This window comes from Bacillus sp. XT-2 (assembly GCF_025696525.1).
GTDB classification, from domain to species: domain Bacteria; phylum Bacillota; class Bacilli; order Bacillales; family Bacillaceae; genus Bacillus; species Bacillus halotolerans.
Genome location: NZ_JAHVOC010000009.1, coordinates 57,672 through 115,342 on the forward strand (window position 1 = coordinate 57,672; position 57,671 = coordinate 115,342).

The window sequence follows — 57,671 nt, forward strand, 5'->3', positions numbered from 1 at the left end:
TATCTTTATTGTAAATTGATTTATGATCTTGCATTAATAGTGTCAATTTACGATAACCTCCCGATTTGTTTGTTGAAATAAGGAATAGCATTTAAATGCTATTCCCTAAGTGTTTACCATTTTTCATTAGTATAAAGAACCGGGCTAACAATCGATTTTCTCCAGTTTTTTCTTAATTTTTTCATGGTATCCCCCCCTTTAATAAGATATGTGGTTCCCCACCCTATTGATAGAATAGTCAGAGAACTTAAATAAACAATAACAATAAATAGAATAAAAGTAAATAGTTTACAAGGAAATTTTTTCTTTACTTTTGTTGTTTTAAGGTGTTTAAATATGTTTAAGCTCTTTACCGAGAAAAGTTATTCCAAGGGAGGATACATATGAGTAAAGGTTATTATTCTATTTTATTTAGCCAGACCACTACAAATTTAGGTTTTTCTCTATATACTATGGTAGTGATTTCGTTTTTGTTTAAAATGACCAATTCGACAACCATCGCCTCTATGGTGACATTAATAAGTATTATTTTTCGTATTTTTGGAAGTGCTATATTACCGTTAATAACAATTCGATTAAAACTGCATCTTACAATAATTATTTCTCAATTGATACAAATGCTGTTGTTAATATGTTTGTTCTTTTCTTTATTAAGAACTTACTCTAATCAAACTCTCATTTTAGTCTTTATTATTATTAGCTGTATTTCCTTTTTTAATGGATGGTTCTCACCTTTAAAAAGTGCAATTATAGGGGAAATAATCTCTCCTGATAAAAGAGTAAAGGCAAATGGATTATTATCTACAGTGGACCAAACTTTTCAATTTGTAGGCTGGTCTTTAGGTGGTCTCATAATTGCATTTTTAGGTAAGGGATATACCATTATACTTACTACCTTTTTGTTGTTTACATCTCTTATTTCTCTTTTATTTTGTCTACCACACGGCCACGCTAATTCTGTCATACGTGAAAAAAATTCTCCCAATAAGAGTATAGTAAGTGATTGGCGGTATTTATTTAGCCAAAAGAAACTTAGAACAATTATTATTATGGATTTAATTGAGTCATGGGCAGGAATGATTTGGATAGGGTCTGTCTCTTTAGCTTTCGTTAACGAAGTCTTGCATAAAGGAGAATCATGGTGGGGATTTATTAATGGAGCATACTATTTAGGTTCGATGATAGGGGGATTTATAATATATAAGCTGTCGGAGAGATTCCAAAATAAGTTAATTAATTTTATGTTAATTGGTGCTGTCTCATATGGAAGTTTAACTTTAATATATGGATTTATAAGTAATTCGTACTTAGCTCTAATATTGGTTCTCTTTATGGGGCCGGCTTATATATTAAGAGATCTTACACAAGAAACATTTATTCAGAACATGACAACCGAGCAAACTCGAATTAATATAATGTCTGCAAGGTCTTCTTTAGTACAGTTCATTTTTATGTTTTCAATTCTGGCTATAGGGGCTATTTCAGATTTCCTTGGAGTTCGTTTAGTTTATGTTTCAGCAGGTATTCTTTTATTAGTGTCCGCAATATATGGATTTTCTCAATTGCAATTCAAGAAAAAGGTAAATAAACATATAAGCTTTTAATAAATATCTAAAATTTAATTATGTTTTCGTTTGCTTTTTCGCGGTTTTATTAAAAAGTAAACATTACTTAATTGACCAAAAGAAAATGGTCGATTACAATCGATTGTCTGTTTCAGAAAGACACAGTATAAAAGTGAAAAAATTGAGAAAAGCTTTGCAGATGCAAAACAATTGCATAGACTTTGCTATGGCAGATTGATGGGAAAGCAAAATGTGAACGACTAAGCTCCCCCCTCGCAGATGCTTGCAAGAATATGAAGAAGAATCGACATACACACTAGCTAATCTTAGCTAGGTGTACACAAGCTCTTTTTCTGTTCTGTTTTCTAATAATGATAAATGACTAAAGACAACTTTTTAAAAACAAAAGAGCTTGTAGAAAGCATAAGTTCCTCTATAACCTTTTTTGTATGCCAGCATACCTTTTGTAATTCCTCTTCTGTCCATGTTACAGTGGTGTCAACCAAGTGATAGGAGGATGAAAATGAAAGCATCTCAGCAGCAAATTCAATTAGCAAGACGTCCGCAAGGTGTTCCCGTTCATGAAGACTTTCGCTTTGAAACCATTCCGGTTCCTGAACCGAAGCAAGGGGAAGTGCTTGTCAAAACGCTTTATGTATCGGTTGACCCTTATATGCGCGGCCGTATGCAGGATACGAAGTCATATGTTGAGCCATTCGCCTTGAATGAAGCGCTTTCTGGCGGGGTCATCGCTGAAGTTGTATCAGACGGGAATCATCTGAAAAAAGGCGATATCGTCATCGGAAACCTCAGCTGGCAAGAATTCTCCGCGGTAAGCGAGTCTGCCTTACGAAAAATTGATACAAGCCTTGCTCCCGCTTCGGCCTATCTCGGCATTTTGGGAATGACCGGCTTGACGGCATACTTTGGATTGCTGGATATCGGGCGTCCGAAAGAAGGCGAAACCGTGGTGGTCTCCGGAGCTGCGGGAGCTGTCGGTTCAACAGTCGGGCAGATTGCCAAAATCAAAGGCGCGCGAGTTGTCGGCATCGCGGGCTCTGATGAAAAAGTCTCCTATTTAAAGCAGAAGCTGCAGTTTGATGAAGCCATCAATTACAAAACCGCAGATGATATTCAAAAAGCGCTCGCTGATGCTTGTCCGAACGGTGTCGATGTGTATTTTGACAATGTCGGCGGGCCGATTTCAGATGCGGTCATGAACCTCCTTAATGAGTTTGCCCGCATTCCGGTGTGCGGCGCCATTTCTTCCTATAATGCAGAAAGCGAAGCAGATGACATGGGCCCTCGTGTTCAATCAAAACTCATTAAAACGAAGTCGCTGATGCAAGGGTTTATCGTAAGCGACTACTCCGACCGTTTTCCTGAAGGCGCAAAACAGCTGGCGGAATGGCTGAGAGATGGAAAGCTTCATTATGAGGAAACCATCACTGAAGGCTTCGAAAACATTCCGGATGCGTTTCTTGGCTTATTTAAAGGAGAAAATAAAGGAAAACAGCTGATCAAAGTCAGCGATCCGAGCTGAAGATGAAAATGGGAGGGCTTTTTGCCCTCCTTTTGGGTTTATATGAGGTCAGCTACGAAGAATCAGCGTAAGAAAACCATCTTCATCTGGTTCCGTATCCTCCAAAGTGAAACCTGCTGCTTGAAAGCAAGCTAAACTGATTTGATTGTCTTCTTCAATGCATGCCACCCATTCCCGCACGCTAGTAAAATCAGGTTCGGTCAGCAGTTTTTGCAATATCCGTTTTCCGTACCCTTGAAGCCGGTACATAGGATTAACGATCAATCCAATATACGTCCGCTCCTCCCCGAACTCAATAACGGCCATCCCTGCTGGCAGCTGTCCATCATATGCCATGATGACAGTATCCTGTTCATCTTTATTTACTCGTGCATACCACTCATCTAATGGCAGCATGCCATCCATTCTCCGCCTGGTATCTTCATGTTCAAACCAGTGTTCAAGGATTTTCAGCTCTGGCTCCTTCACTACTTGAAATCTGTCTATTGAAACCATCTTCCCACCCCCGCGCGAAACCTTTTCTATTATTTTACAACAAAAAAGAAGGGCTTTTGCCCTCCTTTTTATTTCGTCTTCAATTTTCCGCCGGCATACACAGCTTCACTCAGCTCCACGCCAAGTTTCTTCGCCATTTTCTTCAGCTTTGATTCTTCCATACGTGTGACAAGACTCAGCACGTTCCCTTCTTTTCCAGCCCGTCCTGTTCGTCCTGATCTGTGAACATAGCTGTCTTCATCAGGAATATCGGCGTGGATCACATATGGCAGGTTTTCAATATCCAAACCGCGCGCGGCAATGTCAGTTGCCAAAAGCAGCGGGAACTCGCCCTGCTCAAACGCTTTAATGATCTTCGCCCGCTCCATCTTCTTCGCCTCACTGTGAAGGATGCCAAGGTCGACATGATGGTACGCCAGCTTTTCCGCGTACACACTAAGGTTGCCGATATCTCTCACAAACACAAGCGCCTGCATGCCATGAAGTCTTGAAAGCTTTTGCAGCAGCTTCACTTTGTCGCGCTGGTCACAGATGATGTATTGATGCTTCACTTTTCCCGCTTCCGCCTTGCTGCGTTCTACCTTCAGAACCTCAGGCTCTTTCGTCATGTCGCGGAGCACATCTTCTGTTTCTTTCTTCAGTGTGGCAGAAAAACAAAGAAGCTGGCGGTCTCTTAATGTCGTTTTAATGATTTGCTTGATCGTTTCACGATGCTCCGGCAGGACAAGCTGATCGGTTTCATCAAGTACGATCGTTTTTACTTCATGCATCTTGAGTTTTTTCGCTTGAATCAGCTCAAACACCCTGCCCGGCGTCCCGACGATAATATGCGGATGATTCTTTTTCAGCTTTTCGACCTGCTTTTTCACATTCGCCCCGCCGATTAAGGAAACTGCCCGTAGTTCTGATCCCGTTTTCCAGTCCTGGATCACCTGAAAAATCTGCATCACCAGCTCACGTGAAGGTGCTAAAATCACCGCCAGCGGATGCTTCTGATCAGGTTTGATGCGCTCCAATACCGGCAGTGCGTAGGCAAGCGTCTTACCTGTTCCTGTCGGCGATTCTGCGATGACATCCTTACCTTCCATGATGAGTTGGGCCGCCTGCTCCTGTACAGGAGTCGGCTTTTCAAAGCCTGAAGCGTTCCAATTTTCTTTGATAAATGATTGTGCATTATGTAAAAATGGCCAAGTTTGCGTCATTTTGTTCTCCTCGATTCCTGAAATCTATTCCATAGTATCTCAAAACAGCGCGCGGAACGCAATTTTTCTTTTTCTTTCCTATGCCTTTCAACAATCGTATTCCTCCTTTATAATCAAAAGGTGAGAAATACACGCCATACAGCGTGTTCGATAAACGATAGAGGTGTAAACATGAGTATTTTATCTGTAAAGGACTTAAGCCACGGCTTCGGTGACCGGGCCATTTTTAATAATGTATCTTTCCGTCTTTTAAAAGGCGAGCACGTCGGTCTGATCGGCGCGAACGGTGAAGGAAAATCAACCTTCATGAATATTATTACCGGAAAGCTTGAGCCTGATGAAGGAAAAGTCGAATGGTCAAAAAACGTCCGTGTCGGCTATCTGGATCAGCATACTGTGCTTGAAAAAGGAAAATCCATCCGTGATGTGCTGAAAGACGCATTCCATTATTTATTTGCAATGGAAGAAGAAATGAATGAGATTTATAACAAAATGGGTGAAGCTGATCCTGACGAGCTTGAAAAGCTTCTTGAAGACGTCGGTGTGATTCAAGACGCGCTGACAAACAATGATTTTTATGTGATTGATTCCAAGGTAGAAGAAATCGCCCGCGGCCTCGGCTTGAGTGATATCGGACTGGACCGTGACGTTACTGATCTGAGCGGGGGTCAGCGCACCAAAGTGCTTCTCGCCAAGCTGCTTCTGGAAAAACCGGAAATCCTGCTTCTCGATGAGCCGACCAACTACCTTGATGAGCAGCATATCGAATGGCTGAAACGCTACCTGCAGGAGTACGAGAATGCATTCATCTTGATTTCCCATGACATTCCGTTCTTAAACAGTGTCATCAACCTGATTTATCATGTAGAAAATCAAGAGCTGACACGCTATGTCGGCGACTACCATCAGTTTATGGAAGTCTACGAGGTGAAGAAACAGCAGCTTGAAGCGGCCTACAAAAAACAGCAGCAGGAAGTCGCGGAGCTGAAGGATTTCGTTGCCCGCAACAAAGCCCGGGTCAGCACGCGAAACATGGCGATGTCCCGCCAAAAGAAACTCGACAAGATGGATATGATCGAGCTGGCGGCGGAAAAACCGAAGCCCGAATTTCACTTCAAGCCGGCCAGAACATCAGGAAAGCTGGTTTTCGAAACGAAGGATCTCGTGATCGGTTACGATTCCCCGCTCTCACGTCCGCTGAACCTCCGTATGGAGCGCGGCCAAAAAATCGCCCTTTACGGCGCCAACGGGATCGGGAAAACGACATTGCTGAAAAGCCTGCTTGGCGAAATCCAGCCGCTCGAAGGCTCTGTTGAACGAGGCGAGCACCTCTTTACCGGCTATTTCGAGCAAGAGGTCAAGGAAACAAACAACAATACGTGTATTGAAGAAGTTTGGAGCGAATTCCCTTCGTATACACAGTATGAAATCCGCGCCGCTCTGGCAAAATGCGGACTGACGACAAAACATATCGAAAGCCGCGTCTCCGTATTAAGCGGTGGCGAAAAAGCGAAGGTCAGATTATGCAAGCTGATCAATTCGGAAACCAACCTGCTGGTGCTCGATGAGCCGACAAACCACTTGGATGTCGACGCCAAGGAAGAGCTCAAGCGCGCCCTCAAAGAATACAAAGGCTCCATTCTTCTTATTTCTCACGAGCCTGATTTCTATATGGACATCGCGACAGAAACATGGAACTGCGAGTCTTGGACGACAAAAGTGCTTTAATGTTACGAAAAAACCCGCCTGGTGAAGGGCGGGTTTTTTACTGCCATTTTTTCTGAACGATTCTCAAAAGCTCTCTGTCTTTTAAAATGAGCTGCAATGGCGATATGAATTCATCAAGTATCAGCTCTTTTTTGGCAGACAGTTCAAGGTCTTCCTCATCAGCCCATGCGGTGAACCACTCGACAGAAAAGCTGTTTTTCATGACGCTGTGTATGTATTGATAGAGCGTCTGTAAACACTTCAAGTCATATGCGTCAGGCTTTGCCTTATGCATGGCAAATGATCCCTCTTCAGCATGAACTATTATTTGATAAGGCAACCGTAAATGCACAGACACATTCTCGGCTTCCTCAAGATAAATGCCCGCCGCGTCAATACCTGACCGGAGCGGATGCCCTTTCCGGGAGTAGCCGGAGGGCTGACTGAAAAAACCGGTTTCTAAAGGCGTTTTAGCAGCTAAATAGTAAAATTGTGTCATCTGGATGTCCTTTCTCGCGTCGATTCCATTATGATTAGATTATAACCGATTGCAAATGGTGAGCCGATTCAATCGAGACTAAAAACCTATCCTTGCATGCCATTTCACTTCATAATAGAAGGGGTTAAAAAAATGATAAATGGCTTTCTGACGGGAAATACGATCATACCATTATGAGGGGAAGATTAAGCAAATAAAAAAGACACTGCACCTTAGCAGTGTCTTTCCTTATTAATGTCCTGCCTTAATTCCGGCAAGATGTTTACGACCCAGCAGAAGCACAAGCATACCGACGAGAACAACAATTCCGCCAACTGTATACGGCGCGCTTGCTGTGAAGTGTTCTGACAGCATTCCCGCAATCCACGGAGCGATCGCGCCGCCGATGAAGCGGACTGAGCTGTAGGCTGAAGAAGCGATTGAACGTTCAACCGGTGCAGAGCCCATGACAGCTGTTGTCATGATCGTGTTGACCATACCAAGGACAGCACCGGCCACAACGATACATGTAATAATCAACGCCTGATGCTCTGTCCAGATGCCCATGATGATCAGAATGACCGCAAAGGCGATAAAGAGAACAACCAAGGAACGCACTGTACCCAGCGCTTTGTGCACGATCGGCGCCGTAAAGACTGACGTAATCGCCAGCAGAAGTCCCCAGCCAAAGAAAACATATCCAAGGCCGTGTTCATCTAAATCCAGAACGAACGGAGAATAAGCGAGCAAAATAAAAAATCCAAAGTTGTATAAGAAAGCCGATACCGCCATTGTCAAAAGGCCTTTATATTTGAGTGCCTTCATGGCGTCAAATACCCCAACGCGCTTCGCCGGTTTAGGCAATGTCGGCAGCATCAAGGAAATGGCGATTAACGCAATAAACATCAGGACAGATACCCCGAAGAACGGCGCACGCCATGAAATGCTTCCAAGCTCTCCGCCTGCAAGCGGTCCGACGGAAATCCCGAGTCCGAGCGCCGCCTCATACAAAATAATCGCTTGAGCGCTGCCGCCGACAGACACGCCGACAATGACCGCAAGCGCTGTTGAAATAAATAACGCATTACCTAGTCCCCAGCCGCCGCGATAGCCGACAAGCTGAGCAATTGAGCTTGAACTTCCGCCAAGCGCTGCAAAGATAATAATAAAAATAAGTCCGAGAATTAATGTCCATTTTGCACCGATCCTGCTGGAAATGGCTCCTGAGAAAAACATCATAAATCCGGTAACGAGCAAATAACTTGTAAATAAGAGTGATACTTCACTAGGTGAAGCATGTAATTGTGCGGCAATCGCCGGAAGAATAGGATCGACCAGCCCGATTCCCATAAAGGAAATCACACAGGCAAACGCGACAGCCCATACAGCTTTCGGCTGATTCAGCAAACCTGTCTTCTGATTCACTTGTTTTGTATTGTCCATTTGATCTGACCTCCATCTTTATTCCATTAAAAGAAACGCTACAAAAATAGCGTTTACCAAACGTTTTATTCGATTGATTGAATGGCATGCTCCGCTTTGTCTTTCATCCCGTGCAGACGTTCCTTAAAGCTTTGGAATGTGCGGATTTTTTCATCAATCAAATCCAGCTGGTGATTCAGCGTTTCCTGAATTTCCTCCAGCTTCTCTTTCCGTTCCTTTGGATCCAGTGACAACAAATACCCCTCTTTGTTTAACTCAAGCTGGCGGCTGGTTTCCATGAAATGCTGAAGCTCCTGAAGGGAAAAACCAAGCACTTCCTTTGTGCTGATCACTTTCTCAAGCTCTTCCATATCATCCTCTGAATAAAGTCTAACGCCGCCTTCCGTCCGTTTCGGCGCTGGAATCAAGCCGATTTCTTCATAAAACCGAATGGTCCGCTTTGTCAGCCCGCTTCTTTTGGCAACTTGATCAATCTTCATCCATTCCATGGTAAATCCCCCTTCGCCTGTTCTGTTATTATTATACACCTTTTGGACCTTAACGTAAACGTTAAGTTTTGAAATATAATAAAAAAGACGAGTACATAAAGCACCCGTCTTTCATTATCCTATTTTAAGCTAGGCTCCCTGTCACTGACAAAGACTGCTTTTGCATGCTTTCAGAAAGCAGTCGATACGCGATAACCTTCTTCTTGTACTGTTTCACGACATCGATATGGTCATCGTAGCTGTACACAAACAGCTTTACATCTTTTTTGCCTTTTTTCGTATCTATCACGAGCGGTGTTCCGCCGTTTTCAGGGTATAAATAACGCTCTTCGTCGCCTGGGTAAATATAATATTTCTCCAGGAAGACAGCTTCGTTAAATTGATCGATCATGTGCCTTTTCTCATCACCCTCGAGCCGTTTTCCATCTAGAGAGAGAACAGCATCTTCGTCGTTCAGCTTGGCGTGAACCTCGAATTTGCTGAGCAGCCATTCTATGACGCCTGTTGGCAGGCAGGTTAATACGATTTTCACCAGACTCATGAGGATTAACATCACGATAGCCCATGTCATACTTCATCATCTCCGTTAGTTTTCCGTGTGCTGCTGACACACAATTCCATCCTATCATAAGCTGGCCGTTTCGTTTTTGTACATTATGTGAAAAAAAGTGCGGCCTGCTGCGGCCGCACTTTTTTAGCTTTCCAGCTCTTCTATCATGAGGGACAATTCCGTCCAGCGATCCATCGCTGTCTCAAGCTCTTCCGCTGTTTTTGCCTGCTCGGCCATCAGGTCTTGAATTTTCCCGAAATCACTGCCCGCCGCGGCGATATCCGCTTCGAGCTGTTCATGCTTTTCTTCAAGCTCGGCAATTTTATCTTCAATGCCGTCCCATTCAAGCTGATCTTTGTAAGAAAGCTTTTTCCGTTTTTTCTTCGGTTCCGCTTCAGCCGGTTTAATTTCAGCTGCGGGTTTCTCAGCCGTTTTTTTTGCTTTGGCCTGCTCCATATAGTCGCTGTAGGAGCCTTGGAACCGTGAAATCACGCCATTTCCTTCAAATACAATCAAACGGTCTACGACGCGGTCAAGGAAGTAGCGGTCATGGGATACGGTGATGACAACGCCAGGGAACTGATCAATATAATCCTCAAGCACGCTTAACGTTTCTGTATCCAAGTCGTTCGTCGGCTCATCGAGAAACAGCACATTCGGCTCCTGCATCAGAACCTGAAGCAAATATAAGCGCCGTTTTTCTCCGCCGGACAGCTTGCGGATATAGGTTTGCTGCATGGAGCGCGGGAAGAGAAAGCGCTCAAGCATTTGTTCAGCGGTGACGATATCGCCGTCCTCTGTTTTCACGACTTCCGCTGTTTCTTTAATGTATTCAATCACCTTCAGCTCACCGTTCATTTCACTGTGATCCTGGGTATAGTAGCCGATTCTTACTGTTTGACCGATCGTAATATGCCCGCCGTCAGGAGTGATTCGTCCGGCAAGGCTGTTTAACAGTGTTGTTTTTCCAATGCCGTTCGGCCCGATGATCCCGATTCGTTCACCTGGTATAACCAGTTCATTGAATCGATCGACAAGCACGTTTCCTCCATAAGCGATCATCACGTTCTCCGCTTCGATTACTTGCTTTCCAAGACGGTGGGAGCCGATCGCAAAGTCGAGCGAGCCGGCTGACTGAGGGCCTTTCTGCTCCTTAAGCGACTCCACCCTGCCGATTCTCGCCTTTTGTTTTGTGGAGCGTGCTTTCGCTCCGCGTCTGAGCCAGGCCAGTTCACGGCGCAGCAGATTTTGCCGCTTCGTTTCTTTTTGCTCGGCCTGCGCTTCCCGTTCCGCGCGCTTTTCCAAAAAGACTTCATAGTTGCCTTTGTAGGTATAGAGACTGCCTCGTTCAAGCTCATAAATGCGGTTTGTCACGCGGTTTAAGAAGTACCTGTCGTGCGTAACCAGCATGACGGCGCCTGGATATTGCGCCAAGTACCCTTCAAGCCATTCAATGGTTTCATTATCCAAATGGTTCGTCGGCTCGTCTAAGATCAGGAGGTCGGCGGGCTGGATTAAGTTTTTCGCAATCGCCACCCGTTTTTTCTGTCCGCCTGAGAGCTCGTTGACAGGCTTTGTCACGTCAGTTACTCCCAGCTTCGATAACACCGTTTTCGCCAAGGTATTCGCATCCCACGCATTGTTCGCATCCATTTTTGCCTGCGCAGCCAGCAGGTGTTTCTGGCGTTTTTCATCTTCCGGGTCTTCTCCCAGTTCATAGAGCGCCTTTTCATATTCACGGAGCGTTCTCATGACAGCCGATTCACCGGAATAAATATGCTCCAGTACAGTTTGTCCGGCAGGCAGCTGCGGGTCCTGATGAAGAAATTCAACATGCACGCTGCCGGATTTGGCGATGTCGCCTTCTTCAACAGACTCCAAGCCGGCAATCACTTTCAGCAGCGTTGATTTTCCGGTGCCGTTCGGCCCGATTAATCCGATTCTCTCATTCTCTTCAATATGAAAGGAGATATGGTCAAATAACGTCTTATCTCCGTATGTTTTGTAAAGGTTCTCCGCTTTTAGTATGCTCATGGTTCCTATCAATCCTCACGTAAGTTCATGTGTACATTTTAAATCAGCCGCTGGAATAAAACTAGTAAAAGAGCAGACAAATTTCATGGAAATACCGGACAGAAAAAAAGACCGGGGACTCTGTCCCCAGTCTCTTACTCTTCTTCAAGCGCTTTTTCTGCCATTTTAGCGAGATGCTGCGCACTGCCTGAGATCTCCTGCATCGTGGCGGAAATCTGTTCAACAGCCGCGGCTTGTCCGTCAGTATGCTGATTAATCGATTCAATCGATTCTTCTAGCCCTTTTAACAGGCTGTGGATTTTTTTCGTGATCTGATCGATCTGGCCGACATTTTCTTTCGAATGCGTCGCAAGCTTTCTGATTTCATCCGCTACGACAGAAAATCCTTTTCCGGACTCCCCTGCCCGTGCGGCTTCAATCGCAGCATTTAAACCGAGCAGATTGCTCTGGTCAGAAATGCCTTTAACGGTTACTGAAATATCAGCGATTTCTCCCGCGCTTTCGCTTACCTTTTTCGCTTGTGAGGAAATGCCCGACATTTGCGATGAGAATCCGTTAATTGATTCAGAAATATCGGAAATGGCCGCAGCCGTTTGTTCAACAACTGCCGATAAGCTTTCCGCTACATCATGAAGCTTAGAGGACTCCTCAAGACTCGTGCCGAGGCCCACTCCCCCAATCACTCTTCCGTTCTGGTCATGAAGCGGGATGGCGCGTGCGATTAATGGAAAGCCGAACAATTCCTTCGGCACCATGCTCGTTTTTTTCTGATTGCTGCGGATCGCGTCTGTGATGATATCCCCTTCCTGCAGCGGATCTCCGGCTTTTACGTTAAGGGAAAAGGTTTTTGCCGGAATATTGACCAGCAATTTCTCCGTATCATAAATGCCGATTGTAATATCATCCTGAACCAGGCTGTTTAAATAAGGGGCTACTTTCACAAATGCGTCTAGAAGATCTGCTGTTTCATTTTCCGTTCTTATGCTCAATTCCAATCACTCCTTTTATTAGTAAGGGAAGCTGCGTTTTTCATGCTGAACCGAAATCCATTTCAGCGTCGTAAATTCTTCAAGACTCCATTCGCCATTTAATCGGCCGAGGCCAGATTGCTTTTCGCCGCCGAAGGCCACATTCGGTTCATCATTAATCGTCGTGTCATTAACATGGATCATGCCCGTTTCTATGCGTTTCGCAAAAGCCACGCCGCGTTCAAGATTTGAGGTATGTACGGCTCCGCTTAAGCCAAATGGGGTATCGTTCGCGATATCCACCGCTTCGTCTTCTGAATCAAACTTCATGAAGGAGACGACTGGCCCGAACAGCTCTTCCTTGGCAATGCTCATAAACGGTTTCACGTCTTTTAAGATGGTCGGCTCCACGATCGTCCCGTTAAATCCGCCAAGCTTCACTGGAACAGCCCCTTCTTCAATTGCTTTCTCAACAGATTTCATTAACCCGTCAGTCTGCCTGCTGTTGATTAAAGGCCCGATAATCGTATCAGGGTCCATCGGGTCGCCAACTTTCAGCGATTCCACTTTTGCCTGATACAGCTCAAGGAATTGATCATAAATTGATGAGTGAACCAGTACGCGATTGGCTGACATACAAATCTGGCCTTGATGGGTAAATCTGCTGAACACTGCCGCATTGACTGCATGTTCGATATCCGCATCTTCAAGCACGATAAAGGCGCTGTTTCCGCCAAGCTCAAGAAGCGGCTTTTTAAAGTGCTTCATCGCGAGCTGGCCGATGTAGCTCCCCACTTTCGTAGATCCTGTAAATGAGATGATCCGCGGCACCGGATGTTCGACAAAGCTGTCACCGATTTCTGCAATGTCAGTGACAACAACATTCAGCAGTCCTTCCGGAACGCCCGCGCTTTCAAAAATCTTCGCAATCAGCGTACCGCCGCAAATCGGTGTTTCTTCGTGCGGCTTCAAAACGACGCCATTGCCTGCTCCGAGTGCCGGCGCTACTGATTTCATAGATAAAAAGAATGGGAAGTTAAAAGGACTGATGACACCGACAACACCTGCCGGCACGCGATATAATCTGTTTTCCTTGCCGTCTATTGTAGAAGGAAGAATTTTCCCTTCCATGCGGACAGGGAACGTCGCCGCTTCTTTCATGATATTTTTCACGAGTCCGATTTCAAAAGCTGCTTTCAGCCTTGTGCCGCCCAGCTCTTCCATAATCAAATAAATGATGGCTTCTTCATTCTCTTCGATATACGTTACGGCTTTTTCTAAGATTGCTCTTTTCTCGAATGGGTTGACCGCATCCCATTTTTTCTTCGCCAAAGCCGCTGCCCGGTACGCTTCATCTACATCATCAGCAGTCGCTTTTTGAAAGGATGTGATTGTTTTTTGAGTATAAGGATTTTTGTTTTCCAATACATTTGGGCTGCTGCCCTCCTGCCATTTTCCGCCAATAAATTGTTTGTTTAATTCTTCATATTGAAACATAGTCAGCATCTCCTTTTTAACAGCAAATCAAAATATGGCCAATCTATCATTTCTATCGGTTCACCATCAGCAAAATTCAATATCCTGTTTGTAAAAATTACTATATTATGATACGCCAACGCTTTTTAGCTTCTATCGTTTAAAGCAGAAAAATATATGATTGACGCCGTCAAATTTCGACAATATAATACAACGAGAAATGTATATAATGATTAGAATATTTTGAATTTTCCAGGAGGAACTTTTTATGAGTTCATTATTTAGAAAAAAACCGCTTGAAACATTAAATGCGCAGAGCCAGTCAAAAAGCCTCGCCCGTACTTTAAGCGCATTTGATTTAACACTTCTCGGTATCGGGTGTGTCATCGGCACTGGGATTTTCGTTATTACAGGAACTGTGGCCGCGACCGGTGCCGGTCCTGCCCTGATCTTATCGTTCATTTTAGCGGGTCTCGCCTGTGCGCTTGCCGCCTTCTGTTATGCTGAGTTTTCGTCTTCGATTCCGATTTCAGGAAGCGTGTACTCATACTCCTATATCACACTTGGAGAGCTGCTCGCCTTTTTAATCGGATGGGATCTCATGCTTGAATATGTCATTGCGCTGTCGGCGGTTGCCACGGGCTGGTCTTCATACTTTCAATCGCTGCTCGCCGGCTTTAACTTTCATATTCCGGCTGCGCTGACAGGAGCTCCGGGAAGCTCGCCGGGCGCCGTGTTTAACCTTCCGGCTGCGGTCATTATTCTCATCATCACTGCAATTGTCAGCAGAGGTGTCAAAGAAAGTACACGCTTCAACAACGTGATCGTGCTGATGAAAATCGGAATTATTTTATTGTTCATTATTGTCGGCTTCGGTTATGTCAAACCGGATAACTGGACTCCTTTTATGCCGTTTGGAATGAAAGGCGTCATTGTCAGCGCGGCAACGGTTTTCTTCGCGTATCTCGGATTTGACGCAGTTTCCAACGCTTCAGAAGAAGTGAAGCACCCGCAAAAAAATATGCCGATCGGCATCATTTCAGCTCTGGCCGTCTGCACCATTTTGTACATCACGGTATCTCTTGTTTTGACAGGTATGATGCCTTATGCCAAATTAAATGTCGGTGATCCGGTATCCTTTGCGCTTAAATTCGTCGGCCAGGATGCGGTTGCGGGAATTATTTCTGTCGGCGCTATCATCGGAATCACAACAGTGATGCTCGCATTGCTGTATGCCCAGGTCCGTTTAACCTTTGCCATGAGCAGAGACGGTCTTTTGCCGGGATTGTTCGCAAAGATTCATCCGTCATTCAAAACGCCGTTCCGCAACACATGGCTGACAGGAATCGTCGCGGCGGGGATCGCAGGATTTATTAATCTCGGCACACTTGCGCACCTTGTAAACATGGGAACGCTTGCGGCATTTACAGTCATTTCGATCGCTGTGATTGTGTTAAGAAAAAAACACCCGGAAATCAAAGCTTCCTTCAGGGTGCCGTTCGTTCCGGTTGTGCCAATCATCAGCGCTGGAATATGCCTTTGGTTTATGTACAGCCTTCCAGGCATCACATGGCTTTCATTTGTCATCTGGATCGCCGTCGGAACGATCGTTTATTTCCTTTATGCAAAAAAACACAGCTTATTAAACAAATAATTGTAAGCCGTCGGTGCGGACATTTCAAACGTCCAATCCGCCGGCTTTTTTCGTTTTCGCGTGTGCTATACTTTGAGTACACATACAGAAAGGAAGACCAGCCTTGAAACCATACCGCACTTTATTATTTGATGTAGATAATACCATTTTGGATTTTACAGCGGCAGAAAAATTAGCGCTGCGCCTGCTGTTTGAAGATCAAAACATTCCGCTTACCGATGAAATGGAATCCCGTTATCAAACAATTAATCAAGGACTATGGAGAGCCTTTGAAGGCGGAAACATGACTCGCGATGAAGTGATGACCACCCGCTTTTCCGCTTTGTTCAAGGAATATGGCTATGAAGCAGACGGAGTGCTGCTAGACCAGAAATATCGCAGTTTTCTTGAAGAAGGGCACCAGCTTATGGACGGAGCTTTTGATCTCATCGCAAAACTGGAACAGCATTTTGATTTGTATATCGTGACAAACGGCGTTTCCAGTACTCAGTATAAGCGTCTCAGAGATTCAGGATTATTTCCGTTCTTCAAGGACATTTTCGTTTCTGAAGACACAGGTTTTCAAAAGCCGATGAAAGAGTACTTCGACTATGTGTTTGAACGGATTCCCCATTTTTCAGCGGAGCACACCTTAATCATCGGCGATTCGCTGACAGCGGACATCAAAGGCGGACAGCTCGCCGGAATTGATACGTGCTGGCTTAGCCCTGACATGAATCTCACTGAAACAGAGGTTGTGCCAACGTACCACATTCGTAAGCTTGAAGAGCTATATCATATTCTGAAAATCGAAAACACAATCATCAACTGTTAATGTTTTTTGGCCGGCGGGCGCTGCTTCTTTCCAGAAGGAGTCTTTTTTCCTCTTGATAAATCCTTCACCTTATGAATAATATGGTGGTATGCATTGGTGATATATGTTAGGAGGAGAATCATTTGGCTATTGCCGCCCCGCTGAAGGAAAAACCTGTTCAAAAACCCGGCACCACCGTGTATCCGATTTTGTTTATCATCGGAATCTGCCACATGCTGAACGATTCGCTTCAGGCTGTGATTCCGGCCATGTTCCCGATTTTGGAACGCTCCATGAGTTTGACGTTCACACAGCTTGGCATCATCGCTTTTACGTTAAACATGGTGTCATCCGTCATGCAGCCTGTCGTCGGCTGGTATACGGATAAACGGCCGCGGCCGTACGCCCTGCCGATCGGGCTGACTGCCAGCATGCTCGGCATATTGGGCCTTGCATTTGCCCCGTCATTTGTGACGATCTTGTGCTGTGTGTTTTTCATCGGATTAGGTTCCGCTATTTTTCATCCGGAAGGCTCCCGTGTGGCTTATATGGCCGCCGGCACAAAACGCGGGCTTGCCCAGTCCATTTATCAGGTCGGAGGAAACTCAGGCCAAGCGATGGCGCCCCTGATTACCGCGCTGATCCTTGTTCCGCTCGGACAATTCGGTGCTGTCTGGTTTACACTTGTAGCCGCGCTCGCCGTTATGTTTCTGCTTTATATTGCAAAATGGTACGCCGCTCGGCTCGGCAGTCTTGCACAGAAGCAGGGCACCCAAAAGAAAGCCGCTGAACAAAACTCGTCTGTCACCAAGTCCGTTATAACCGCTCTTATTATTATTATCTTTTTGATTTTCGCGCGTTCTTGGTATACGAGTGCGATCGGCAACTTTTACACGTTTTACGCGATGGATACATATCACGTAAGCATTCAGCAGGCTCAGAGCTATATTTTCGTCTTTTTGCTGTTTGGCGCTGTCGGAACCTTTCTCGGCGGCCCGCTCGCAGACCGTTTTGGAAAACGAGTTGTCATTCTCGGCTCGCTGCTGTGCTCAGCGCCGCTGGCGATTCTGCTTCCATTTGCCGGACCGGTTCTGGCCTATGGCGTACTCGCTTTGATCGGCTTGGTTCTCATGTCGAGCTTTTCCGTAACAGTTGTGTATGCACAGGAGCTTGTCCCCGGAAAGATCGGCACGATGTCCGGTTTAACCGTCGGCCTCGCCTTCGGTATGGGAGCAATCGGCGCTGTGGCGCTTGGCGCTCTCATTGATGCTGCGGGACTGACCCCGACCATGATTGCCATTGCGTTTCTCCCGATTCTTGGCATTCTTGCGTTTCTTTTGCCGAGTGATCAGAAACTGAGAGAATGGCATAGCTGAAAAAACCCCTGCCGCCTGGCAGGGGTTTTTTAATCAAGCTGTATAAAATGAGTGTCCGGCACCGCGTGCTTCGGGATAAAGCCGTCCGCAAAGTCCGGAAATGCCGCCTGTATTTCGTCAATCCATCTTTTCAGGTTTAACACATACGGCATATAAATCATTTCAATTGTCGCTTCGTCTTCAATGCGGTAATACCAGCAAAGATTAAATTCGTTCTCCGTCACCAATGTGAATCCGGAGAAATGATAGAAAATCAGCGGCGTTTCATCTAGATAAACGCGGCCGTCCTTTTGAGTCACCTTATAGTTTTCTATATTCCAAAGCGCCGTATTGGCTCCGGTTGATTTGACAACATGCACACCCTGATACTGCGCCGGCCACTTCTCCACATACCTTTGATCGCCGTACGTCTTTCTTTTCGTATTCATTTCCACCGTGCAATATTCAATGCAATCCTGTCTCCACTGCCACACCGCTTTATAGGCTTCTTCCGTATTCCGGGCGCCGACAAAGCCTGTGTTAAAACGCCCGGTCCGCTCATAATAAGACATGAACCGCGGCGAGTTGCGGTGATCAGTCAAATACAGTGAAGCCGCCGGATTTTCGGCAAAAATACGCGCTGGATCAGAAAAGAAAAACAGATCGGTATCCATATGGGCATAATATTCGGCGTCATCCCACTGGCTCATGACATGGAACAAAAATGCGGGCTTCAGTGTCCAGCAATACTCATGGAACGTTCTATTGCTTTTCGCTTCCAACAGCTCCGGATCTTCCATTTCATGAAGCTGCACAAAGGTGACATGCTCCCATGGCACGTGCTGTAGCAATTCATATGCCTTCTGATCAACACACAGCACATATAAATGAAAATCATCGCAATACTCATGGAGGGAATGAATCATAGGCATCAGTTTAAAGATGTGCGTCCTTGACACTATTGTTGAAAAATGAAATTGACTCACCATACCACATCCATTTATCTAAGATCCACGTGCAGTAAATCATTGACAAGCGCATACAGTGCATTGGCAAAATCGTTCACGCCAAGCTTCTTCTTCGCTTTTGGCAGAAGCTTTTGAACGGCTTGCAAATCAAAGCTTTTCGCAGTCACCCGCGGTGTTTTTTTCTGCCAATCCGGGTCCAGATTGCGATCCTTCACGACATGGAGCAGCTCAAGAAACAGATGCAGCAGCATGTCGTATTTCTTCGAGTCCAGCAGCTTATGAATATCAGCCATGATCCTGTTGGTCATGTCCGGAGGGAATGGGCCGTTAAAGGCAAGATGAACGTCTAATGACTGAATGTTGTTATATTTGTCGCACATATAGGCAATGTTTGCTCTGATATCGTCTACTGACTGACAATTGCTCGGGTGCTCCTGATGAACGCTGACAATATCGCGGTGCAGCCTGAACGTGAGTCCGGCCTGATGGAGCCTGATCCCAAGATCATAATCCTCAAACCCGTACCGCACAATGCCTTCGTCAAACAAACCGAGATCAGCCACATGCTTTCGTTTTACTGATGAATTGTTTGTGATAAAAAAACGCCACGGCATATGGTAGCCCTTTAAGTCATCGCCGTATTCATCCAGTATCCGCTTCAGCACGTCAATAAAATCGGTATCAAGGTCAAAGCTTTGATCCAGAAAGCTTTCGTTTTTGATATCCGCTTCCGCCAGAAGCTTTTGTTTGTCTTTTTTCGGCATTTCATCATATAATTTTGCGAGCTGCTTCTTATGTTCATCTTCAAAGCGCTCATAATAATAGCTGTAGATCCTTTTCCAAAATAAACCGCACACGACAAGATTCTCTTCGTTTTCATGCGCTTTGATATGCTTTGCCACAAGATCCTTGGCAGCAAGCATATCGCTGTCATGGAATATCAGAATATCTCCTCTGGCATTGCGGACCGCCTGATTTCTTCCGTATGCAATGCCCCTGTTTTCTTTAATCCGTACAAAAATCAGCGGAAAGTCCGCTTGAAACGATTTGAGCATCGAGAGCGTCCCGTCCTCAGAGCCATTATCTGCTACGATGACCTCAAACTCTTCATCGCACTCCTGCTGGTTTAAAGACAGAAGGCTGTTATAGAGGCGCTCCTTTGAATTATATGCAGGAATAATAACGCTTGCTTTCACTTCATTTTCACTTCCTGTATTTAATCATTTATTTGTTATCATCTTTTGAAGCAAAACCGTTAAATTCAGGGTCAAGCGCTTTGATATGCTGAATGATATGCGGCAGGGTCTGCTGGTACAGCTCATGCACAAACGGCAGGTCTGTGCGTGTTGTTTCGTGAATCTGTTTGATTTCATTGATGCTGACGATTCGATATCCGCTGAAATGATAGAAGATCAGCGGGTTTCCATCTTCCAGCACAATTCGGCCATCCTTCCAGGAAAACGTATGCTGTCCGTAATTCCAATGGCCGATGTTCACACCTGGTGTCGTAATGTCACACACATTCGGAAACAGCTCAGACATATAATCCAAATAGCCCTGATCCCCGAATTTCCCTTCACCCGGCGCATTTTTACACTCCTCAAGACAGCGCTCCTTCCACCACTCCAGACAGTCCGTTCCTGCTTTATCATGTTTAAAGCTGATAAAGCCCGAGTTATATCTGCCTAACAGACGCTGCAGCATATCAATTTGCTCTCTCTCAAAGGAAGGGATGATAATATCGCCCCGGGAAAGCAGCACCGAGCAGTCCGGCTGGTTCGCAAATATCGGTGACGGGTCGGTGTAGAAAAATAAATCTCCGTCAATATACGTCACCCGTTCCAGCTCGGGATTGCTGTTCAGCACAGCTTGCAGAAAGATCGGCTTCATCGTCCAGCAGTATTCGCTTTGATCCCGTGTATCCTTCAGGTTCAGGAGCGTTTCATTTTCAAGCGCTGCCACCGGTACAAGTGTCAGCTGCTTCAGATTCAATTTCTGCAATACGCGGTGCGTGTCATCATCCATACAAAGCGTAAAAATGGGGCTGTCTTGATCGACTTGCGCTAAAGACTTAAATAAGGCGACTGCCTGATATAATCTTCCTTTTGATAAAACGGTGCAATAGGCGCTCGTCACGGTATGTTCACCTCATTTCGCGTTACTTTTTGAAGAATTCTGTATACCACGCAATGGTTTTTTCAAGTCCTTCATCAATGGTGTAAGCAGGTGTCCAATTCAGCAGCTTTCTCGCTTTTTCCGCAGATAAATATTGGTGCTTGATTTCATTGCTTCCCTGATTCAGCACCTTCGGCTTTAGATTGCTGTTCATTTTCTTTAATATTTTCTCGACTAACTCAAGTACAGTCAGCTGAATCTCATTGCTGAAGTTAAAGGCTTCCCCGGCGAGATTGTGTTCCTCCATTTTCTCCGCCAGAAGCAGATAAGCCTGAACGGCATCTTCAATATAGAAATAGTCGCGGACAAAGGTGCCGTCGCTGCGGATTTCAGGAGCTTCCCCGTTCAGCACAAGCTGAATCGTCTGCGGAATGATACGGTTGAAGTTCAAATCTCCGCCGCCGTACAGATTTCCGCAGCGTGTAATACAGACCGGCAGGCCATAGGTGTGAAAATACGTATGGCTGATCAGATCCGCGCAGCTTTTCGATACGTCGTACGGATGCTTGCCTTGCAGCGGCATATCTTCATCGTACGGAAGGTTTTCTTGATCACCGTATGCTTTATCGCTTGACGCGACAATGACACGCTTGATTAACGGATGCTTCCGGCAGGCCTCAAGAACATTCCACGTGCCGAGAATATTCGCTTCAAAGGTTGAAACCGGGTTGCGGTTCGCTACGCCGACAATCGCTTGTGCAGCGAGGTGAAACACCGTGTCGATTTCATACTCGCCAAGCGCGCGTTCAATCACGGGCAAATCTTCAAGAGCGCCCTGCACGATGTTCATTTTCTTCACATGTTCTCCCTGATAAAGATTGGACTGAGGCACATGATCTCTGACAAGCCCCGTCACGTTTGCGCCCTGTTCGATCAGCTCTTTCACCAAATAGCTTCCTAAAAGACCTGTACAACCCGTGACAAATACGTTTTTATTTTTCCAGAAACTCAAATCAGTTCACCATACCTTCCATACATGTTGTCCTTGATCCCACAGCTTGTTGACTTCCAAAAGATTTTTATACGTATCGATTGCCGTCCAAAATCCGTAATGGCGATACACGGCAAGTTCACCGTCTTTCGCAAGGTTCTTCAGCGGTTCATCTTCGAACATGGCGTTTCCGTCCTCCGGCAAATAATCGAAAACCTTTGGATTGAGAACGAAAAATCCGCCATTGATGATGCCGTCACTCGATGTCTTTTCAGAAAATGTTTTCGCTATGCCATCCTCAACCGTCAAGGTGCCGAACTGCGAGACTTTATCAATGCCGGTGACAGTCGCGGCAGCACCCTTTGTCTGATGATAGCTGATGAGATGAAAAAGATTGATATTGGCCAGCCCGTCCCCATAGGTGAGCATAAACGTTTCATCGCCGATGTAGTCCTTCGCCTGCAAGATTCTTCCGGCTGTCAGCGTGTCTTCCCCTGTCTCCAAAAATGTGATTTTCCACGTTTCAGGCTGTCCCAGCATCTGCACCTCTCCTGTAGAACTGTCGAGCGTGAGGCTGTTGTGCTTCCATTCGTAGTTCAGAAAATATTCTTTGATTTTTTCTCCTTTGTAGCCTAAAAGCAGAATAAACTCGTTCACTCCGTAGTACTGATAGATTTTCATAATATGCCATAGAATCGGTTTTCCGCCTATCATGGCGAGCGGTTTAGGAAGTTCATTCGTGACCTCACTCATTCTCGTTCCTTTTCCGCCGCAGAGAATGACCGCTTTCATCTCTACCCCTCATCTCTATGAATATTGAGTTCGAAACCTTGGTACCTCCTTACAATCTATCAAGGCATTTCCCCGATAATTTGTCCGATTCCAATACCGGTTTCAAAATCTACTGTAATGATATGAGAGAGAGGCGGCCTTGGTGACCAAATGGAATCTATTTTTTCAACTTGGTTATGTAACCACACAAAAAAAGAGCCCTGAGCGCGGCAATGCGCCCGCTCAAGGCTCTTCTTTGTCTTATTCGATATCTTTTTCCTTGCCGTAATGATAATCAGAAGGATCAACGGCTTTAAAGTCACTGAGTTTGTGGAATCTCAGCAAATCTTTGTAAAGGACACTGTCTGAAAGCTTCAGCTGCTGTGTCACTCTCGTTTTCAGGTTCTTCGTATCTTCATTCGCTTTTACTTCTTTACCTGTCTTCGTATCATAGATGATATTGTCGACAGATGTGTACTTCGGCGTTACAAAGTCGCCGTTTCTAAACGCCACTGTGTCGTCGTGGTCTTTAGAGAATAAATCGGTACCGAAGTTGATATATTTCTCAGAATCAATACCTTGCAAGTGAAGAAGTGTCGGCATGACGTCAATTTCGCCGCCATACGTATGGTTCACTCCGCCTTTTTTGCCAGGAATGCGGATCATCAGAGGCACACGCTGGTTTTGTGCGTTTTGATAATCTGTGATCTCTTTTCCGAGAATTTCTTTCATCGCGCGGTTATGGTTTTCAGAAATCCCATTGTGGTCACCGTAAATCATGATGACTGAGTTGTCATACAGACCTGCTTCCTTCAGTTCCTTGAAGAATTGCTCAAGGGACTCGTCAAGGTAACGGGCAGTCTGGAAGTAGCTGTCGACTGTATTATCGCCAGTCGTCGCTTTCTTAATCGTCGCGTCTTTTTCATCCAAGTTAAACGGATAATGGTTTGTCAAGGTAATCAAATGCGCGTAAAACGGCTTTTTCAGAGATTCAAGTTTTGGAATCGATTCTGTAAAGAACGGCTTATCCTTGAGCCCCATATTAATGATGTTTTCTTCTGACATGTCATACGTGCTTGCGTCGAAAAATTTGTCATAGCCGATATGTTTGTAAATCTGATCGCGGTTCCAGAACGATTTGTAGTCACCGTGCAGGACGGCGCTTGTATAGCCTTCCTTCTGATCCAAAATCGCAGGAAGCGACTGGTATGTGTTTTCGCCTTTTGTTACAAATGCGGAGCCTTCCGGAAGACCGAAGATCGAGTTATCCATTGTCAGCTCGGCATCAGATGTTTTACCCTGACCTGTCTGATGGAAGAAGTTATCGAAGTACGTGACGTCTTCGCCGCCGTGGGCCAGTTTATTTAAGAATGGCGTAACTTCTTCACCGTTCAGCTTGTAATCAATCAGGAACGACTGGAAGCTTTCCAGGTGAATCTTAATGATGTTTTTGCCTTTGGCAGAACCAAAGTACTCAGCGTTCGGCTTCGCGTAATGTGACGTCGTGTAATTCTCGACACTTGTCAGATCATCGCTGCTTGCATACGCTCTTTGCGTTTCTGTTTGAGCCGTCTGCACACCGTCATAAATGGTGTAATTGTAAAGACCTAAGTATTTTACGATATAATTGCGGTCAAATGTTCTTGTCAGCAGCTGCGGGCGGTCTTTTTCCGCAAAATGCAGGTTGATGAAAAACAGTGCGACCCCGGAAAGGATCACCAAAGACGCAAAACGTTTTTTCATTTTGAATCCTTTGAATTCAGGTCTCCAGATCAGTACCGCAATCAAGATGATAATATCTAAGAAATAGAAAATATCATGACCGGCCATGATGCTGAAAATACCGTCTCCCATGTTTCCGACGTTACCGGACTGTTTAATGTTCGGGAACGTTAAGAAATCATCAAAGAAACGATAGAATAAAATATTTGCATATAAAATGAACGTCATCACAAAATCAATAATCAGCATGATAATAGCCGATTTTCGCCCTTTCGCAAGCAAAGCCAGTCCTAAAAAGAAGACGGCGCTTGAGAACGGGTTAAACACCAAAAGGATTTCTTGGGTTGTGCCTTTTACCCCAAGGTTAAACTCTGTTTTGTAGGATAAATACGTTTTTGCCCAAAACAGTATAACAGCCAACACAAAAAAGCTAAGTTTGTAAGAAAAAAGTTTCTTCATGGCAACCTCTACTTTCTTAAACACTTTAAGTCTTTATTTACTTTTACCTTCTCTTTTATCCTGTCTTTCAATTCCTTCTTTCCAAACAAAATCAAGGCATCACACAACAAATAAATATACCGCGCTATACCGGGATATTTACGTTTTGCACCATACCATTTCTATTACACCTATTTCAAACCAAACACTGGACGAAAGAAGCCCTCAATTCGTTTCACTTTTTTTCTCGTAAATAAAAAAGGTTTCTTTTGTCATGCCCGCTTTTGGAAAAAAAGAAATAGATACCGAGTATAAGAATAACATAAACTAGCAAAAACGAGAAATAGGTCTTAAGGACAGCCCGCCCATCAGGCGGACTGTGGTTATTGTATGCACAGACGTTTAGCGAGATCACATTTTTTTAAAAAGGACATAACAAAAGGACTGGATCTTTCCAGTCCTTTGTAAAAACAATCAAATCCCTGACCAGACATCCTTTGCATACATGCCTGTTTCCTGCAGATGTTTGAGCCAGTTTTGCGCTTCTTCTTCACTGGTGCCATGAACAGACTGATATGCGTTTTGCAGCGCGGCCTCCACATCAGGCGCCATCCTGCTGCCGTCACCGCATACATAAAGCCGGCCGCCGCGGTCGAGGATCGAAATTAAGGTTTCCGCATGTTCCGCCATGAGGTGCTGAACGTACGTTTTCGGTATGCCTTCTTTACGGGAATAAGCCGTGTGCACAGTAACAATTCCGTCTTGTTCAAACTGCTTAAGCTCATCCCGGTAAATAAAATCGCGGTCATTTCTGCAGCCAAAATAAAGGTGGGCTTCGCCGAGCGTTTTTCCCTCGCGTTTTAAAGCTGACCGAGCTTGCAGGAATCCGCGGAATGGCGCAACCCCTGTTCCCGGCCCCACCATGATGATTGGTGTTTCAGGGTCTTCCGGGAGCTGAAATCGGGATTCCGGTGTGCGGACAAACATCACGACATCATCTCCCGCCTTCCGCTCCGCCAAGTCATTCGATGCCACTCCGCGATATTCGCCGCGGCCGCTCCAAGCCGGCCCGCGCACAACGCCTACAGTTATCGAGGCTTGTTCCGGATTCACCCGCGGAGAGCTTGAAATCGAATAATACCGCGGTTTTAACGGGCGTAAAAGCTCTAAAAACCGTTCAAACGGCATTTCACATGCTTCATATTGTTCGAGCAGATCCAGCATGGAAATCCGTTTTTTCAAAATTTGTTCCTGATAAACGCCCTCTTCCGTCATATCTTCCAATTCACGTTTATGAGGCGGACAGACGGTAAATGCGGCCAGCTCGCGTATTTGCGCCCTAGTTGCCGCTTCCTGCACCTCGACGCTGTAGCTGAGCAGATCATGCAGGCTGACAGGCCGATCCAAAGGCAGATGCCCGGAGCTGCGCCCGCTTGCCGTCAGTGTAACTTGGTCAGTTCCTTTTAAGCCGAATCTGTGAAGAATCCGGCTGACATTTGTCCGGCTGTTCCTTGGCAGAACGCCAAGGTGATCACCTTCCCGGTATTCGACGCCAGAAGGCAGCGCAATTTCAATATGGCGGGTGCTGCGCCCACTGTCTGCGGACTGGAGTTCACGATTTTCCGCAATGGATGCGTGAACCGCTTCATACGACCGGGCTAATGGGGATTCTCCCAGCCCCATGACAAACTGAAGGCTCAGCGTACTTCTCTCCTTATCAGCGTTTTCATTAAGCTCGAGTCCGAAGGCTTTGATGGCGTCCGACCACATGCTTTTTTTCCACTGATCAAGCTGTCCTTCAAAATCACCGCTCACATCGCCCTCTCCGCGTGCAGAAAAACGGGTCGCCCCTTTTTCCGCTAGCTGCTCGTCAATCGTTCGGGGTACGTACTGATACGTGCTTGCCCAGTTATGATCTCCGCAGCCAAACACCGCATAATGGACACCCTCAAGCTCACCCGGCTGTATTTCTTCAAGCCACTGCACAAACTGCCCCGCATTGCTTGGCGGTTTTCCATTGTAGGAAGAGGTGACGATCACAACGGCTCCCTCTTTCGGCAGTTTTCCAATCTGATCGTTCAAGGGCGCAACCTCAGTCCTTACGCCGTGAAGACTGGCTGTATCTGCAAGTTCCCGGGCGACGCCTTCCGCAGTGCCGGTATCAGAGCCGTACAGTACGAGAAGCGGCCGGTTGTTGAGACCGATAACCGATGCACTTTTCATTTCCTGTTTGCCCTTTTGTTCATCGTTGTGCTCCGCTTTTTCCTCAGACGGGACGCCGGCATGAATCGCTTCCTGATTTCGCGTTTGAACCCGGATGTGAAAATCACCGGGCTTAAGTGTCAGCGTTTGTTTGATATCAAGCTCATAATTCTCATGATCAATCAAAGTGAAATATTTTAACATCATGCCCAGCACAAGTGTAGCCTCATGCAGGGCGAACTGCATGCCAATACAGGCTCTCTGTCCATTCCCGAACGGCTTGTAAGCATGATGAGGCACTTGGTCCTGATGTTCGAACCGTTCTGGACGGAATTCCTCAGCATCCTCTCCCCATGCGTCTTGATCGCGGTGAAGCTGCGGAATCAAGACAGAAATTCTGTCCTTGGTTGTGATCGGATATTTTCCGCCAATGACCGTATCTTCCTTCGGATAAAGGCTGAAAGCCGGAGCCGTCGGCCATAGACGCAATGATTCATTTAAAATCATCCGGATGTATTTCAGGTCAAGCACTTGTTTATAGGTCGGCGCTGCATCCGTCAGCACCCGGTCGACCTCTTCATACGCCTTTTTCAATTTGTCGGGATGCTTCAATAAAAAGTAGATCGCAAACGAAAGCAGACCGCTCGTTGTTTCATGGCCGGCAATTAAAAATGTAATGATCTGAAAACGGATGTTTTCATCATCAAGCTTTTCCCCGGTCTCCGGATCTTCCACCTTCAGCATCCGGGCGAGCAAGTCTTTTTCATCCTGGTCCCCATCCGCCTTGCGCTCTGCAATAATGCTGTCGACTAACGAAAACATCGTTTGAATATCGTGGTGGAATTGGCGCTTTGTTCTGACCATGAGTTTATCCTGAACATCAAGCCGCTGCATCTGGTGCATCGCTTCATCCAGCGCGCGCACCATGCTGTTGATAAACGGATGAGGCGTTTCTCTGTAGTAGCTGTTAAAACGATAGTTAAATCCGCATAACCCGATCGTGTCCAGCGTCAGCCGGGTCATATCCGCAGGGACGTCGACTGCTTCATTCGGATTGAGCCTGGCCCACTTTTGAATCAGCTGAACAGCGATATCGACCATTTTTTCATGATAATCCTTCATGGCCCGCTGGCTGAACGTCGGCATCAGAATGTTGTGCGCTTTTCTCCAGTTGGGCTCATGCGTCCAGCTTGTAAACAATCCGTCACCGGAAAACGCGCGAACTTTTTCCAAAGCGCCTTCAATGCTTTTATCGAAACGCTCTTCATCACAAACTTCTTTCACGAGTTCATGGCCGGACACCACAATTGTCGTGCCCGCCGGTGTGTGAATTTGAAAAATGGGGCCTTGCTCTTCCGCCAATTTGATCAGTGACAGGGTCGGTTTATCTTTATCAATTAAAGGAAGATTGCCGAGCGGTCCAAACGTCTTCGGCTGAGGAATCGGGCTTGTTTCCTTCATCGAACCATTCCTTTCGTATGTAATGCTTTCTATCTGACTACATTTCCCTTTCATGGTGATGATTATTCCATTTCTCTGATTGACGCCTGATCATTGTTTTTTCTATACTTGAGAAGCTGTACAATACGCAAATAAGGTGAGTTCATATATGGATTTTGAAATTCGATTTTTATCCTTTTATGTCATACAGGTGGAGGGCAAGGATGAGCAGGCAAACAAGCAATTCAAGCACTTCCAGACCCTTGATACAGAGGAATTTGAAGAAAGCGAACTGAAGGACTTTCTTGACGGAGAGCTGAAAAAAATCGTCAAACGGAAAGCGGATCGCCATCCCCAATCCGAGCAGGTGCCGACGAAAATCGGCCATTTTATCGTCGAACCCGGCCACGAGCTGGATTCCAACCCGAACTACAACATGTTCAACCGTGCGCGCCTGGCGGAAACAAAAGAGGACTTTAACGAGCTGAGCGAACAGTTCGTCCGCACGTACCTAGATACAAGCGCGGTCCGCGGCGGTGTGTTCTTAGTCGCTTCGGCTGTGCCGAGAAAGTACTTCGACGAGTCATTTGTCTTCATCATGAAATGTGATTTTGAGCCGAAGGTCGCCCGCATCTCAGACGCGTCTTCCCTCATTAAAAAAGTCGAAATGGCCATCACGACAAAAAACATGAAGAGTATCCAATACCCGTTCATGCCGGAGGAAGGAATGGTCGAGGAAGGCGAGCTGAAAATCCACCAAGCCTCGCACGCCCGCTATTTCGAGGATTTCCTGAAATTCGTTGAGTACGGCGAATCAATGCCGGAAATCATGAAAACCCAGGTCATGAACATGGTGCAGGAGCACGTCTATGAGACATTTGAGGACAACAGTGAAGAGCTCAAGCAGTTTGAACAAGACATCGAAATCTGGGAAGCGAGCGAAAAACGGGAAATCCAAGAACGCCTCGACACGCATCAAGTGATCGAAGCCTCCGCCCAGATCATCGAGCACACGCCGGAAGCCGAGCTGAAAATGAAAGTCGGAGAAACCGAGATTAAGGGATTGCTAGCTGATTTTGGCGAATCGATTCATCTTGCGAAGGTGAACGGGCGCTATGTCGCGCTGATTGAAGCGGAGACGATTTCGTTTGAGAAGGGCAGTTCGCCGGTGGAGTTTTATAAACCGGAGGGGCTGCATGAGGTGATTGAGCGGATACGGAATAAAACAGAGCAAGAATAAAAAGTCCAGAATTCAATTCTGGACTTTTCCTATTTAATATCCTTCTCTCAACACCGCATAACACTCCCCGATCAGCTCTTCCGCTCCCGGCTCTCCTTTCAGCCCGCGGCGGACGATTTCTGAGGATAAATCCTGCACTTTGAGCGCTCTTGGCGCTCTTCTTTCGTAGTATGCACGAAATGCGGTTTTGATGCCGTCGTGGTTTTTGAGTTCTTCGGCGAGGACCATGGCATCCTCGATGGCCATTGCCGCTCCTTGTGCCAAGGTCGGCGCTCCGGCATGGGCGGCGTCTCCCCCGATGACGACGCGGCCTTTGTACCATGGCTCCTGCACGGCGACTTGCTCCAGTTTATTAAAAATGACGGGGTGTTCTTTTGACATATGCTTTGTGACAAAATCAAGCCCCGGGAAGCCTGAGAGGATCTCTTTGACTCTATCAAACCGGGTCTCTTCCTCATCCCAGTAATCGCTTGTGCAAGGCTGGAGGACGAAGACATAGCCGGCGTGTTCCGCCAATGGCACGACGCCAATTTGTGTCTCTCCACTTCTGTACATCAATGTCGCGTCCTCAAATGTGTAATCGGGAAGTTCAATATAAAAGCGCCACGCCCCCATGCCGAGAAACTCTTTTTCTATTTCTTTTTGCAGTATGGCATCCCGCACAATGGAATGAATGCCGTCAAAGCCCGCCAGAATGTCGGCCTGCATCTTTTCTCTATCATCAAATATGGCAGTAACCGCTTCAGGCGTTTCTTCATAAGCCACAATCTTTTTCCCCCACAAAATCCTTGCGCCCGAAGCTTCGGCATGCTTGATGAGAATATCATTTAACATTTTTCGCAGGATATTATTGCGGCCCGGAAGCTTATCATCTAAGAAAGACTCACTGACTTTGAATAATAGATTCCCCTGCTTATCGAAGGTTTTAAACCATGCTGTTTGAAATCCATGCTCGCAGCACTCTTCAAATACGCCCAGCTCCTTTAACACCGCCAGTGCGTTTTGCGGCTGGAGAATCCCTGCGCCGGTCTTGCGGTTTTCTGCAGCCGCTTCACATAAGGTGACGGAAAAACCTGCTTTACTGAGAGAAATGGCTGCCGACAGCCCGCCGATTCCGCCCCCCGCAATCAGTATATGTTTCATGTTGATAACCACCTTTTCAGTTCTCTGTATATAGTTAGGTACCTAACTATATTACCTTACTATGTGCGGCAAACAGCTGTCAATCATCTCCAACACGGGTTGCGTTCTGATTTTCCCTCCATTATAATCGTGTCACGACAAACGTACGGGAGCTTATTGTGATGGAATTAAAACATTTACCGAAATACAAGCATATAACAGAACATGCCGAGACGTATTCCAATGTGGACACCGGTTCTCTTGAATTATTTTTATCTTTGTTTGATATTTCGAAAAAAATGAATCATGTGATGGAGCATTATTTCGCCAGACGCGGACTGTCTGAAGGAAAATTTAAAATCCTGATGCTTTTGTTCGACGCAAAGGACCACACGTTAAGCCCGACGGAGCTCGCCAAGCAATCGAGCGTCACAAAAGCAACGATTACCGGGCTGCTTGACGGACTGGCGAGGGACGGATTTGTCCGTCGCAGGCATCATAACGAGGATAAACGAAAAATCAGCATTGAGCTGACAATGGAAGGTAAAGAACGGCTGAAGCAATTTCTGCCCGGCCATTTCAGCAAGATTTCCGCTGTTATGGAAAACTACAGCGATGAGGAAAAAGACATGTTCGTGAATATGCTGGGCGATCTTTTTGAAAAGCTAAGCGTGTTTAAAGACTAAAAAACCCCGTCCGATCTGGACAGGCTACAGCACTTTTTTTAAGCACGGTGACAAATATCGCTGATTACAAACACAATGCCGATCAGAACAGATGTAAAAATGCCGGACACCTTTGTCAATCCACTGTACATAAAAAAACGCCAACCGTTACAAAAAGCGCCTATCTTAATGACAGGCGCTTTCTGATTAATCATCACTGCTTAAAATGCCAAAGAAGCGAAGCAGGTTGATGAACAAGTTGATAAAGTCAAGGTACAGCGATAATGCCATAACCGGAATTAAGTCCTCCGTAATATCGCGGTGTTTGATTTGGTTCAAATCATACAAGATGTAAAGGGAAAAGACGATGGTTCCAATAACGGAATACGCCATCATCGCCGCGGAATTCAGCGGGCTGAAGATGCTGAAAATGCCAACCGCAATTAGTGCGATGAGCGCTACGAGCAGAAACGACGACAGGAACGATAAATCCTTCTTCATTTTTGCGCCGATTGTGCCGAGCACAGCAAAAATTAAAAATGTAGATCCGAACGCTTCAAGTACCACATAGGCGCCGGCTATTGAAGCGTAGTGGCTGACAATCGGAAATAGGGTAATGCCGGAAACGAAGGCGAATGTATAAACAAACGCATACCCGACCGCTTTTCTTCTGCGCATCCAGAAGGCGATAATAATCATCGCCACTTCAAGGATTGAAAGCGGCAGCATCAAAGCGACAGGAATAAACTGGCCGATGTACAGCCCGACGGTTGCGATCAGCAGTGTAAAGATAAACACTGTCAAAATGCGCTGCATGATCGAATGCTTACTCTCATGAACTGTAGCTTGCATGTCAATAATCCTCCTAAGAAATGATCTTAAAGGTCTATTATATAAAAAATGGATGAAATATGTATATGTTTTAAGGAGAATTTAATGTCGAACAAAAACCTTTTAAACACCTCTTTTACTTCGATTCTTTGCTTTTCAGTGAGAAACGGTGCTTTTCGACCTTCTCAATCTGTGTGACCTGGGAATCGTGTACGGTGATTTGAACGGTGCCGAAATCCAGTGTTTCCAACGAGCTGATAATTTTTTCAATCACTTTCGGATCAACGGTTGTTTTTGAAACCAATGACCTTCCCCCCTGTTCGGTTTTAATTCATAGTATTCTTATAAGAATTATAATATTATGTTTTTTCCAATAAATCAATGGTGATTTCTATTCACATCAAAAAGGCATATGATCACCTCATCAAGGGGCGGTCATATGCCTAATCAGATTTCATCTTAGTTTTGTTCCAATTCCTCAACAATACAGCGGACGCCCATGTTTTCAAGCGCCTGCTTCAGCGTGCCGTATGTTTCATATTCACTGAAATCAAGCCCTAATTGAATGGATGTTTGGGCGACATCCGGCCGAATGCCTGAAAATACGGCTTTGACGCCAAGTAAGAAAAGTGTTTTTGACAGGTTGTACAATTGCTGTGCAACCATTGTATCCACAATCGGGACGCCGGAAAGATCGACAACAAGACTTGTGATTTTTCTCTCAATGCATCGGACCGGCACTGTCTCTAAAATCACCTGCGCACGTTTTGTGTCTACAGAGCCAATCAGCGGCAATATGCCGATTCCATCCGCAATGGAAATCACCGGACAGCCTAATTCACTGATCAATTCCTGCTGAGAAGTGAGCCTCATCAGCATAAATTTTTGATACTGCTCGGAAAACTCAATAATCAGCTTATCGAAAGACTGATTCACAATACGGTTCCAGCGGTCAGCATCCTCATTTGTGACGATATCCCGATGCTCTTTTATAAACGTAACGACAGCATCCCAGAATGCGATTCTTGAATTTGATATGGCTTCGACGACCTCATGCACCGGAACATCTTGCTCTACTCTTTTTTTCGCAACATTCAGCGCCCATTTTGCCATATTGTCTTGAAATTCGGTTTGTTCCTCCAGGAATGCACTTGCGATTGTTATATTCGTAAACGTATGCTGCTCTGTCAAAAGCTTTTTGGTTTCTTCACTTAAATGCTCGGCGGAATATAATTCGCCTTGCAGCTGACTTCGTAAACTGAACCATTTCTCAGTAATGTCAGCCGTATGGTCTATGATATATTGATATAGTTTTTGATCGATATTCACGGTCTGTCTCCTTTTTCATAATAGAAGCTCTTATATTATAAAATTATAAATCGGAATTGTGAATGGGACTAGGGAAAAATGGATTGATTCTGCACAATGAGCGCATGCCAATTCTATCCATAGGCAGATTCACTAATATAAGCCCACTCTCATATCCTGTCAAATGTACAGTTTACTATGAGAAAGGACGTTATGATATGTATTATGATCCATATATGTATGATGGGCCGATCTATGATCCATGGACTCCAGTAGAATATGATTACCGCTACCCAGTTGGATATCCAGGGCCTGGTATCGGCGGAGGCGCCGTACCTGGTATTGGCGGGGGTGCCGTGCCTGGTATTGGCGGAGGCGCTGGGCCTGGTATTGGCGGAGGCGCCGTGCCCGGTGTTGGAGGCGGGGCGCCGCAAGGTCCTCCCCCGCATAAAAAGCCGGCAAAACCGACAAAGCCTCAGGGCTTGCACGGGGCAGCTTATTTAGTTGAACCCGTTCTCATTCAGCCTTGCCTCTTCCGTTTTACCTATGTTTGGTTAACCAACGGCAGCTCATTTTGGTTCTATCCAGTCATTCTTGGCAGAGAATCCGTCGGCGGCTTTTATTGGGATGCCTCACACCACCGCTGGTTTTATTACGCCTTGGACACAAAACATATAGATGTCGTAAGCTGCTCATTTTAATGGTAAATCAGCCGGTTCTCCCGGCTGATTTTTCTGTGTTACTTCAGCTTTATAAAGGTTATGATATACATATCTATTGAATTGGAGGTTTCCCTATGATCAAACAAATCGGCACTGTGGCTGTATATGTTGAGGATCAGCAGAAAGCGAAGCAATTTTGGTCGGAGAAGGTGGGTTTTGACATTGTGGCGGACCATCCGATGGGGCCAAACGCAAGCTGGCTGGAGGTCGCGCCCACGGGGGCACAGACTCGTTTAGTCATTTATCCGAAAGCGATAATGAAAGGCGCCGAACACATGAAGGCTTCTATTGTCTTTGAGTGTGAAGACATCTTTGGTACATATGAAAGAATGAAGGCAAACGGCGTAGAATTTCTCAGTGAGCCGAACCAGATGGAGTGGGGCACCTTTGTTCAATTTCAGGACGAGGACGGCAATGAGTTTTTATTGAAAGCATAAGTGTGACGGCGGAGAAAATGCTCCGCCGTGCTCTTTTTTTGACATTGAGAATGAATTTCATTTACAATAACGGATATATGAGCGTGATTGGAGAGAGATAAATGTTTGTTCAGTTAAGAAAAATGACGGTAAAAGAAGGCCATGCTGATAAAGTAATCGAACGTTTCAGCGCTGAAGGAATCATTGAAAAACAGGAAGGCTTAATTGATGTGACCGTGCTTGAGAAAAACGTCCGCCGCGGCGATGAGGAAGTCGTTGTCATGATCCGCTGGCAATCCGAGGATCACTGGAAACAGTGGGAAAAAAGCGATGCGCATATCGCCGGGCATAAAGCGAACAAAGGCAAGCCAAAGCCTGACTATATGATCAGCACTGAAGTGAGCATGTATCACGTGAGAGCTGTTAAACAAGGGACTCATCAATAACGAAAAAGAGCTTGGGCTATGCCGCAAGCTCTTTTTTCATGAGGATCTGCTTTCTTCAAATGTGATAGCGTACAGCGGTTTATTAGGATGCCATTCAGCAAATAAAACATCCTCAGTCTTTTCAATCCCCTGCTTTTTCAGCGTTTGCTTCAGCCACTGTTCGTCTACCCCTGCTTCTCGCAGGTTGTCATACACAATCTCCCCATCAAGAATTAACGTGGTGGGCAAAGACACATTTTGCTGCGGAAGATTCATATCTTTTCTCGTCGGATTGCCAAAATCGGATTTCTGAAGAACGCTGACCATCCCGTTTGTTTCTAATATGGCATATTCCACTTCCTGTATGGAAAAGCAGCCGGCCTGCCTTAAAAGGCTCTGCAGCTGATTAATGTCGAGCTTGTTTTTCTTCAGCATTTCATATTTGAGCTTTCCATTATGGATGACGATATTCGGTTCACCTTCCAGAAACTTTCTGGACCCTTTTACTTTTTGGGTAATGAATTCAATCATATAAATCAGCAGCCCCCACAGCAGCGAAGCGAAAATAATCTCTTTGATCTTAATTTCATGATCGTACACTGCATTTCCGACCAGTTCCCCTAAAATCAATGCAGAAATAAAGTCAAACGGCGTGATTTGAGAGAATTGGGTTTTTCCGAGAAACTTCAAAATGACAAATAAAATACCCAAACCGCAAACTAATTCTACCGCTACATTGAGATAATCTCCCATGTTGATAGCACCTACTTCTTAAGAGCTACTATCATTATGGTCAACTGCACGTTTTCTAAACGGTCACTGCTCCTATTATAATATCGGCTGGTGCTTTGAAAGCATGTCGTCAAAAAGCTGCTCCGCATCACGGCGGTCGAGCGTGACAAGCGGGTCATTGAGAAACGCTTGAAAAGCGAGACCGCGGTCCTTTGTTAGCCCCGCTTCCGCCACTGCCTCCTGATTGGATACTTGTCGTGCCGCCAGCATTTCCACACCCTTCGGCAGCGCTCCGGAAACAATCGGCTGGACACGGTTGCGGGTAATGAATGCGTTTGTTTCCACGATCGCATCTAATGGGAGATGAGCGACCTGGCCTTGATTCGGCAGATTCACATTTGTTACAAGTTCGCCCAGTCCGAGGAGTGCCGCAATGATATTCACGCCCTCTTCTCCTGATGCTTTCCTCTCAACACCCTGTTTTTGCTGTGCCATGTGATCCGTTTCTTTTTGTTTCCGGTCTCTGTCCTGTTTTCTGAAGGATATGGGTGTCAGGTGAAACTTCCATGTCTCAGGCTGTTTGAGATAACAACCGGGGAGAAACTCAGCCAGGTGCCTGTCACCGGCAGCGGGGATGGCACCGTACGTTTCAAATAAATCGAATGCAATACGGTGTGCAGAGCGAAATACACTGTCCTTCCAGCTTTCCCCCTCCAGCTCATAGCCGGATTCGGCATAATGCGCACAGAAATCATGGAAAACTGGCAGCAGATCAATATGCCGGTAAGAAGCTGCTGTGACCCATGTAAAATGGTTAATGCCCAGCACATGAACATGGACGTCTTCACGCCGCTTTACCTCTAGTCCAAGCCTATCTGTAACCATCTCCGCCAGCAGTTTTTGCGTGCCGAATACTTCGTGGCAGCAGCCGAACGCTTTTATGCCGGAAAACACTTTATACAGCGTTCTCGTGCACACAGACATTGGGTTTGTATAATTGATGACCCATGATTCGGGGGCGTAGTCTCTTATTGCCCGGGCAATTTCTGCAAATATCGGAACGGCCCGCAAACCTCTCATAATTCCCCCCGGTCCGACAGTATCACCAACTGATTGATAGATGCCGTATCGCTCAGGCAGATGAACGTCCGTTTCCATGTCATCCAGAGTGCCCGGCAAAATCGAAATAATCACGATATCCGCACCGGATAATACCTTTTTCAAAGTAGAAACCGCCTCGTACCGCCATCTGCCGTCTCCGCTGTTATTGCCGATGATTTCATTTTTCTGCGCCGCTTCAAAATTCAGATCATAGAGCGCCACCGTGCCTGACATTCGGTCATCAAGGGACAAATCGCTCATCAAGCTTCGGGCCCAGCCTTGGGACCCCCCGCCGATATAGGCGATTTTGATCTGATCTAACGTACTGATATGAAACACTCCCTTTCTCAGCCTTTCACAGAACCGATCAGCATTCCTTTGGCAAAATGTTTTTGTAAAAATGGATAAACCGCCAAAATCGGTATGGTCGCGATGACGATGACAGCAAGCTTAATCCCCTGCTCCGGCGGAATGGTATTTTGCATCGTATCGCCATTGGTCGCCGTTAAGTCCGATAAAATCGTGACCTGGCGGAGCACCATTTGCAGCGGCCATTTTGCACTGTCATTGATATATAAGAGAGCATGGAAGAAATCATTCCAAATTCCGACCGCATAAAACAGCGCAAAGGTGGCAATGACCGGCTTTGACAGCGGCAAGGCGATCCGCCAAAAGACGCCGATTTCTGAACAGCCGTCAATTTTTGCTGATTCCTCAAGCTCCTGCGGCAGCTGCTGAAAGAAGTTTTTGATAATAATGAGGTTAAACGGATTGATCGCCATTGGCAGGATCAACGCCCAATAGGAATCCAGCAATCCAAGTGATTTGACAACAAGATACGTCGGAATCATTCCCCCGGAAAACAGCATCGAGAAAATCACAAGATTTAAAAGCAGATTCCGTCCCTTCACATGCCGCTTCGCCAGCGGATACGCCATCGTAAAGGTGAAAAACAATTGCACGGCTGTCCCGACTACGGTAATGAAGATGGATACGCCCATACTTCTGATAAACGTCGGTGTCGAAAACACGTACCGATAAGCGTCAAGGGTAAAGGTTTTCGGGAAAATAAAGAAGCTGCGCTGAGCAAGCTCAGCTTCTGTCGCAAAGGAACCGGCGATAATATACAAAAACGGCAAAATGGTAATCGCGCCGACGCCGCCAAGAAACAAAATGTTGCAGACGTCAAATACCCGTCCGGCTTTTGTGTTGTGCATCGTGTGAATGTCAGCCATACCTCTCCCTCCTTTAAAACAATCCTTCTTGATCGAACTTTTTCGCGATGTAATTGGCACCGAAAATTAAGACAATCCCGACAACCGATTTAAACAAACCGACAGCTGTGCTGTAGCTGTACGCGCCTTGGGTAATCCCCATCATGTAAACGTACGTGTCGAAGATGTCAGCCACGCTGCGGTTAAGCGAGTTTGTCATCAAATACACCTGTTCAAAACCGATATTTAAAAAGCTTCCGATCCTTAAAATCAAAAGAACAATGATGGTGCTTCTGATTGCCGGAAGCGTAATATGCCACATCCGCCTAAACCGGCCGGCCCCATCCATAATCGCCGCCTCATATTGCTCCTGATCCACCGTTGCCAAAGCGGCGAGAAATAAAATCGTTCCCCAGCCTGTCTCCTTCCAGATGCTTTGCATGACAATCATCGGCCGGAACCAGTCAGCGTCTGATAAGAAAGAGATCTGATTCCCTGTCAGGCTCATGACCATTTTGTTGATGACACCTGTATCGACTGTAAAGAAAACAAAGGTGATGCTGACCACGATTGTCCATGAGACAAAATGGGGCACGTAAATAAGGGTCTGAATGCATCTTTTATACACAGCCTTCCTCAGCTCATTCAACAGCAAAGCCAAAATGAGCGGCGCGGGAAAGGCAAAGAGCAGATCAAGGCTTGCCAGCATGAGCGTGTTGCGCAGCAGCCGGAAAAAATCCGGATTCATAAAAAAATCTTTAAAATAATCAAGACCGACCCATTCGCTTTTCCAGAAGCCGAGATATGGCGAATAATCCTTAAACGCGATAAGCACGCCCCACATCGGCAGGTATTTGAAAATCAGAAAATAAAGCAGACCGGGAATAAGAAGAAGATAAAGCCATTTGTCTCTTTTGAGCGCAGCCATCCAGCTGATGCCTTTTCCAGCAGTGAGAACTGGTGCGTTTCCCTTCTTCGGCACCGTTTCCATATCTGTTCTCCTTTCGTGATACCGGTGCGCCCGCTGAACGGCAGGCGCATCGGTTTATTTTGACGATTGATACAATTTGTTTAAATCCTTCATCAGTTCATTTCCGCCGCTGTTTTCCCAAAGCTTCACCGCATCCTTGAAGCCTTTTTCATCGATTTCTCCGATAATAAATTGTGTTCTTGCATCGAGAATGATGTTGTCCAGCTGGGCTCCTTTTTGGGTATATACATCGGATACAAGCGACTCAGCCGGGTTAAAGACGGCTATTTTTTCTCCTTCAGTGATGATGTCCTTGCGATGCTGGAAGAGCTTTGTTTTCTGATCTTCGATGTAGTACTCGCTTTTCGGGATGGACATGCTGAACTGTGCTAAGCCTTCATGCTCATACAGAAGGGATTTGTTGTTTTTTTCAAGAGAAGTGAATACGCCGTCCTTCAGCTCATAATTACGGTCCTCGACTCCGTTGTTGGTCAGAATCTGTGCTTCCTTATCGTTCAGCTTATCGAGGAAGGACAGCACCTCTTTCAGCTCTTTTTCCGTTTTCACACTTGATTTTGGTATCGCGATCATGCCTGAATATCCTGATGTCGGGAAAGTGCGCTTGCCTTTCGGTCCTTCTACTGTGCCGACGATATCAATGATATCCTTGTTCGACTCATCCGCTTCTTCCATGGCGCTTTGAATTTGCGACGCTCTGGAGCCTGTATCAACGATGACACCCGCTTTTCCTTTTACAACCGGGTCATTCCACTTCGCCGAATCCATAACAGCGAAATCCTTGTTGATCAAGCCTTCATCATACAGCTTCTTAAAGAAGGTGAGCGCCTCCATATATTCCTTCGTTGTAAAATCAGGCACCAGCTTCCCGTTTTCAACGCCGTAGCGATTCGGGGCGCCGAACCAGATTTGCAGAACATCCCACGGGCTTCCGTTGCCAAGCCCCATCCATTTCGGCACGACCATGCCGTACGTATCGTCCTTGCCGTTTCCGTCAGGATCTTTTTCCTTAAAGGCTTTCAGCACTTCATAAAAATCATCAAGCGTTTCCGGCATTTCGAGCCCGACGTTTTTGAGCCAGTCGGTTCTGATGATCATACAGGCTCTGATCAAGTCTCTCGATCTGTAGACCCCGTACACCTCGCCATTTACCGAGCTGTTCTTGAGTATCTTTTCATCAGCCTGGCTTACATTCTTGTAGTCTTTTAAATAAGGAGACAGCTCCCAAAAAGCGCCCGCTTTGACAGACTTAATAAAGCCGGCTGACTTATCTTTAATCACAATCGCATGCGGCATCTCCCCAGAGGCCATGACGATGTTAAATTTATCGTTGTAGGATGAATCAGGCACCCATGTGACCTTAATATCTTTGCCTGTGTATTTCTCTAACGCTTTTAATGATGGGCTTTTATCACTCGGGCTTTCCGGTGACAGCAGCGGCGCCATGATGTTGATCGTGTTTTTTGAATCGCTCGCTGAATTGGATGTTTCTGAATTGCTGCACCCGGCTATCATCATGGCAGCGAGCGGTAAAGCGAGCCATTTTTTTCGTATTCTTTTTTTCATGATGCGTAAGTCCCCCTTTTTCTCCTTTTTCATTTCTCCTTTGCCACCCCTAATATAAAGCGCTTACATAAATTCTTGCAATCTTCATTTTTTGCATCATTTCTCCTATGAATTGACGGCTGTTATCCTTTTTTGCCGGATGTATCTTTTTTTGCGGGGAGGTATTCACCAATTAATTCAAGTGCCGCAATGACATTTAAACACCATTGGGAGACAGTGTTTGTCGTTACCCACGGAAGCTCTTCAAGCTGAGTCCACGTCTCGATTTGCGCGGGGTTGATCGGAAGCGGCGTATGGCTCAGTTTATGGTCGAGCAAAAGATTCCACGCTTTTTCGGCGAGGTTATGGTCTTGTTTTTTTCTCGCAGCATAGGCTGTCATACCAGCCGCAAACATCGGCCAGTGAAAATGCCCGTCATGGAGCGCCCCTCCGCTTTTTTTGCGTTTTTCTTCATCACTGAATGTGTAAAACTCGCCGAATTCACTCAGCATTTCCTCCCATTCACGGTCATCGAGAAGCTCTGCCAGCTCCATCCACACTTGCGGCGCGCCAAACGCAATGATCATATGATAGCCGCCCGCGATGCCGTCTCCCATGTGATGAAGCATAGATGTCGCCGGATCATATTCAAACGTCGGACCTGATAATAAGCGAAGGGGCAGGCGTTTCAGGCAGCTGATGCCAGTTTGGATTTTCCTGAGATATTCAGGATTCTCAGTCCGCTCCCATTCCGCCAGCCAGTTCGAGCAAAACGCCGCCCAGTCCGGCCCCGTTCTGACGTGAGTCGGGTGCTCTCCTTTCTCGTAGAAAGCACGCATCGGATCGGTGTTCACTAGGGCGGCATCGGCGTCCTTCACTTCTGTCAAAAGATCTCCCGTGCGCTCATCGCCCGTCAGATAATAGTAGAATTTATAAAGACCGGCCATGCTGATTCTCGCTTCCTTGCAGCCGCATCCCCAGTGCACCACGTTATGCCGGGAGCCAAGCCCCGCATATTCTCCGAGATGAAAACAGTCGGTTTCACTTGTATGGCGGGTCATTGCTTCAGCCATTCGGAATAAGTCTTCTCTGCCGGAGCGGAAAAACGCCTGCCACAGCCACAAGGTCGGAACGAGCTCATTATTTTGCCACGCGTACCCGCCGAGATCATACCGCCACATATGCCGGACCGGGTCATACGTATGCATGACGTCCCCATAGTTCCAGAACCCGTACCATCTGCGCTGCTCCACTTCTTTTTGATAAAACAAGAAGGCGGCGTCCAGCTGTTCTTCCAGCTCTTTTTTGACCGGATCGGCCGTATCGATTACACTCCAAACGCCAAGCGCTTTTGACTCGTAATAAACGTCCGGCTCACAAATAAGCAATGGCGGCGCCTGCCATTTGTCCGCTAACGCATTCAGCACGTCATCAGACGGCATCTGAGAAAAGCATGACAGGCTGATGTCGTTTGTGTTGGCAATGCCTGTCGGATCAGAGCGCATCTCATCAAACCCTTCGTACGCGCTGACGACATGGGTGTTCCCTGTATAATGCCTGAAATCCATTGCTTCCGCGTCTGGCGGCCAGAGCCATACGGTCAAGTTCGGTTGATCACCGGCAAGACCTGTTATCTCAAGTGACGACGGATATTTTTCAAAAAAATACCGCAGACCGAGCGCTAAGCCTCCATTTTCGCCGCCCGCATAGCAAAGCCCTTTCGCCCGCGTACCATGCAGCATGTCAACCCACGAATATTCCTTGCCGGTCCGTTTTGCCAGTCGGTAATGATCGCTGGAGTCCTGAACGAGTTTCATATCATTCCAAACTGCGTTCTGTACGCCGTGTGCGAACCAATCCTTGTGCTCTTCACTTGGAGAAATCGGTTCCCCGTTGATGTGCCGCTGATAAAGAGGATGCCGTTCATTCCATTTGCGGGTGCCAAACAGCTGGGCGGGTTCTTTATAAACGCCTTTGTCCCCCGCAAAACGGAAATGGCGGTTGTACGGCTCTCCCTGTAAAAAGAGGTCAAACTGCATGCCAAGCCCTTTGATGAACTCTCGTTTGAAATTCCTGTCGATCAGCTGAGTGTGCATGATATTCATCTCTGAAAGCCCGGCATAAAACGTCAATCTGATAATGAAGGGCAGACATTCTTCATTTGTCTTTTGGAGTACATGAACCCCCTCAATCTTGATGACAGCTTTTACAGGACCTCTCTGTTCAATGACCGCACGTTTGATAAGACTGACCGATGTTTCATGTGAGAAAACCTTTTCCGCCGCCTTCTCCTTTCTCGTTTCCTTTATTGCGATCAGCCGCCCGCCTGCGGCGATCGGCTTTCCGTTGATCACCAGAGATTGAATGATGTCGGAGCCTGTTTTATTCACAGTGCAGACAAGCGCCCCGGTATCCACTTGGATTGCATCCTTTAACTCGTGGATCATGAGCTTTTTCGCTGGCAGCTGGTTTTCATCTTTTTGAAGGGTAAAGCTTGTATCGGTTTGTTCACTGAACACAGCCGCGTGCTTCGTCCATTTGATGCTCCCGTCCGGCCAATAGGCCGACGGATCGCTTTGCACATAGAGGCTTTCACCCTTTGCATTTACAAGCGCCAGACAGTCTCCCTTTTTCAATTCTCCTCTTTTCCAAGGCACACCCCACGTTACGCCGCTTGTCAGCTTAGGTTGCTCTGATAGCCATTTGATCTTTTTCATCGGTTCTCTCCTTCCATATAAAAAAGCTGATTCAATGCAAAGAATCAGCTGCGATTACCAAACTGAATCACACGGTATTCGTGTTGGCCGACTGACAGTCTCCCCGCTCCGACTGAACGGTTTGCCAAAAGATCGGTCCCCTCTTCCGGAAGCGTCACACTCCCGCCTTTTCCATTCATATTAACGATAACCCATACAAGGCCGTTTTCTCCTTTTCTCGGGGCAACAATCGTACCGGGGGTGACATCGGACCTGACAGAAACGGCTGCTTCCCCCGCATAGTGCCTGACGAGTGCTTCCAGCATTGCATTCCCTTTTTCGCCTGATGGAAGCGAGCCGAGCATGACCATTTTCCCTTCGCCGTGCTCTCGTTCTGACAGAAATGCATGGCCGGCACCTGGCCCGGATTCAACTGTGCCGAGAGTGTTTCCGCTCTCTATATCAAACACCGCGCTCCACAGCCCGAGCGGCGCCGTCATGCCAAACGCTTTTCCTGTATTGGCATCCTCGTTCATCGGGAACGTGAACAGTGTTTTGATTCCGGCTGTTTTCTCCAGTTCTCCAAGGCCATAATCGGTATGAACCGTATGCTCGCCCGTACGCCCTCCCGTCAGCGGCCCGGCAATCCATATGCCGCCCGCTTCAGCAAATGCGGAAGCTTTTTTGATAAAAGCAGAAGACAGATAAGGCACAAAAGGCGTAAACAGCACACGATAGCCCTCCAGCGGAAAGCCTTCCGGAACGAGATCACGATGAATACCCGTGTTGAGGATGCGCTCGTAAAAGTGTGTGATAAGCGTTCGGTGTTGGAGCCCCCGGTGAGGTTCTGTTTTCAGAAACGCTTTCGCCCTGTCGGAATAGGTCATTGCAACCTCAGCCTGAACGGGCACAGTAGAAAGAATGATCGGTTCGATTTCCTTTCTTGCCCGCTCAACCGCCAAAACGTTTTGATAACCAATCGTCGGCTCTCCCCAGGCACTAAGGACGGAACCGTGTGAAATCTCGCTGCCTGAACGCTGCTGGCGCCACAGCCAGTAGCAAAATCCCTCGCTCCCCAAGGCGTAAGAAGACACGGCTTCAGCTTGTAAATACCCATCGGCGTGCGGCATGGCACAGCTTTCGAGCGAGGCTGCATATGACGGACTTGTTTCCAGAATCCAGAACGGGCGGTCTTTTTTGAAATGCCTCCAAATATCACAATTTAATAAAAATGCAGATGCATTTTCTTGGGAAGCGTACGTATCATAGGAAGCAAAATCGAGATTCTGAAACATCCGTTCATTGTCTGTGCTGAACATGACCGAGCCGTTATGAGTGATTGGCGCATCTGAATAACAGCGGATGATTTTCGCTTGTTCATCCGCAAATTGAGCGATCATCTCCATCGAAAACAGCTGATACATCGTGCGCAATGAAGCGTGATGCAAAAACGGGGCCGGACCCGGCTGCGGCACCTGCTCAAAGGTTTGATAGGTTTCACTCCACACATCGGTTCCCCACGCTTCATTTAACCGTTCAATCACACCGTAACGGTTTCTAAGCCAGTCATGCCATAAGCTTAAGCACGTCTCACACATGCATTCAGCCACATGGCATTTAAATTCATTATCGAGCTGCCAGCCGATCAGCCCCGGCAAGTGTCCCAGCTCTTTGGCGATGCTTGTGGTGATGATGGCGGCTCTTTTTCGGAAATACGGGTTATTTGTACACGCATGCTGACGGGAGCCGTGTCCCATCACCTCTCTTTTTTCGTTGGTGTGCATTCGCTCAGGCCGGCCGTGCGACAGCCAAATAGGCGGTGTCGGTGTCGGTGTGCACATGATTGTTTCGATGCCGTTTTCATACATCCGGCTGATTATTTCCTTAAAAAAGCTCACGTCAATTTTTCCTTCTTCCGGCTCGATCACAGACCAGGCGAACTCACCAATTCGCACGACATTGATGCCGACCTCCCGCATCCTGTCAATGTCCTGCTGAATCGTCTTTTCATCCCATAGTTCCGGATAATAGCAAGCGCCGTGATATAATTTTCTCCCCAAGTCCTTCACCCTTCTTTGACGATAGATTCTGTTAGTGGCAGGCCCAGCTCTTTCATGCCTTTCGCTACGAGTTTTGCCATTTCATTTGCGCCTTTTTTTGTAAAGTGCGTGTAATCGTCAATCCCTTCTGAAACCATAAAATAGGTGTATACTTTTTCTTCGCCCTTCTCAGTAAAGAAAGCGAGGCTTTTTTCCATTAGATCAATGAGCTGGACATTCTCCTCAGCGGCTGTCTGCTTCATGGCAATGCAATAATCAGGAAAGTCGTTCAAAAACACGCCGTTTTCATAATGAAAGCGGGCTACTGGGGTAATGAGAAGCGGATGCGCGCCTTTTTCTCTAGCGCCTGCGATATACTGCTTTAAATATTGTTTATAGGTGGTATAGGGCTCGGTGTAGCGCTCCGGCTTATTTTTTGACGCGTCATTATGGCCCATCTGCACAAACAGCCAATCATCCGGCTCAATCACATCAAGGATCGCCTGAAGCCTGCCTTCCTCCACAAAGGTTTTTGAGCTTCTGCCGCCGATCGCTTTATTGATCACCTGAATATGCTCCGGCAGATGCGAACCGAGAAACTGCCCCCAGCCCCCTTGATTTGTACTTTCTCCATACGTTTGGACAGTCGAATCACCAGCAAGATAAATATGATGTGCCATGTCTCATTCCCCCTCGTTTTTTTCACTTAATATAAACTCAATGGCAGAAAGCTCCTTGTTTGAAAAATACGCTGATTGCAAGGCTTGAACGTTTTCCTCTATTTGTTGCGCCCGGCTTGCTCCAATTAAAACGGAGGTCATCCGGGCATCCTTCAAAAGCCATGAGAGCGCCATTTGCGGGAGCGATTGTCCCCGTTCTTTCGCAATATTATTCAGCCTTTGCGCCTTACTGACCGCCCTTTCGGTTATGTGCTCCGTCTGCAGGAATGGACTGTTCGCATCCTTTGCTCTTGAGGTTTCCGGGATGCCTGAAACGTACTTTGTCGTGAGAAGCCCTTGAGCGAGCGGCGCAAACGCGATGCAGCCGGCTCCCTTTTTGTCCAGCACATCAAGCAGCCCTTTTTCCGGATCTCGGTGAAACATCGAATATCGCGTCTGATGGATGGCGAGCCGGACTCCGAGCTGTTGTAAAAGATCGGCGGCGCGCTCTGTCTCTTCAGGGCTGTAGTTTGACAGTCCGACATACAAAGCTTTTCCTTGACGCACAAAGCCCGCCAGCGTCTCCATCGTTTCCTCAAGCGGCGTTTCAGGATCAGGACGGTGCGAATAGAAGAGATCCACATAATCAAGCCCCAGCCGCTTTAAACTTTGATTCAAGCTGGCAGTCAAATGTTTTTTCGAGCCGCCATTGCCATACGGCCCCTTCCACATGTCATAGCCGGCTTTAGTGCTGATGACGAGTTCATCACGGTAAGGCGCAAAATCCGTTTTCAGCATGCGCCCGAACATCTCCTCAGCGGAGCCGGGCGGCGGGCCGTAATTGTTGGCCAGATCAAAATGGACGATGCCTGCATCAAATGCGGCTCTCAGCGTGGACCGCGCGTTCTCCGGAGAATAGGCAGCGCCGAACTGATACCAGAGGCCGAGAGAAATAGCGGGAAGCCTTAATCCGGTTCGCCCGGCTTTGTGATAGGTCATTTTGTCATAGCGTTCAGTCTTTGCTTCGTATCCCATACATTCCTCCTAAAGCGGCGTCTCCGCTTTGTTTCCCGCTATGTACAGAGCGGGCTTCGGCGGTTTTTTCATTCCTGTTCCGAGATAAAAGCTTGTGTGCGGCGGCTGGTTGTACGCGGTGTTCTGCCAAGCGATTCCAAGCCTGTAAACCGGATCGTGCATCAGTGTGTAAAAACGATGTCGGGTAAGGTGTGTCGTTGTATAGATACGGAGCGCACTGCTGTCTTCGGTTCTCCAAATGACCTCTTCCCGCCAGTCTCCGAACAGGTTGGCCTGAAGAACCGGGTTTCCTTTTGTCCCGTTGTTGGACAGCACACCTTCCGGCTGAAAAATCGTATTTAAACAGCGGTTTTCAGCATCCCACTTTTCAATCTTTGGTTTGCCGATCGTTCCATTCCATTCATGATCCAACAGCTCCCTGACCAAGTCCCCGTCCCACCAAATGGAGAAATTGGCGGAAGCAGGCGCTTTGTCGCTGATTTTTTCTCCTTTGCTCGTATAGAACCCATATGACATTCCTTCATTGCCCGGCGGATCGATTCCCCAGACGAGCGATCCCTTGTACCGAGGGTCAATGTGAGCCGCCATTCCTCTGCCGACATCTGTTCCGGCATGGACGCCCCATAACACCTCGCCCGTTCCGGCATCACGCAGCGACAACCCATACGGCTTGCTTGCGTCCTCATGAACCTGAAACACTTCAAGCCCTTTGCGTGACGGATCTAGATCGCCGACGTGCATGGCGTCTCCGTGTCCGAGTTCCGTCGTGTACAGACCGGTTCCGTCATGATCAACCGCCATGGCGCCGTAAATAATTTCATCCTTTCCATCTCCATCAACATCGGCAACGCTCAAGCTGTGGTTGCCCTGTCCCGCGTATGCTTCATGCCCCGGCTGATTGGAATCAAACGTCCAGCGTTTCTTCAGCCTGCCATTCCGGAAATCATAAGCGACGAGTACTGTTCTCGTATAATAGCCCCGTGCCATCACCAGGCTCGGCCGCTCTCCATCCAAATAAGCGATTCCGGCGAGAAAACGGTCCATGCGGTTTCCGTAGCCATCTCCCCAATCCTCCAGTTTTCCCCGAGGCGGTTCATAATCGACAGTCGTGAGCGCTTCACCGGTTTCCCCTTTAAACACTGTCAAATATTCCGGACCTGACAGAATACGGCCCTGCTCATTCCTGAAATCGGCACGCGCTTCACCGATGATGTTTCCTTTGCCGTCTATTGTGCCGTCGGCTGTTTTCATAGCGATTTCTGCTTTTCCGTCACCGTCTAGGTCATAGACCATAAACTGCGTGTAATGGGCGCCTGCTCTGATATTTCTGCCGAGGTTGATCCGCCACAGAAAAGTGCCATTCAGTTTATAGGCGTCAATGAGGACGTCTCCGGTATATCCGTCGTGGGCGTTATCTTTTGAGTTGGACGGGTCCCATTTCAGGATGATTTCATATTCTCCGTCCCCATCCACATCTCCGACGCTCGCATCATTGGCGCTGTAGGTATACGGTTTTCCGTCCGGCGTCACGCCGCCTTCGGGTTTGTTAAGCGGGAGCTCGAGAACGTTTTCCCGCCAAACGGGAGCTTCTTTCGAAAGCCTTTCTTCCCGGCCTTTATAGACAGCCGCCACTTGATAGAGAGAGTCCTCCGTTCCCTTTTCATCCAGAAAATTGGTGCTATCCGAAATCGGTTTGCCAGTGATCCGATCTCCGTTCCGATAAATGTGAAAAGTAACAGTCTCATGATCGGTTCCGAGAAAACGCCAGCTCACAAATACGCCTTGCTCCGTTTTGACCGCGATTAGGCCTCTGGTCAGGTATTCCATTTGCCTCTTTTTCGGTTTCATTTTAAATGGGAACGGGCCAAGCGTGCGGCCCGTTCCTTCCCCCCTTCTGTTAAGGCGTATACATATTCGGTTTAGACTGTGCCGCCATGCCGTCTCCTAAAAAGAAGCTTGTATGCGGCGGCTGGTTATACGCGACATTTTGCCAGGCAATGCCGAGCCGGCACACAGGATCATGCATCAGCGTATACAGCCTGTGCTCGGTCGGAATTGTGGTGGTGTAGATGCGGAGCGCACTGCTGTCCTCGGTTCTCCACACAGCTTCCTCCCGCCAGTCACCGAGCAGATCAGCCTGAAGAGCCGGTGTTGCTTTTGTAGAGTTATTGGAGGCAGCACCTGATGCAGTCAGCAGGTTTTTAGAAACGCCGTTTTGATAATCCCATTTATCGATCCTGTTGCTGTCCAGCTGTTCCCGCAGCAGGTCACCGTCCCACCAGATGCCGAAATTGGTTGACGATGGCACACTGCTACCGATTTTGGCGCCTTTCGATGTGTAAAGGGAACCGTTCGCCCAAACCTCCTGTCCCGGATAGCGCGGATCAATATCAGCGGCCATGCCCCGGCCTACGTCCTTGCCGGCGTGAACACCCCAAATGATTTTTCCTGTTGCGGCATCCCGGAAAGATAAGCCGTATTGCGCGTTTTTGTCCTCATGAACCTGAAATACTTCAAGCCCCGGACGGCTCGGATCAAGATCTCCGGCATGCAGCGCGTCTCCGTGGCCTAAGCCTGTCGAGTACATGCCTTTGCCGTCATGGTCAACAGCCATTGAGCCGAAGATGATTTCATCCTTACCGTCTCCGTCCACATCTGCAATGCTTAAGTTGTGATTGCCTTGTCCGGCGAAAGCTTGATTACCCGACTTAGAGGAATCCAGCGTCCAGAGCTTTGACAGTTTTCCGTCTCTGAAGTTATACGCAACAAGCATGGTTTTGGCGTAATAGCCTCTAGTCATAATCAGGCTCGGACGCTGTCCGTCGAGATACGCAATGCCCGCAAGAAAACGATCGACCCGGTTGCCGTAGCTGTCACCCCAATCCGATACGTTCCCTCGTGCCGGTTCAAAGTTTGAAGTGACAAGCTCTTTTCCCGTTTCACCTTGAAAGACAGTCAGGTACTCAGGACCAGAAAGCACACGCCCCTGCTCATTTCTGTAATCGGCATTCGCATTTCCGATCACTTTTCCCTTGCCGTCTTTTGTTCCGTCAGCGGTCTTCATCGCCACTTCCGCTTTTCCGTCACCATCCAGGTCATACACCATAAACTGAGTGTAGTGTGCGCCCGCTCTGATGTTTTTGCCGAGACCGATTCGCCATAATCTTGTTCCGTCCAGCTTATACGCATCAATAAACACTTCACCCGTATAGCCGTCCTGTGAATTGTCCTTTGAATTGGACGGATCCCATTTGAGGATCAGCTCATACTGCCCATCGCCATCCACATCGCCCGTACTGGCATCATTGGCACTGTAGGTATAGGCTTCGCCCTTTGGTGTCGTGCCGCCAGCCGGTTTATCAAGCGGAACGGAATGATACGGCTGTGCCCATACAGAGGCTTTTTCAGAAGCGGCCTGCTCGGTTCCGTTTACAACAGCCCGAATGGAATACGATGAGCCAGCTGTTCCGTTTTTATCGATATAATTCGTGGATTTGACAGGCGAAGCATTCAGCTTTTGTCCGTCTCTGTACACATTAAACGTCACAGATGCGTTTTCTGTCCCAAGAAACCGCCAGCTGACAAAAATGCCGCCATCCGTTTTGACTGCCACAAGGCCCCGGTTCAGCGCTTCCATCTGCCGCGCCGCTCCTTCTGCTTTGACAGGAAACACAGAAGCCCCCATCATCAACAACACCAACAATGTGAGAGTGGTAAACATGCTTTTTCTTCGTCTAATCATCAGACAGCTCCTTATCATTTATCTGTAAGCGCTTACTTAAATTGGATTTTATGCGCTTGAGGAGCTGTCTTCAATGTCACTTTTTTGCATAAACGTTTTTGATTGGCTGCACTTTTTTGCCCGTTTGTCATTTTTTTGTTTATCCGGCCTGATGGCGGTGCTGCGCCTCTGTTTTTTGAAACCCTCTGAAAGCAAAAAACATCGACACGAGCCCAAATAAACTTGGGCCGTAAAATGGGATCAGGCCTGGAAGCGTATACAGCAAATAAAGCACAAATCCGCAGCCGATCAGCATGCAGCCGGTGGTCAGCGGCCGCATGGCGCCAAACAGCAGCGCTTGGGGAATATATTGGCGAAGCGGAAGCTCGTAATGCACATAAAGAGGAAACACATACATGAGCGCGACGGTATACAAAAGCCCCGCCAAGAGGGTGCAGCTCGTCACGGTAAAGGACAGCCAATCCGCACTTGCCGAAAAATAATAATAATTAGCCGACAAAATAAGCAAAAGGGCAAAAAACGCAAGTCCAATCGCATTGACCTTCAGAAACTCTTTTTTGTAGGTCTCCAGAAATAACGCAAATACCGGGACATCTTTTTGTCCCATCAGCCATTTCCGTATGACGGCACACATCGCGGCTGTGCTCGGCGCCCATCCGAAAAGAACGCCGCCCAAAAGTGTAAACAACAGCCACAGCCCGTTCAGCCACGCGATTTTCACAACCGCTTCACAGCCTGCATAAAGCGCATCCGTCACAGTCGTCTTCATCTTCTCACCGCTTGGTGCACAGACAAATCACGATAAGCGGCTTTCATCGGCGCCATTTGCCTCAGCCCGATTTTTCCTTTTGTTAACACAGGTCCGAATGTGCTTCCGTCATCCTGCCACTCCAGAATGGGCAGATCATTGATCGAAAAATGCACATACCCTTTATCCTTAATAAGCTTCATATGATACGGGGAATCAGCGTCGTCCGGAGAAGGCAGCGGATCAGCTCCCATTGCAGCGAGGTGGAAACCGCGGCTTTTTCTTAAATTGCAGGTGCGGAACGCTCTTTCCTCCGGGTATTTTCTGCGGAAATACGACAGATGGAGCGCATTGATGTCTCCGGAATGGTATTCGGGGTACTTTCCTGTTCTTTTCTTGAGTCGCGGGTCAAATAAGTCCTCGCCTCCGATGCCGGCAGCCGCGAAAAACAGCATACACAGCCCCGGCTGTTCAATCGGGTAAAAATCCCACTTCACAATGATGCCGTCGGGAAATGTTTCCGGGCACCAATAAACAAAGTGCGCTTCGTCCTGTACATGTGACAGGTGCATACGGTGATCTTCGAATGAAACCTGCCCGCCTCCCTCCATCCGCCAGTCCTTCACATCGCTTGCTGAACGGAGCGGATTGCGGTACAGGCATGCGCCTTCTTTATACATGTTCTTTCCCCTCCCGGCTCACGAGATGGTCCTTCAGCGGAAAGCCGATTTCTTCGATGCCTTCAGCAACGAGCTTCGCAACCTCCATGGCCCCTTCTTCTGAAAAATGCGTATTATCCTCAATGCCATCTGGATAATTCGGATGTTCATTCGGCTGGAGCCACACGAACAAACACTTTGACTCCTCCGGTCCGTATGCTTCATAAAGCGCCTTTGTTTTCGTTAACAAATCAATGACCGGCACATCAAGCTCCTTCGCTAACGCTTTCATCGCATCCGGATACTCACCGAGCGTGTGCTCAATCCTTCCGTTTTCATCAAAGCGGCGGCGCTGCACCGATGTAACAAACACAGGCTGTGCTCCTTTTTCTCGTGCTGTTTCCGCAAACAAAGTGAGAAATTGCTGATACGTCGAGTACGGCTTCGTCCCCCGCGGTTTCTGGTCATTGTGGCCGAATTGGATAAACAAATAATCGCCTTGTGCTATGCACTCAGCAATCGCCTGAAGCCTTCCTTCCTCCACAAAAGAGTTGGTGCTCGCTCCCCCTTTGGCGTGATTGCGCACTTTCACCTGTTCAGTGAACAATTGACCGAAAACCTGCCCCCAGCCTGCCATCGGCGCTTCATGCGGCGGGCAGTCGCTTACGGTGGAATCCCCTGCTAAAAACACCTGAATCGGTTTTTCCATCACATGTCCTCTCCTTTCACGGCGTTTCCTGATACATTTGCCTGAAAACTCCCGGCGGCATGCCGACCTGCTTTTTAAAAATCCGGTTGAAATAATTGTGGCGATAGCCGACTTCTTCTGACACATCATGAATTTTTTTATTTGTATTTACCAGCAGTTCTTTTGCTTTTTCAATTCTGATGCGGGTCACATAATCAATAAAATTAACGCCCGTCACTTGTTTAAAGGCCTTGCTCAAGGTATAAGAATTCATGCCCAGCGCATCCGCGCAGCTTTCAAGAGAAAGATCCGCCATATACTGCTCATGAATCATCGCAATCACACGTTCTGCCACCTGTTTTTGCTGTCTGTTTTTCCTGCCTTCAAGCTTGGCGAGGTACGGGGTGACAACCGCATCCATCAGCCAGGCAGCCGCCTGGACAGGCTCATGCAGCTCGGATATTTCCCGAAGCATATCCCTGTTGCCAAACAGCTCGCTCGGATGAAGGCTGGAATGCAGAATATCCTCCTGGATGCGGGAGAACAGCTGAATCAGCGCAGAATGCACTTGTCTGTCGCTGACCGCCTTTTCGGCCAGTTCATCCATACATAAGCGAATCAGCTCTTCTGCTTCCTCTTTTCTTTCCAGCCGAATGGCCTGAACGATTTGCTTTTCAAGTTCAAAAGGATAGCAGGGTGCGGATGGCTCAGCCTGAAAAACATCATCCTGCAAATCTATGATCTGATGGCAATTGGCAAAACACCTGCGGGACTTGCCGCTTTTCACATCCTTAAACAGAGATGGGATATCCATAATACGGGCCGATTGCCTGCTCATTGTTCCGGTCAGGCTTAGTCCCGTGACAGCACCAAATATGCGGGCCAGCTCTGAAACATATCCCCTCAGATCCGAGCCGCTCGTTTTCATCACAAGCACGGTGACGGAAAGGCGGCCAATATCAAGAATTGAAGGGTGAAAACGGCGGTTTGCCGCAAGTTCCTCATGTAAATTGGTCAGTGTAAACACAGCAAGCTGTTCATCATCGGCATAGAACATGCTCTTATCACCACGAAGCCCTGTCACCTGAAGATCAAGCACGTGAAACACGTGTTCTCCGATGTCCCAGCCCGCATCCTCCATCCGCGATCTGAGACTGTCCTCTGTGTCATAATAAAAATCACCCTGAAGCAGATGCTGCAAAAAACTCTTTTTCATATGGGGCGTCTGCCGGAGCAGTTGCTCTTGAAGCTTTCGGCTCTCAAGGGAAAGATCATGCCATCTCTTTTCTATCCACTTAAATTCATCCTGACCTGACGCCTGCCATGTTTTTCTCTCTCCTCCCGTAAACAGTCCGAGCAGATGCTGAATCGGTCGATAGATTTTCTTTGAAGCGTACCACGTCATGCACACAGCCAAGCCGATACAAATGACAAGCATCACAATAATCACCTTTGATAAAAACACCATCGGCGCTGTAATGGCTGAAAGAGGCGCTGCAGAAACAAAGGTCCACTTCTGATGCATTCGCTTCATTTCTCCATAGGAGACGGAATACACCGTGCCGTCCCAATCCATCTGAAAATGGCCTTTCTTGTGAGGCTGTTTTTTCACCTCATTCATTAAAGCATTTTCAAAATCCTTTTCTCCTCTATGGAAAAGCACCTCTCGCTTTTGATCCAGAAGAAGCGCGCTGCCTTCAGGGTAAGGAGACAAACTTTGCAGGAGCGCCTCCATTTCTTTCGGATCTACCGTCAGCATGATCGCGCCAAACGGTTTCTCAGCCGCACCCGGAATGAGCTGAATCAGCGCGGCGTCTTTTCCCGATCGGCTCCAATAAATACTCCGATCGGAGTCGAGAAGCGAGCGGTATTTGCGAAGCATATCCTGTTCTGTCAGTGCGCTGTATTCGGGGCTCAGCACAAGAGGCCGGGGGCTGTTCAGAAAGATAGAAGCCTGCTGAATCAGCGGCTGCTGGTCCCGCAATAGAAACAGCTTTTTCGTTATTTGATAGGAGAATGTAAAGTCTTTCTCCAAATCCTTCTCGGCCAATCCGTTCATCAGCGAGGAATCGTATGCCATTTGGGCAAGTGTCAGCTCAAGGTCTTCCAGCTTCTCATCCATCCGGCTGACTTCACGCGCCACCTGTGTTTCATGCGACTTTTGCAGCTCTTTCTCCACCTTATCGATAGACAAAAAGTAGATGGCCCCGCCTGTCAGCAGTCCGGGAATACAGGCAATCAGCAAAATGAAAACAAAGTTTCTTTTGAAATACGTTCCCTTCCAGTGTGAAACCCGTTCTTTCTGTTGAGGCTGTTTTTTCATCCCTTTCCCCCCGCCGCCGTCTTTACTGATATACGCGTTTTTTCGTTCTCAGCACATCAGCGAGAAATGTGAGTGCAAGCCCCTGACCCCAGCCTTGTATTCGTTTGTAAGGCACTTGTTTGTATCCTTCCGCATTTTTCATGACGGCTGTGCCCGCGGATACTTTGCTGACACGTCCGTCCTCTTCCACCGCATCCAAAATGGCGGCAAGTGATTTCTGCGCGTATTTTGTATAGAGCTTCCCGCTCGACAGCAAAGCAGAAGCAATGCCCGCCGATGCCGAAACCTCCAAATACGAATCCTGATCATCCAAAATGGTATGCCACAGCCCTGAATCGTCCTGCAGCCGGACAAGCGCGCTCAGCTGGTCTCTGAGCGATCCGTCAATGATCATAAAAGAAGGATGCGTCACCTCAATGAGCGGGAGCGCTTTTGCCATCGTGAGCGCAGCCCAGCCATTCGCCCGCCCCCAATAAATCCCCGACAGGTGGTTTTGCGCTTTGTTGTCCCAGGCATGGTAATACAGATTGGTTACGGGGTCCTGCAGCACGTCCTCATGTCCATGAAACTGGCGCAGGCCGTCCTCGAAGTAATCCTCCCGCTCCATCACACGGCCGATTCTCAGCATAAACAGCCCCGCCATCATCAGCGTGTCCGCCCACGCCTGCTCAGGAAACACATAATCCGCCGAGTTCACCGTATGCTGAAGAATACCTTCTCCAAAGCGCGGCGCATGATGAAGCACATATTCCGCCATCTCGCCAGCCGTTTCCAAATAGACGTGATCTCCCGTCACCTGATGCAGAAACAAAAGCGTATGGCCGATTGATACACCGTTGATCGACAGCGGCGGCAGCCCATCCTCAAGCTGTTCATCCACCCACGTTTTTAACAGTTTGATATACTCCTCGTTTTCCGTCGCTTCATACGCCTCCGCCACGCCGTAAAATGCGACGCCGCCTGGCCAATCCCACGCAAAATCCATTTGAAATGTCCGTTTCACGATTCGGTCAATAACGGCTGTGACCTTTTCTTCATCAAAGATAAGCTGTGCCATCTGCAACACTCCTTTTTATTTTAATCCGGTCGTACTGATGCCCTGAACGATATATTTTTGAAACAGAAAGAATACGAGAATCACAGGCAGCAAAGAGACGGCCGACATGGCAAACATCGCGCCCCAGTTCGAAGCGGATTCCGTATCGAGGAAAAGCTTCAGCGCAAGTGAAACAGGATAAAGCTCCGGCTTATTCAAATATAAGAGCGGCTGAATCAGCTCCTCCCACTTCCAATAGAAAGAAAAAATCGCAGACGTCGCAAGCGCCGGTGCAATGAGCGGCAGAATGATCCGCCAAAAACAGGCAAAGCGCCCGCACCCGTCGATTCTCGCTGCTTCATCCAGCTCCTCAGGGATCGTCCGGATAAACTGGATCATCAGAAAGATAAAAAACGCATGCCCGAAAAATTGCGGAACAACAATCGGTTTAAATGAATTCAGCCAGTCTAATTTCGCAAACATAATGTACTGCGGAATCATCAGCACTTCATGCGGCAGCATTAACGTCCCCATCATACAGGCGAACCAAAATGCTTTTCCTTTAAACGGGATGCGCGCAAAGCCGTAGGCAATGACAGCCGATGACAGAACGGCGCCGATTGTAGACAGCCCGACAATGATCGCCGAGTTTTTAATAAAGGCCCAAAACGGCTGACCCGCAATGCCCTTCCACCCTTCAGCATAGTTGCTGAGAATAAAAGGATCTGGAATGAGAGAATGAGAGGTTGTGAAAATACTGGAGCTTTCTTTAAAAGAACTGACAAACAGCCAAATGACGGGATACAGCAATAACACCGCCAGTGACGCCGTAAAAACATGGAACAGAATGCGTTTTGGCCTGATGCGCCCGGCTTTTTTCCCTTCAAACACCGGGGCTTGCCTGACAGGCTGGTTGACCGGCTCCATCCGTTATTCCTCCTTTGATTCGTAGTGAACCCAATATGATGATGTTTTAAATAAAATCAGCGTAATCAGCCCGACAATGATCAGCATGATCCACGCCATCGCCGAGGCGTAGCCCATTTGAAAATAGTTAAACGCCCGCTGGAACAAATAGAGTGAATACAATAGCGTCCCGTCAAGCGGACCGCCCTCGCCTTTTGAGATGATATAGGCTGGGGTAAAGGTCATAAAAGCAGAAATCGTCTGCATGACCAGGTTAAAGAAAATAATCGGCGTCAGCATCGGAAGCGTGATCCTAAAGAAGCGCTGCACGCGGTTTGCGCCGTCCACGCTGGCCGCCTCTAAGTACGATGCCGGAATGTTTTTCAGCCCGGCCAGAAAAATCAGCATGGATGACCCAAACTGCCAGACGGAC

The 57,671-nt window shown here is 47.3% G+C and carries 48 protein-coding genes and 2 pseudogenes (2 of these 50 cut by a window edge); 11 read left to right on the forward strand and 39 right to left on the reverse strand.

Translation table 11 applies throughout. From position 1 onward, the window contains the following. A pseudogene (locus KXD37_RS19970) lies at positions 1-46 on the reverse strand (formylglycine-generating enzyme family protein) (it extends 1,417 nt beyond the left edge of the window). A gap of 337 nt (positions 47-383) precedes the next feature. Here KXD37_RS19970 and KXD37_RS19975 point away from each other — a divergent pair. Together KXD37_RS19975 and KXD37_RS19980 are read left to right on the forward strand one after the other, a co-directional pair. After that, a complete protein-coding gene (locus tag KXD37_RS19975) occupies positions 384-1,604 on the forward strand; it encodes an MFS transporter (protein ID WP_263463704.1) in 1,221 nt (406 codons plus the stop codon). A gap of 484 nt (positions 1,605-2,088) precedes the next feature. Continuing rightward, positions 2,089-3,108, forward strand: a complete 1,020-nt coding sequence (locus tag KXD37_RS19980; RefSeq protein ID WP_127695712.1) for an NADP-dependent oxidoreductase — start codon at positions 2,089-2,091, stop codon at positions 3,106-3,108. A 48-nt stretch (positions 3,109-3,156) separates the two neighbouring features. On the opposite strand, the gene KXD37_RS19985 is transcribed toward KXD37_RS19980, so the two are convergent. Both KXD37_RS19985 and KXD37_RS19990 read right to left on the reverse strand, forming a co-directional pair. Continuing rightward, positions 3,157-3,603 (reverse strand): GNAT family N-acetyltransferase, encoded by a 447-nt coding sequence (locus tag KXD37_RS19985; protein WP_010333350.1) that lies wholly within the window; start codon positions 3,601-3,603, stop codon positions 3,157-3,159. A 68-nt stretch (positions 3,604-3,671) separates the two neighbouring features. Next, positions 3,672-4,805 carry a DEAD/DEAH box helicase gene (locus KXD37_RS19990; RefSeq protein WP_106021457.1) on the reverse strand — a complete coding sequence of 378 codons (1,134 nt, stop codon included), beginning with the start codon at positions 4,803-4,805 and terminating at the stop codon, positions 3,672-3,674. Between the two features lie 171 nt (positions 4,806-4,976). On the opposite strand from KXD37_RS19990, the gene KXD37_RS19995 reads away from it, so the two are divergent. After that, positions 4,977-6,533 (forward strand): ABC-F family ATP-binding cassette domain-containing protein, encoded by a 1,557-nt coding sequence (locus KXD37_RS19995; protein WP_044163577.1) that lies wholly within the window; start codon positions 4,977-4,979, stop codon positions 6,531-6,533. Positions 6,534-6,653: 120 nt separating this feature from the next. Here KXD37_RS19995 and KXD37_RS20000 read toward each other — a convergent pair. From KXD37_RS20000 to yfmT, 7 genes and pseudogenes are all read right to left on the reverse strand, one after another. Continuing rightward, positions 6,654-6,807 (reverse strand): annotated as a pseudogene (locus KXD37_RS20000) (hypothetical protein). A gap of 435 nt (positions 6,808-7,242) precedes the next feature. Continuing rightward, positions 7,243-8,433, reverse strand: coding sequence for an MFS transporter (locus KXD37_RS20005; RefSeq protein WP_024120539.1), 1,191 nt, complete (start codon positions 8,431-8,433; stop codon positions 7,243-7,245). 65 nt (positions 8,434-8,498) lie between these two features. Next, a complete protein-coding gene (locus KXD37_RS20010; protein ID WP_024120538.1) occupies positions 8,499-8,921 on the reverse strand; it encodes a MerR family transcriptional regulator in 423 nt (140 codons plus the stop codon). A 124-nt stretch (positions 8,922-9,045) separates the two neighbouring features. Further along, positions 9,046-9,492: a YfmQ family protein gene (locus KXD37_RS20015; RefSeq protein ID WP_127695720.1), complete on the reverse strand. Its 447-nt coding sequence runs from the start codon at positions 9,490-9,492 to the stop codon at positions 9,046-9,048. Positions 9,493-9,615: 123 nt separating this feature from the next. Then, a complete protein-coding gene (locus tag KXD37_RS20020; protein ID WP_188323614.1) occupies positions 9,616-11,505 on the reverse strand; it encodes an ABC-F family ATP-binding cassette domain-containing protein in 1,890 nt (629 codons plus the stop codon). A gap of 134 nt (positions 11,506-11,639) precedes the next feature. Further along, the gene (locus KXD37_RS20025; protein WP_369810965.1) at positions 11,640-12,260 is read right to left on the reverse strand and encodes a methyl-accepting chemotaxis protein; all 621 of its coding nucleotides are present in this window, start codon (positions 12,258-12,260) and stop codon (positions 11,640-11,642) included. Between the two features lie 252 nt (positions 12,261-12,512). After that, positions 12,513-13,970 (reverse strand): benzaldehyde dehydrogenase, encoded by a 1,458-nt coding sequence (gene yfmT / locus KXD37_RS20030; protein ID WP_254518103.1) that lies wholly within the window; start codon positions 13,968-13,970, stop codon positions 12,513-12,515. 247 nt (positions 13,971-14,217) lie between these two features. On the opposite strand from yfmT, the gene KXD37_RS20035 reads away from it, so the two are divergent. The 3 genes from KXD37_RS20035 (at position 14,218) to KXD37_RS20045 (ending at position 17,772) form a co-directional block, all read left to right on the forward strand. After that, on the forward strand, positions 14,218-15,603 hold the full coding sequence (locus KXD37_RS20035; RefSeq protein WP_106022429.1) for an amino acid permease: 1,386 nt from the start codon (positions 14,218-14,220) through the stop codon (positions 15,601-15,603). A 103-nt stretch (positions 15,604-15,706) separates the two neighbouring features. After that, positions 15,707-16,417, forward strand: coding sequence for a YjjG family noncanonical pyrimidine nucleotidase (locus tag KXD37_RS20040; protein WP_106022430.1), 711 nt, complete (start codon positions 15,707-15,709; stop codon positions 16,415-16,417). Positions 16,418-16,539: 122 nt separating this feature from the next. After that, positions 16,540-17,772 (forward strand): MFS transporter, encoded by a 1,233-nt coding sequence (locus tag KXD37_RS20045; RefSeq protein WP_059293863.1) that lies wholly within the window; start codon positions 16,540-16,542, stop codon positions 17,770-17,772. A gap of 29 nt (positions 17,773-17,801) precedes the next feature. Here KXD37_RS20045 and KXD37_RS20050 read toward each other — a convergent pair whose 3' ends face one another. The 7 genes from KXD37_RS20050 to KXD37_RS20080 form a co-directional block, all read right to left on the reverse strand. Further along, positions 17,802-18,737, reverse strand: a complete 936-nt coding sequence (locus KXD37_RS20050) for a glycosyltransferase family 77 protein (RefSeq protein ID WP_263463705.1) — start codon at positions 18,735-18,737, stop codon at positions 17,802-17,804. Between the two features lie 14 nt (positions 18,738-18,751). Next, positions 18,752-19,915 (reverse strand): glycosyltransferase family 2 protein, encoded by a 1,164-nt coding sequence (locus KXD37_RS20055; RefSeq protein ID WP_024120529.1) that lies wholly within the window; start codon positions 19,913-19,915, stop codon positions 18,752-18,754. A 28-nt stretch (positions 19,916-19,943) separates the two neighbouring features. Beyond that, complete coding sequence (locus KXD37_RS20060) at positions 19,944-20,855, reverse strand: putative nucleotide-diphospho-sugar transferase (RefSeq protein ID WP_263463706.1); 912 nt, start codon at positions 20,853-20,855, stop codon at positions 19,944-19,946. Between the two features lie 22 nt (positions 20,856-20,877). Then, complete coding sequence (locus KXD37_RS20065; protein ID WP_024120527.1) at positions 20,878-21,846, reverse strand: GDP-mannose 4,6-dehydratase; 969 nt, start codon at positions 21,844-21,846, stop codon at positions 20,878-20,880. Positions 21,847-21,852: 6 nt separating this feature from the next. After that, the gene (locus KXD37_RS20070; RefSeq protein WP_024120526.1) at positions 21,853-22,617 is read right to left on the reverse strand and encodes a glucose-1-phosphate cytidylyltransferase; all 765 of its coding nucleotides are present in this window, start codon (positions 22,615-22,617) and stop codon (positions 21,853-21,855) included. Between the two features lie 240 nt (positions 22,618-22,857). After that, positions 22,858-24,777, reverse strand: a complete 1,920-nt coding sequence (gene ltaS1, locus KXD37_RS20075) for a lipoteichoic acid synthase LtaS1 (protein ID WP_024120525.1) — start codon at positions 24,775-24,777, stop codon at positions 22,858-22,860. Between the two features lie 453 nt (positions 24,778-25,230). Continuing rightward, positions 25,231-28,419 (reverse strand): bifunctional cytochrome P450/NADPH--P450 reductase, encoded by a 3,189-nt coding sequence (locus tag KXD37_RS20080; protein WP_263463707.1) that lies wholly within the window; start codon positions 28,417-28,419, stop codon positions 25,231-25,233. A gap of 148 nt (positions 28,420-28,567) precedes the next feature. On the opposite strand from KXD37_RS20080, the gene KXD37_RS20085 reads away from it, so the two are divergent. Further along, positions 28,568-29,638, forward strand: coding sequence for a DUF3900 domain-containing protein (locus tag KXD37_RS20085; RefSeq protein WP_095714392.1), 1,071 nt, complete (start codon positions 28,568-28,570; stop codon positions 29,636-29,638). 33 nt (positions 29,639-29,671) lie between these two features. On the opposite strand, the gene KXD37_RS20090 is transcribed toward KXD37_RS20085, so the two are convergent. Beyond that, entirely contained in the window at positions 29,672-30,781 is a 1,110-nt protein-coding gene (locus KXD37_RS20090) for an FAD-dependent oxidoreductase (protein ID WP_127695730.1), read from the reverse strand. 161 nt (positions 30,782-30,942) lie between these two features. On the opposite strand from KXD37_RS20090, the gene KXD37_RS20095 reads away from it, so the two are divergent. Then, positions 30,943-31,446: a MarR family winged helix-turn-helix transcriptional regulator gene (locus KXD37_RS20095; RefSeq protein ID WP_127695732.1), complete on the forward strand. Its 504-nt coding sequence runs from the start codon at positions 30,943-30,945 to the stop codon at positions 31,444-31,446. Between the two features lie 186 nt (positions 31,447-31,632). Here KXD37_RS20095 and KXD37_RS20100 read toward each other — a convergent pair whose 3' ends face one another. From KXD37_RS20100 to KXD37_RS20110, 3 genes are all read right to left on the reverse strand, one after another. Beyond that, a complete protein-coding gene (locus KXD37_RS20100) occupies positions 31,633-32,277 on the reverse strand; it encodes a Bax inhibitor-1/YccA family protein (protein ID WP_010333322.1) in 645 nt (214 codons plus the stop codon). Between the two features lie 115 nt (positions 32,278-32,392). Then, a complete protein-coding gene (locus tag KXD37_RS20105; protein WP_024120518.1) occupies positions 32,393-32,560 on the reverse strand; it encodes a YezD family protein in 168 nt (55 codons plus the stop codon). Positions 32,561-32,715: 155 nt separating this feature from the next. Then, positions 32,716-33,585 (reverse strand): STAS domain-containing protein, encoded by an 870-nt coding sequence (locus tag KXD37_RS20110; protein WP_024120517.1) that lies wholly within the window; start codon positions 33,583-33,585, stop codon positions 32,716-32,718. A 197-nt stretch (positions 33,586-33,782) separates the two neighbouring features. On the opposite strand from KXD37_RS20110, the gene KXD37_RS20115 reads away from it, so the two are divergent. The 3 genes from KXD37_RS20115 to hmoA all read left to right on the forward strand — a co-directional run bounded on the left by KXD37_RS20115 (position 33,783) and on the right by hmoA (position 35,148). Next, entirely contained in the window at positions 33,783-34,265 is a 483-nt protein-coding gene (locus KXD37_RS20115; protein WP_106022435.1) for a hypothetical protein, read from the forward strand. A gap of 95 nt (positions 34,266-34,360) precedes the next feature. Then, entirely contained in the window at positions 34,361-34,723 is a 363-nt protein-coding gene (locus KXD37_RS20120) for a VOC family protein (RefSeq protein WP_106021468.1), read from the forward strand. Positions 34,724-34,824: 101 nt separating this feature from the next. Continuing rightward, entirely contained in the window at positions 34,825-35,148 is a 324-nt protein-coding gene (gene hmoA, locus KXD37_RS20125) for a heme-degrading oxygenase HmoA (RefSeq protein WP_024120514.1), read from the forward strand. A 36-nt stretch (positions 35,149-35,184) separates the two neighbouring features. Here hmoA and KXD37_RS20130 read toward each other — a convergent pair whose 3' ends face one another. The 18 genes from KXD37_RS20130 to KXD37_RS20215 form a co-directional block, all read right to left on the reverse strand. Then, positions 35,185-35,880, reverse strand: a complete 696-nt coding sequence (locus tag KXD37_RS20130; protein WP_106021469.1) for a DUF421 domain-containing protein — start codon at positions 35,878-35,880, stop codon at positions 35,185-35,187. 75 nt (positions 35,881-35,955) lie between these two features. After that, positions 35,956-37,299: an alpha-galacturonidase LplD gene (lplD, locus tag KXD37_RS20135; RefSeq protein WP_263463708.1), complete on the reverse strand. Its 1,344-nt coding sequence runs from the start codon at positions 37,297-37,299 to the stop codon at positions 35,956-35,958. Between the two features lie 8 nt (positions 37,300-37,307). Beyond that, positions 37,308-38,195 carry a carbohydrate ABC transporter permease gene (locus tag KXD37_RS20140; RefSeq protein WP_095714388.1) on the reverse strand — a complete coding sequence of 296 codons (888 nt, stop codon included), beginning with the start codon at positions 38,193-38,195 and terminating at the stop codon, positions 37,308-37,310. 13 nt (positions 38,196-38,208) lie between these two features. Continuing rightward, on the reverse strand, positions 38,209-39,165 hold the full coding sequence (locus KXD37_RS20145; RefSeq protein ID WP_024120510.1) for an ABC transporter permease: 957 nt from the start codon (positions 39,163-39,165) through the stop codon (positions 38,209-38,211). Positions 39,166-39,219: 54 nt separating this feature from the next. Next, positions 39,220-40,728, reverse strand: a complete 1,509-nt coding sequence (locus tag KXD37_RS20150) for an extracellular solute-binding protein (RefSeq protein WP_095714411.1) — start codon at positions 40,726-40,728, stop codon at positions 39,220-39,222. A 122-nt stretch (positions 40,729-40,850) separates the two neighbouring features. Continuing rightward, entirely contained in the window at positions 40,851-43,424 is a 2,574-nt protein-coding gene (locus tag KXD37_RS20155) for a hypothetical protein (RefSeq protein ID WP_263463709.1), read from the reverse strand. A gap of 44 nt (positions 43,425-43,468) precedes the next feature. After that, positions 43,469-45,463 (reverse strand): beta-galactosidase, encoded by a 1,995-nt coding sequence (locus KXD37_RS20160; protein ID WP_263463710.1) that lies wholly within the window; start codon positions 45,461-45,463, stop codon positions 43,469-43,471. A gap of 5 nt (positions 45,464-45,468) precedes the next feature. Continuing rightward, on the reverse strand, positions 45,469-46,122 hold the full coding sequence (locus KXD37_RS20165) for a rhamnogalacturonan acetylesterase (protein ID WP_024120506.1): 654 nt from the start codon (positions 46,120-46,122) through the stop codon (positions 45,469-45,471). 3 nt (positions 46,123-46,125) lie between these two features. After that, entirely contained in the window at positions 46,126-47,136 is a 1,011-nt protein-coding gene (mgrA, locus tag KXD37_RS20170; RefSeq protein WP_263463711.1) for an L-glyceraldehyde 3-phosphate reductase, read from the reverse strand. A gap of 9 nt (positions 47,137-47,145) precedes the next feature. Beyond that, positions 47,146-48,984, reverse strand: a complete 1,839-nt coding sequence (locus KXD37_RS20175) for a rhamnogalacturonan lyase (RefSeq protein WP_263463712.1) — start codon at positions 48,982-48,984, stop codon at positions 47,146-47,148. A 49-nt stretch (positions 48,985-49,033) separates the two neighbouring features. After that, the gene (locus KXD37_RS20180) at positions 49,034-50,896 is read right to left on the reverse strand and encodes a rhamnogalacturonan lyase (protein WP_263463713.1); all 1,863 of its coding nucleotides are present in this window, start codon (positions 50,894-50,896) and stop codon (positions 49,034-49,036) included. Positions 50,897-51,017: 121 nt separating this feature from the next. Continuing rightward, positions 51,018-51,647 (reverse strand): YesL family protein, encoded by a 630-nt coding sequence (locus KXD37_RS20185; RefSeq protein ID WP_105991310.1) that lies wholly within the window; start codon positions 51,645-51,647, stop codon positions 51,018-51,020. Continuing rightward, complete coding sequence (locus KXD37_RS20190) at positions 51,644-52,306, reverse strand: YesU family protein (protein ID WP_106022444.1); 663 nt, start codon at positions 52,304-52,306, stop codon at positions 51,644-51,646. The genes KXD37_RS20185 and KXD37_RS20190 overlap by 4 nt, the downstream gene beginning before the upstream one ends. Then, entirely contained in the window at positions 52,299-52,997 is a 699-nt protein-coding gene (locus KXD37_RS20195) for a rhamnogalacturonan acetylesterase (RefSeq protein ID WP_106022445.1), read from the reverse strand. The genes KXD37_RS20190 and KXD37_RS20195 overlap by 8 nt, the downstream gene beginning before the upstream one ends. A 13-nt stretch (positions 52,998-53,010) precedes the next feature. Continuing rightward, on the reverse strand, positions 53,011-55,296 hold the full coding sequence (locus KXD37_RS20200) for an AraC family transcriptional regulator (RefSeq protein ID WP_106022446.1): 2,286 nt from the start codon (positions 55,294-55,296) through the stop codon (positions 53,011-53,013). Positions 55,297-55,318: 22 nt separating this feature from the next. Continuing rightward, positions 55,319-56,353, reverse strand: coding sequence for a rhamnogalacturonyl hydrolase YesR (gene yesR / locus KXD37_RS20205; protein ID WP_106022447.1), 1,035 nt, complete (start codon positions 56,351-56,353; stop codon positions 55,319-55,321). 15 nt (positions 56,354-56,368) lie between these two features. Next, the gene (locus KXD37_RS20210) at positions 56,369-57,259 is read right to left on the reverse strand and encodes a carbohydrate ABC transporter permease (protein WP_101863659.1); all 891 of its coding nucleotides are present in this window, start codon (positions 57,257-57,259) and stop codon (positions 56,369-56,371) included. 3 nt (positions 57,260-57,262) lie between these two features. Beyond that, positions 57,263-57,671: the final stretch of a carbohydrate ABC transporter permease gene (locus tag KXD37_RS20215; protein ID WP_038954162.1), read on the reverse strand. 521 nt of this gene lie beyond the right edge of the window; 409 of the gene's 930 nt are visible here — the last part of the coding sequence; the start codon falls outside the window, past its right edge — the gene reads right to left on this strand; its stop codon occupies positions 57,263-57,265.

Bases quoted from the DNA above. Each gene is read 5' to 3' on its own strand.
- KXD37_RS19975 (WP_263463704.1), top strand. From the start codon at position 384: ATGAGTAAAGGTTATTATTCTATTTTATTTAGCCAGACCACTACAAAT.
- KXD37_RS20175 (WP_263463712.1), bottom strand. From the start codon at position 48,984: ATGAAACCGAAAAAGAGGCAAATGGAATACCTGACCAGAGGCCTAATC.
- KXD37_RS20090 (WP_127695730.1), bottom strand. From the start codon at position 30,781: ATGAAACATATACTGATTGCGGGGGGCGGAATCGGCGGGCTGTCGGCA.
- yesR (WP_106022447.1), bottom strand. From the start codon at position 56,353: ATGGCACAGCTTATCTTTGATGAAGAAAAGGTCACAGCCGTTATTGAC.
- KXD37_RS20115 (WP_106022435.1), top strand. From the start codon at position 33,783: ATGTATTATGATCCATATATGTATGATGGGCCGATCTATGATCCATGG.
- KXD37_RS20120 (WP_106021468.1), top strand. From the start codon at position 34,361: ATGATCAAACAAATCGGCACTGTGGCTGTATATGTTGAGGATCAGCAG.
- KXD37_RS20080 (WP_263463707.1), bottom strand. From the start codon at position 28,419: ATGAAGGAAACAAGCCCGATTCCTCAGCCGAAGACGTTTGGACCGCTC.
- KXD37_RS20035 (WP_106022429.1), top strand. From the start codon at position 14,218: ATGAGTTCATTATTTAGAAAAAAACCGCTTGAAACATTAAATGCGCAG.
- KXD37_RS20155 (WP_263463709.1), bottom strand. From the start codon at position 43,424: ATGAAAAAGATCAAATGGCTATCAGAGCAACCTAAGCTGACAAGCGGC.
- KXD37_RS20165 (WP_024120506.1), bottom strand. From the start codon at position 46,122: ATGGCACATCATATTTATCTTGCTGGTGATTCGACTGTCCAAACGTAT.
- KXD37_RS20085 (WP_095714392.1), top strand. From the start codon at position 28,568: ATGGATTTTGAAATTCGATTTTTATCCTTTTATGTCATACAGGTGGAG.
- KXD37_RS20150 (WP_095714411.1), bottom strand. From the start codon at position 40,728: ATGAAAAAAAGAATACGAAAAAAATGGCTCGCTTTACCGCTCGCTGCC.
- KXD37_RS19995 (WP_044163577.1), top strand. From the start codon at position 4,977: ATGAGTATTTTATCTGTAAAGGACTTAAGCCACGGCTTCGGTGACCGG.
- KXD37_RS19980 (WP_127695712.1), top strand. From the start codon at position 2,089: ATGAAAGCATCTCAGCAGCAAATTCAATTAGCAAGACGTCCGCAAGGT.
- KXD37_RS20190 (WP_106022444.1), bottom strand. From the start codon at position 52,306: ATGTATAAAGAAGGCGCATGCCTGTACCGCAATCCGCTCCGTTCAGCA.
- KXD37_RS20025 (WP_369810965.1), bottom strand. From the start codon at position 12,260: ATGGTGCCGAAGGAATTGTTCGGCTTTCCATTAATCGCACGCGCCATC.
- ltaS1 (WP_024120525.1), bottom strand. From the start codon at position 24,777: ATGAAGAAACTTTTTTCTTACAAACTTAGCTTTTTTGTGTTGGCTGTT.
- KXD37_RS20145 (WP_024120510.1), bottom strand. From the start codon at position 39,165: ATGGAAACGGTGCCGAAGAAGGGAAACGCACCAGTTCTCACTGCTGGA.
- KXD37_RS20210 (WP_101863659.1), bottom strand. From the start codon at position 57,259: ATGGAGCCGGTCAACCAGCCTGTCAGGCAAGCCCCGGTGTTTGAAGGG.
- KXD37_RS20140 (WP_095714388.1), bottom strand. From the start codon at position 38,195: ATGGCTGACATTCACACGATGCACAACACAAAAGCCGGACGGGTATTT.
- KXD37_RS20200 (WP_106022446.1), bottom strand. From the start codon at position 55,296: ATGAAAAAACAGCCTCAACAGAAAGAACGGGTTTCACACTGGAAGGGA.
- mgrA (WP_263463711.1), bottom strand. From the start codon at position 47,136: ATGGGATACGAAGCAAAGACTGAACGCTATGACAAAATGACCTATCAC.
- KXD37_RS20005 (WP_024120539.1), bottom strand. From the start codon at position 8,433: ATGGACAATACAAAACAAGTGAATCAGAAGACAGGTTTGCTGAATCAG.
- KXD37_RS20095 (WP_127695732.1), top strand. From the start codon at position 30,943: ATGGAATTAAAACATTTACCGAAATACAAGCATATAACAGAACATGCC.
- KXD37_RS20130 (WP_106021469.1), bottom strand. From the start codon at position 35,880: ATGGGAGATTATCTCAATGTAGCGGTAGAATTAGTTTGCGGTTTGGGT.
- KXD37_RS20100 (WP_010333322.1), bottom strand. From the start codon at position 32,277: ATGCAAGCTACAGTTCATGAGAGTAAGCATTCGATCATGCAGCGCATT.
- KXD37_RS19985 (WP_010333350.1), bottom strand. From the start codon at position 3,603: ATGGTTTCAATAGACAGATTTCAAGTAGTGAAGGAGCCAGAGCTGAAA.
- KXD37_RS19990 (WP_106021457.1), bottom strand. From the start codon at position 4,805: ATGACGCAAACTTGGCCATTTTTACATAATGCACAATCATTTATCAAA.
- KXD37_RS20010 (WP_024120538.1), bottom strand. From the start codon at position 8,921: ATGGAATGGATGAAGATTGATCAAGTTGCCAAAAGAAGCGGGCTGACA.
- KXD37_RS20185 (WP_105991310.1), bottom strand. From the start codon at position 51,647: ATGAAGACGACTGTGACGGATGCGCTTTATGCAGGCTGTGAAGCGGTT.
- KXD37_RS20180 (WP_263463713.1), bottom strand. From the start codon at position 50,896: ATGATAAGGAGCTGTCTGATGATTAGACGAAGAAAAAGCATGTTTACC.
- KXD37_RS20015 (WP_127695720.1), bottom strand. From the start codon at position 9,492: ATGACATGGGCTATCGTGATGTTAATCCTCATGAGTCTGGTGAAAATC.
- KXD37_RS20020 (WP_188323614.1), bottom strand. From the start codon at position 11,505: ATGAGCATACTAAAAGCGGAGAACCTTTACAAAACATACGGAGATAAG.
- KXD37_RS20070 (WP_024120526.1), bottom strand. From the start codon at position 22,617: ATGAAAGCGGTCATTCTCTGCGGCGGAAAAGGAACGAGAATGAGTGAG.
- hmoA (WP_024120514.1), top strand. From the start codon at position 34,825: ATGTTTGTTCAGTTAAGAAAAATGACGGTAAAAGAAGGCCATGCTGAT.
- yfmT (WP_254518103.1), bottom strand. From the start codon at position 13,970: ATGTTTCAATATGAAGAATTAAACAAACAATTTATTGGCGGAAAATGG.